The 57,038-nt window shown below is 71.8% G+C and carries 57 protein-coding genes and 1 riboswitch (2 of these 58 cut by a window edge); of the genes, 34 read left to right on the forward strand and 23 right to left on the reverse strand.

All coding sequences use genetic code 11. From position 1 onward, the window contains the following. Both cbiE and cobM read left to right on the forward strand, forming a co-directional pair. Positions 1-505, forward strand: partial view of a precorrin-6y C5,15-methyltransferase (decarboxylating) subunit CbiE gene (gene cbiE / locus F4560_RS02095; RefSeq protein WP_184928837.1) — the final stretch only. The gene continues 656 nt to the left of window position 1, outside the view; only the last 505 of its 1,161 coding nucleotides appear in the window; the start codon falls outside the window, past its left edge; the stop codon is at positions 503-505. Further along, entirely contained in the window at positions 502-1,245 is a 744-nt protein-coding gene (gene cobM, locus F4560_RS02100) for a precorrin-4 C(11)-methyltransferase (RefSeq protein ID WP_184915451.1), read from the forward strand. Before cbiE ends, cobM begins: the two co-directional genes overlap by 4 nt. An 11-nt stretch (positions 1,246-1,256) precedes the next feature. Here cobM and F4560_RS02105 read toward each other — a convergent pair whose 3' ends face one another. Continuing rightward, positions 1,257-2,330, reverse strand: a complete 1,074-nt coding sequence (locus F4560_RS02105; RefSeq protein WP_184915454.1) for a cobalt-precorrin-5B (C(1))-methyltransferase — start codon at positions 2,328-2,330, stop codon at positions 1,257-1,259. 20 nt (positions 2,331-2,350) lie between these two features. Here F4560_RS02105 and F4560_RS02110 point away from each other — a divergent pair, with 20 nt between their 5' ends. Further along, positions 2,351-3,058: a cobalt-precorrin-6A reductase gene (locus F4560_RS02110; RefSeq protein WP_184915455.1), complete on the forward strand. Its 708-nt coding sequence runs from the start codon at positions 2,351-2,353 to the stop codon at positions 3,056-3,058. Here F4560_RS02110 and F4560_RS02115 read toward each other — a convergent pair. Genes F4560_RS02115 through F4560_RS02125 form a run of 3 tightly spaced genes read right to left on the reverse strand, consistent with a single transcriptional unit; the run spans position 3,033 to position 6,120 of the window. Continuing rightward, complete coding sequence (locus F4560_RS02115; RefSeq protein ID WP_184915457.1) at positions 3,033-4,490, reverse strand: precorrin-2 C(20)-methyltransferase; 1,458 nt, start codon at positions 4,488-4,490, stop codon at positions 3,033-3,035. The two genes, F4560_RS02110 and F4560_RS02115, sit on opposite strands and share 26 nt — an antisense overlap. Next, positions 4,487-5,113: a precorrin-8X methylmutase gene (locus F4560_RS02120; protein WP_184915459.1), complete on the reverse strand. Its 627-nt coding sequence runs from the start codon at positions 5,111-5,113 to the stop codon at positions 4,487-4,489. The genes F4560_RS02115 and F4560_RS02120 overlap by 4 nt, the downstream gene beginning before the upstream one ends. After that, positions 5,110-6,120 carry a ferredoxin-like domain-containing protein gene (locus tag F4560_RS02125; protein ID WP_184915461.1) on the reverse strand — a complete coding sequence of 337 codons (1,011 nt, stop codon included), beginning with the start codon at positions 6,118-6,120 and terminating at the stop codon, positions 5,110-5,112. Before F4560_RS02125 ends, F4560_RS02120 begins: the two co-directional genes overlap by 4 nt. Positions 6,121-6,127: 7 nt before the next feature. Beyond that, positions 6,128-6,263: riboswitch (cobalamin riboswitch) on the forward strand. A gap of 34 nt (positions 6,264-6,297) precedes the next feature. Between F4560_RS02125 and cobN the strand changes: the two genes are divergently transcribed. From cobN to F4560_RS02160, 7 genes are all read left to right on the forward strand, one after another. Next, positions 6,298-9,876, forward strand: coding sequence for a cobaltochelatase subunit CobN (cobN, locus tag F4560_RS02130; RefSeq protein ID WP_184915463.1), 3,579 nt, complete (start codon positions 6,298-6,300; stop codon positions 9,874-9,876). 521 nt (positions 9,877-10,397) lie between these two features. After that, positions 10,398-11,687, forward strand: a complete 1,290-nt coding sequence (locus F4560_RS02135; protein WP_184915465.1) for an ABC transporter substrate-binding protein — start codon at positions 10,398-10,400, stop codon at positions 11,685-11,687. Next, positions 11,687-12,688: a carbohydrate ABC transporter permease gene (locus F4560_RS02140; protein ID WP_184915467.1), complete on the forward strand. Its 1,002-nt coding sequence runs from the start codon at positions 11,687-11,689 to the stop codon at positions 12,686-12,688. Before F4560_RS02135 ends, F4560_RS02140 begins: the two co-directional genes overlap by 1 nt. After that, positions 12,688-13,581, forward strand: coding sequence for a carbohydrate ABC transporter permease (locus F4560_RS02145; protein ID WP_184915470.1), 894 nt, complete (start codon positions 12,688-12,690; stop codon positions 13,579-13,581). The genes F4560_RS02140 and F4560_RS02145 overlap by 1 nt, the downstream gene beginning before the upstream one ends. Before the next feature lie 2 nt (positions 13,582-13,583). After that, positions 13,584-14,990, forward strand: coding sequence for a GH1 family beta-glucosidase (locus F4560_RS02150; RefSeq protein WP_312868173.1), 1,407 nt, complete (start codon positions 13,584-13,586; stop codon positions 14,988-14,990). Beyond that, positions 14,987-16,018, forward strand: coding sequence for a LacI family DNA-binding transcriptional regulator (locus F4560_RS02155; RefSeq protein WP_184915473.1), 1,032 nt, complete (start codon positions 14,987-14,989; stop codon positions 16,016-16,018). The genes F4560_RS02150 and F4560_RS02155 overlap by 4 nt, the downstream gene beginning before the upstream one ends. Positions 16,019-16,308: 290 nt before the next feature. Then, positions 16,309-19,005: a cellulose binding domain-containing protein gene (locus F4560_RS02160; protein WP_184915476.1), complete on the forward strand. Its 2,697-nt coding sequence runs from the start codon at positions 16,309-16,311 to the stop codon at positions 19,003-19,005. On the opposite strand, the gene F4560_RS02165 is transcribed toward F4560_RS02160, so the two are convergent. From F4560_RS02165 to F4560_RS02175, 3 genes are all read right to left on the reverse strand, one after another. Further along, the gene (locus F4560_RS02165) at positions 19,002-19,382 is read right to left on the reverse strand and encodes a LapA family protein (protein WP_312868176.1); all 381 of its coding nucleotides are present in this window, start codon (positions 19,380-19,382) and stop codon (positions 19,002-19,004) included. The two genes, F4560_RS02160 and F4560_RS02165, sit on opposite strands and share 4 nt — an antisense overlap. A 47-nt stretch (positions 19,383-19,429) precedes the next feature. Beyond that, entirely contained in the window at positions 19,430-22,147 is a 2,718-nt protein-coding gene (locus F4560_RS02170; protein ID WP_184915479.1) for an nSTAND1 domain-containing NTPase, read from the reverse strand. Between the two features lie 140 nt (positions 22,148-22,287). Further along, a complete protein-coding gene (locus F4560_RS02175) occupies positions 22,288-23,460 on the reverse strand; it encodes an ROK family transcriptional regulator (RefSeq protein ID WP_184915482.1) in 1,173 nt (390 codons plus the stop codon). Between the two features lie 62 nt (positions 23,461-23,522). Here F4560_RS02175 and xylA point away from each other — a divergent pair, with 62 nt between their 5' ends. Together xylA and F4560_RS02185 are read left to right on the forward strand one after the other, a co-directional pair. Then, positions 23,523-24,659, forward strand: a complete 1,137-nt coding sequence (xylA, locus tag F4560_RS02180; protein WP_184915485.1) for a xylose isomerase — start codon at positions 23,523-23,525, stop codon at positions 24,657-24,659. Beyond that, positions 24,659-26,035, forward strand: a complete 1,377-nt coding sequence (locus F4560_RS02185) for a xylulokinase (protein WP_184915488.1) — start codon at positions 24,659-24,661, stop codon at positions 26,033-26,035. Before xylA ends, F4560_RS02185 begins: the two co-directional genes overlap by 1 nt. A 55-nt stretch (positions 26,036-26,090) precedes the next feature. Here the strand turns inward: F4560_RS02185 and F4560_RS02190 are convergent, their stop codons facing one another. Further along, positions 26,091-26,987 carry an aminoglycoside phosphotransferase family protein gene (locus F4560_RS02190; RefSeq protein WP_184915492.1) on the reverse strand — a complete coding sequence of 299 codons (897 nt, stop codon included), beginning with the start codon at positions 26,985-26,987 and terminating at the stop codon, positions 26,091-26,093. Between the two features lie 99 nt (positions 26,988-27,086). Between F4560_RS02190 and F4560_RS02195 the strand changes: the two genes are divergently transcribed. Both F4560_RS02195 and F4560_RS02200 read left to right on the forward strand, forming a co-directional pair. Then, positions 27,087-27,698 carry a flavodoxin family protein gene (locus F4560_RS02195; protein ID WP_184915495.1) on the forward strand — a complete coding sequence of 204 codons (612 nt, stop codon included), beginning with the start codon at positions 27,087-27,089 and terminating at the stop codon, positions 27,696-27,698. 29 nt (positions 27,699-27,727) lie between these two features. After that, entirely contained in the window at positions 27,728-28,732 is a 1,005-nt protein-coding gene (locus F4560_RS02200) for an NAD-dependent epimerase/dehydratase family protein (protein ID WP_184915498.1), read from the forward strand. Positions 28,733-28,753: 21 nt separating this feature from the next. On the opposite strand, the gene F4560_RS02205 is transcribed toward F4560_RS02200, so the two are convergent. Continuing rightward, positions 28,754-28,999, reverse strand: a complete 246-nt coding sequence (locus tag F4560_RS02205; RefSeq protein ID WP_184915501.1) for a DUF6480 family protein — start codon at positions 28,997-28,999, stop codon at positions 28,754-28,756. 73 nt (positions 29,000-29,072) lie between these two features. Here F4560_RS02205 and F4560_RS02210 point away from each other — a divergent pair, with 73 nt between their 5' ends. From F4560_RS02210 to F4560_RS02225, 4 genes are read left to right on the forward strand one after another with little or no spacing between them, the layout of a single operon-like run. Beyond that, complete coding sequence (locus F4560_RS02210; protein ID WP_184915505.1) at positions 29,073-29,645, forward strand: nucleotidyltransferase family protein; 573 nt, start codon at positions 29,073-29,075, stop codon at positions 29,643-29,645. After that, entirely contained in the window at positions 29,642-29,890 is a 249-nt protein-coding gene (locus F4560_RS02215) for a BON domain-containing protein (protein WP_053715990.1), read from the forward strand. Before F4560_RS02210 ends, F4560_RS02215 begins: the two co-directional genes overlap by 4 nt. Then, complete coding sequence (locus F4560_RS02220) at positions 29,887-30,615, forward strand: metallophosphoesterase family protein (RefSeq protein ID WP_184915508.1); 729 nt, start codon at positions 29,887-29,889, stop codon at positions 30,613-30,615. The genes F4560_RS02215 and F4560_RS02220 overlap by 4 nt, the downstream gene beginning before the upstream one ends. 4 nt (positions 30,616-30,619) lie before the next feature. Then, positions 30,620-31,150 (forward strand): hypothetical protein, encoded by a 531-nt coding sequence (locus F4560_RS02225; protein WP_184915511.1) that lies wholly within the window; start codon positions 30,620-30,622, stop codon positions 31,148-31,150. Positions 31,151-31,246: 96 nt separating this feature from the next. Here F4560_RS02225 and F4560_RS02230 read toward each other — a convergent pair whose 3' ends face one another. Continuing rightward, the gene (locus F4560_RS02230; RefSeq protein WP_184915515.1) at positions 31,247-31,765 is read right to left on the reverse strand and encodes an SRPBCC family protein; all 519 of its coding nucleotides are present in this window, start codon (positions 31,763-31,765) and stop codon (positions 31,247-31,249) included. Positions 31,766-31,912: 147 nt separating this feature from the next. Between F4560_RS02230 and F4560_RS02235 the strand changes: the two genes are divergently transcribed. From F4560_RS02235 to F4560_RS02275, 9 genes are read left to right on the forward strand one after another with little or no spacing between them, the layout of a single operon-like run. After that, on the forward strand, positions 31,913-32,428 hold the full coding sequence (locus F4560_RS02235) for a D-glycero-alpha-D-manno-heptose-1,7-bisphosphate 7-phosphatase (protein WP_312868185.1): 516 nt from the start codon (positions 31,913-31,915) through the stop codon (positions 32,426-32,428). Then, entirely contained in the window at positions 32,425-33,417 is a 993-nt protein-coding gene (locus tag F4560_RS02240; RefSeq protein ID WP_184915520.1) for a glycosyltransferase family 9 protein, read from the forward strand. Before F4560_RS02235 ends, F4560_RS02240 begins: the two co-directional genes overlap by 4 nt. Next, positions 33,414-34,301 carry a glycosyltransferase gene (locus F4560_RS02245; RefSeq protein WP_184915524.1) on the forward strand — a complete coding sequence of 296 codons (888 nt, stop codon included), beginning with the start codon at positions 33,414-33,416 and terminating at the stop codon, positions 34,299-34,301. Before F4560_RS02240 ends, F4560_RS02245 begins: the two co-directional genes overlap by 4 nt. Beyond that, positions 34,298-35,500: a glycosyltransferase gene (locus tag F4560_RS02250; protein WP_184915528.1), complete on the forward strand. Its 1,203-nt coding sequence runs from the start codon at positions 34,298-34,300 to the stop codon at positions 35,498-35,500. Before F4560_RS02245 ends, F4560_RS02250 begins: the two co-directional genes overlap by 4 nt. Continuing rightward, entirely contained in the window at positions 35,500-36,075 is a 576-nt protein-coding gene (locus tag F4560_RS02255; RefSeq protein WP_184915531.1) for a D-sedoheptulose-7-phosphate isomerase, read from the forward strand. Before F4560_RS02250 ends, F4560_RS02255 begins: the two co-directional genes overlap by 1 nt. Next, positions 36,072-37,358, forward strand: a complete 1,287-nt coding sequence (gene rfaE2, locus F4560_RS02260; protein ID WP_184915534.1) for a D-glycero-beta-D-manno-heptose 1-phosphate adenylyltransferase — start codon at positions 36,072-36,074, stop codon at positions 37,356-37,358. The genes F4560_RS02255 and rfaE2 overlap by 4 nt, the downstream gene beginning before the upstream one ends. Then, positions 37,358-38,038 (forward strand): SDR family oxidoreductase, encoded by a 681-nt coding sequence (locus F4560_RS02265; protein ID WP_184915536.1) that lies wholly within the window; start codon positions 37,358-37,360, stop codon positions 38,036-38,038. Before rfaE2 ends, F4560_RS02265 begins: the two co-directional genes overlap by 1 nt. Next, the gene (locus F4560_RS02270) at positions 38,029-39,210 is read left to right on the forward strand and encodes a cytochrome P450 (protein WP_184915539.1); all 1,182 of its coding nucleotides are present in this window, start codon (positions 38,029-38,031) and stop codon (positions 39,208-39,210) included. The genes F4560_RS02265 and F4560_RS02270 overlap by 10 nt, the downstream gene beginning before the upstream one ends. Before the next feature lie 16 nt (positions 39,211-39,226). Beyond that, on the forward strand, positions 39,227-39,730 hold the full coding sequence (locus F4560_RS02275) for a DUF6328 family protein (protein ID WP_184915542.1): 504 nt from the start codon (positions 39,227-39,229) through the stop codon (positions 39,728-39,730). A gap of 28 nt (positions 39,731-39,758) precedes the next feature. Here F4560_RS02275 and F4560_RS02280 read toward each other — a convergent pair whose 3' ends face one another. The 3 genes from F4560_RS02280 to F4560_RS02290 all read right to left on the reverse strand — a co-directional run bounded on the left by F4560_RS02280 (position 39,759) and on the right by F4560_RS02290 (position 42,074). Then, positions 39,759-40,433, reverse strand: a complete 675-nt coding sequence (locus tag F4560_RS02280) for a DUF6766 family protein (RefSeq protein WP_184915545.1) — start codon at positions 40,431-40,433, stop codon at positions 39,759-39,761. A gap of 82 nt (positions 40,434-40,515) precedes the next feature. Further along, positions 40,516-40,884 (reverse strand): hypothetical protein, encoded by a 369-nt coding sequence (locus F4560_RS02285; protein ID WP_184915547.1) that lies wholly within the window; start codon positions 40,882-40,884, stop codon positions 40,516-40,518. A gap of 17 nt (positions 40,885-40,901) precedes the next feature. Continuing rightward, entirely contained in the window at positions 40,902-42,074 is a 1,173-nt protein-coding gene (locus F4560_RS02290) for an alcohol dehydrogenase catalytic domain-containing protein (RefSeq protein ID WP_184915550.1), read from the reverse strand. Positions 42,075-42,179: 105 nt separating this feature from the next. Here F4560_RS02290 and F4560_RS02295 point away from each other — a divergent pair, with 105 nt between their 5' ends. Next, the gene (locus tag F4560_RS02295) at positions 42,180-43,001 is read left to right on the forward strand and encodes an SDR family oxidoreductase (RefSeq protein ID WP_184915553.1); all 822 of its coding nucleotides are present in this window, start codon (positions 42,180-42,182) and stop codon (positions 42,999-43,001) included. Positions 43,002-43,033: 32 nt separating this feature from the next. Here F4560_RS02295 and F4560_RS02300 read toward each other — a convergent pair whose 3' ends face one another. Beyond that, positions 43,034-43,429, reverse strand: coding sequence for a ChaB family protein (locus F4560_RS02300; protein ID WP_184915555.1), 396 nt, complete (start codon positions 43,427-43,429; stop codon positions 43,034-43,036). Positions 43,430-43,485: 56 nt separating this feature from the next. On the opposite strand from F4560_RS02300, the gene F4560_RS02305 reads away from it, so the two are divergent. After that, entirely contained in the window at positions 43,486-44,880 is a 1,395-nt protein-coding gene (locus F4560_RS02305; RefSeq protein WP_184915558.1) for an aldehyde dehydrogenase family protein, read from the forward strand. On the opposite strand, the gene F4560_RS02310 is transcribed toward F4560_RS02305, so the two are convergent. Both F4560_RS02310 and F4560_RS02315 read right to left on the reverse strand, forming a co-directional pair. Then, positions 44,838-45,440, reverse strand: coding sequence for a response regulator transcription factor (locus tag F4560_RS02310; RefSeq protein WP_184915561.1), 603 nt, complete (start codon positions 45,438-45,440; stop codon positions 44,838-44,840). The genes F4560_RS02305 and F4560_RS02310 overlap by 43 nt on opposite strands. Continuing rightward, positions 45,437-46,591, reverse strand: coding sequence for a sensor histidine kinase (locus F4560_RS02315; RefSeq protein ID WP_312868195.1), 1,155 nt, complete (start codon positions 46,589-46,591; stop codon positions 45,437-45,439). Before F4560_RS02315 ends, F4560_RS02310 begins: the two co-directional genes overlap by 4 nt. Before the next feature lie 109 nt (positions 46,592-46,700). Here F4560_RS02315 and F4560_RS02320 point away from each other — a divergent pair, with 109 nt between their 5' ends. Then, positions 46,701-47,615 (forward strand): ABC transporter ATP-binding protein, encoded by a 915-nt coding sequence (locus tag F4560_RS02320; RefSeq protein ID WP_184915566.1) that lies wholly within the window; start codon positions 46,701-46,703, stop codon positions 47,613-47,615. After that, positions 47,612-48,316 carry an ABC transporter permease gene (locus tag F4560_RS02325; RefSeq protein ID WP_184915569.1) on the forward strand — a complete coding sequence of 235 codons (705 nt, stop codon included), beginning with the start codon at positions 47,612-47,614 and terminating at the stop codon, positions 48,314-48,316. The genes F4560_RS02320 and F4560_RS02325 overlap by 4 nt, the downstream gene beginning before the upstream one ends. Before the next feature lie 78 nt (positions 48,317-48,394). Here F4560_RS02325 and F4560_RS46460 read toward each other — a convergent pair whose 3' ends face one another. The 6 genes from F4560_RS46460 to F4560_RS02355 all read right to left on the reverse strand — a co-directional run bounded on the left by F4560_RS46460 (position 48,395) and on the right by F4560_RS02355 (position 54,363). Then, positions 48,395-48,553, reverse strand: coding sequence for a transposase (locus F4560_RS46460; RefSeq protein ID WP_376775413.1), 159 nt, complete (start codon positions 48,551-48,553; stop codon positions 48,395-48,397). Positions 48,554-48,581: 28 nt separating this feature from the next. Continuing rightward, positions 48,582-49,859, reverse strand: coding sequence for a UDP-glucose dehydrogenase family protein (locus F4560_RS02335; protein WP_184915572.1), 1,278 nt, complete (start codon positions 49,857-49,859; stop codon positions 48,582-48,584). Continuing rightward, a complete protein-coding gene (locus F4560_RS02340) occupies positions 49,817-50,707 on the reverse strand; it encodes a glycosyltransferase family 9 protein (RefSeq protein WP_184915575.1) in 891 nt (296 codons plus the stop codon). Before F4560_RS02340 ends, F4560_RS02335 begins: the two co-directional genes overlap by 43 nt. Then, on the reverse strand, positions 50,704-51,738 hold the full coding sequence (locus F4560_RS02345) for a glycosyltransferase (RefSeq protein WP_184915578.1): 1,035 nt from the start codon (positions 51,736-51,738) through the stop codon (positions 50,704-50,706). Before F4560_RS02345 ends, F4560_RS02340 begins: the two co-directional genes overlap by 4 nt. Beyond that, positions 51,735-53,369 (reverse strand): carbamoyltransferase family protein, encoded by a 1,635-nt coding sequence (locus tag F4560_RS02350; protein ID WP_184915581.1) that lies wholly within the window; start codon positions 53,367-53,369, stop codon positions 51,735-51,737. Before F4560_RS02350 ends, F4560_RS02345 begins: the two co-directional genes overlap by 4 nt. 67 nt (positions 53,370-53,436) lie before the next feature. Further along, entirely contained in the window at positions 53,437-54,363 is a 927-nt protein-coding gene (locus F4560_RS02355; RefSeq protein ID WP_184915585.1) for a UDP-glucuronic acid decarboxylase family protein, read from the reverse strand. Positions 54,364-54,420: 57 nt separating this feature from the next. Between F4560_RS02355 and F4560_RS02360 the strand changes: the two genes are divergently transcribed. Further along, positions 54,421-55,272, forward strand: coding sequence for a glycosyltransferase family 2 protein (locus F4560_RS02360; protein WP_221483952.1), 852 nt, complete (start codon positions 54,421-54,423; stop codon positions 55,270-55,272). Positions 55,273-55,283: 11 nt separating this feature from the next. After that, entirely contained in the window at positions 55,284-56,111 is an 828-nt protein-coding gene (locus tag F4560_RS02365; protein WP_281392046.1) for an aldo/keto reductase, read from the forward strand. A 13-nt stretch (positions 56,112-56,124) separates the two neighbouring features. Here F4560_RS02365 and F4560_RS02370 read toward each other — a convergent pair whose 3' ends face one another. Continuing rightward, on the reverse strand, positions 56,125-56,634 hold the full coding sequence (locus tag F4560_RS02370) for a DUF2087 domain-containing protein (protein WP_184915594.1): 510 nt from the start codon (positions 56,632-56,634) through the stop codon (positions 56,125-56,127). Positions 56,635-56,696: 62 nt separating this feature from the next. Between F4560_RS02370 and F4560_RS02375 the strand changes: the two genes are divergently transcribed. Then, on the forward strand, positions 56,697-57,038 hold the start of the coding sequence (locus tag F4560_RS02375; protein ID WP_312868202.1) for a hypothetical protein. The gene runs 456 nt beyond the window's last position; the window shows 342 of its 798 coding nt (coding positions 1-342); its start codon is at positions 56,697-56,699; its stop codon lies off the right edge, out of view.

Genomic DNA, 57,038 nt, shown 5'->3' on the forward strand with positions numbered 1-57,038 from the left:
GACGTTGTCGCTGCTCGCGCCCCGTCCCGGTGAGCTGCTGTGGGACGTCGGCGCGGGTGCGGGGAGCATCGCGGTCGAGTGGTGCCGGACGCATCCGAGCTGCCGGGCCATCGCGGTCGAGCAGCATCCGGAGCGTGCCGCGCGCATCACCCGCAACGCGACGACGTTGGGTGTGCCGGGCATCTCGGTCGTGGTCGGAGCCTCGCCCGGGGTGTTGGATCTTGAAGTGTTGGACCTTGAAGCGCCCGACGCGGTGTTCATAGGTGGCGGGCTCACCGCCGAAGGTGTGGTCGAGCGCTGCTGGGACGCCTTGAAACCCGGCGGGCGGCTCGTGGCCAACGCGGTCACGCTGGAGTCGGAGGCCGTGCTGACGCGGTGGCACGCCCGGCTCGGCGGTGACCTGACCAGGATCGAGGTCAGCCGGGCGACCGCGATCGGCGGCTTCACCGGCTGGCGTCCGCAGATGCCCGTGACCATCTGGGCCGTGATTAAGGAGAACGTGTGACCGTCCACTTCATCGGCGCCGGGCCGGGCGCGGCCGACCTGCTCACCCTGCGGGCGGCGCGGCTCATCGCCGAGTCACCGGTGTGCCTGTACGCGGGCGCGTTGGTGCCGGTGGAAGTCCTCGAGCACTGCCCGCCGGACGTCCGTCTGGTGGACACGGCGAACCTGGACCTGGACCGGATCATCACCGAACTCGCCGCCGCGCACGCCGCCGGGCAGCAGGTGGCGCGGCTGCACTCGGGCGACCCGTCGGTGTTCAGCGCGATGGCCGAGCAGATGCGCCGCCTGGACGCGCTGGGCATCCCGTACGACGTGACGCCGGGGGTGCCCGCCTTCGCCGCCGCCGCCGCGTCGCTGAACCGCGAGCTGACCGTGCCGGGCGTCGGGCAGACCGTGATCCTGACCCGCACGTCGGCCCGCGCCACGCCCATGCCGCCGGGGGAGGACCTGGCGACTCTCGGCGCGTCCGGGGCCACACTCGTGCTGCACCTGGCCGTGCAGCGGATCGAGGAGGTGGTGGCGGACCTGCTGCCGAACTACGGCTCCGAGTGCCCGGTCGCGGTGGTCGCGCGGGCCAGCCGTGACGACGAGTTGGTGCTGCGCGGGACGCTCGCGGACATCGCCGACCAGGTGCGGGCGGCGGGCGTGAAGCGGACCGCGATCATCGTGGTGGGCGAGGTCCTGGCGGCCGAGGGCTTCCCGGACAGCCACCTCTACTCGACCGCCCGCTGCCGGTCGTGAGTGAGTCAGGATCAAGCACGGCCGACGATGGAGCCGGCGCGGTCGATCACGATGATGTCCACGGTGATCGGTTCGCCGCGCAGCACGTCGTCCGCCGTGGCCTTGGCGCGTTCCGCCACCAGGTCGCCCAGCGGCACGCCGGCGGCCTGGCACACCTGCAACGCGCCGAGCGCGGTGTTCGCCTCGGTCACGGCCTTGGCCAACGCCGGGTCGTCCACCAGCGAGGCGAGGAAGTCCAGGTTGACCTGCGAACGGCCGGAGTGCAGGTCCAGGTGACCGTCGGCCAGCTTGGACAGCTTCCCGATCCCGCCCGCGATCGTCAGCCGGGGCACGGGGTGGCGGCGCAGGTACTTCAGCACGGCCCCGGCGAAGTCGCCCATGTCCAGCAACGCGTCCTCGGGCAGTCCGTGCACCTCCGCCGCGACCTTCTCCGACGTGCTGCCGGTGCACCCGGCCACGTGCCGGTACCCCTGCGCCCGCGCCACGTCGATCCCGCGCCGGATGCTGTCGATCCACGCCGAGCACGAGTACGGCACCACGATCCCCGTCGTGCCCAGGATCGACAGCCCGCCCAGGATGCCCAACCGCGGGTTCCACGTCTTGCGCGCCAACTCCTCGCCGTGCTCGACCGAGATGGACACGACGACGTCACCGCTGCCGCCGTGCTCAGCCGCCACCCGCGCGATGTGCTCACGCATCATCTGCCGCGGCACGGGGTTGATCGCGGGCTCGCCGACCGGCAGCGGCAGGCCGGGCTTGGTCACCGTGCCGACCCCGGGACCGGCCTCGAACACCACCCCGCTGCCTGGCGCGCCGCGCCGGACCGTGGAGCCGACCAGCGCGAGGTGCGTGACGTCCGGGTCGTCGCCCGCGTCCTTCACGATCGCGGCGAACGCCCGTTCGGCGCCCGACTCGTCCGGGGCGAGCGACTCGCGGGCCAGCGCGAACGACGGCGTCTGGCCCTTCGGCAGCACGATCCGCACCGGGTCGGGGAACTCGCCGGTGAGCAGCGCCGTGTACGCCGCCGTGGTGGCGGCGGTGGCGCAGGCGCCGGTGGTCCAGCCGAAGCGCAGGTTCGTGCTCACGGCGTCAGGATGCAACAGCCGTGAAAACCGTGCTGATACTGGGTGGCACCGGGGAGGCCCGTGCGCTCGCCGCCGCGCTCACCGACGTGAGGGCGATCTCGTCCCTGGCCGGTCGGGTGGCCGACCCGAAGCTGCCGGAAGGCGAGGTCCGCATCGGCGGCTTCGGCGGTGTCGAAGGGCTGATCGCCTACCTCGAAGCCGAACACGTCGACGCCGTCGTGGACGCCACGCACCCGTTCGCCGACCGCATCACCGCGAACGCCCTGGCCGCCACCACCGCGACCGGCACGCCGTTCCTCGTCCTGCGCCGCCCCGGCTGGCCGCCCGAGGACGACTGGCAGTACGTGGACAGCGTCGCCGAGGCCGCCGCGCTCGTCGCCGGCCGCCGGGCGTTCATCACCACCGGACGCCAGGAGCTGGCCGGGTTCACTAGCGGCGTGGCGCGGACCGTCGATCCGCCCGACCCGCCGAACCCGAACCTCCAGCTGATCCTGGACCGAGGACCGTACACAGTGGACGGCGAGGTGGACCTCATGCGCGAGCACCGCATCGAGGTCCTGGTCACCAAGGACAGCGGCGGCCCGATGACGGCGGCCAAGCTGACCGCCGCCCGTCACCTCGGCATCCCGGTGGTCGTCGTGCGCCGACCGCCGCCACCGCGAGCGCCGATCGTGGAGACGGTCGCGGAAGCGGTCGACTGGCTCACCCGGGGTAGCGGCGCGGGGTGAACACCGTGCCGCGCGAGCTGACCAGGGTCTGCGACGAGCCGATCAGCAGCAGGCACCGCATGTCCACAGTGGACGCGTCCAGGTCGGCCAGCCGCACCACCCGCACGGACTCCTCCGGCCCGCCGACGTCCCGTCCGACGACCACCGGCGTGTCGGGGGATCGGTGCCGCAGCAGCACTTCACGTGCCTTGTCCACCTGCCACGTCCGGCTGCGCGACGCCGGGTTGTAGATCGCCAGCACGAGGTCGGCCTTGGCCGCCGCCTCCAGCCGCTCCTCGATCACGTTCCACGGCTTGAGCCGGTCCGACAACGACACCACGCAGTAGTCGTGCCCCAACGGAGCGCCGACCCGGCTGGCCACCGCGTGCGCCGCCGTCAACCCCGGCAGGACCTTCACCGGCACGTCCGCGAACTGCTCCTCGGTGGCCACCTCCAGCACCGCGCTCGCCATCGCGAACACGCCCGGGTCACCGGACGACACCACCGCGACCCGCCGCCCGCGCTTGGCCAGGTCCAACGCGAACGCCGCCCGCTCGGACTCCACCTTGTTGTCCGACGCGTGCCGCCGCTGCCGCGGGTTCACCGCCACCCGGTTCAGGTAGGTCACGTACCCGACCAGGTCGTCCGCCGCCGCCAACGCCCGTCGGGCCTCCGGCGTCAGCCACTCCGGCCCGGCCGGACCCAGCCCGACCACGACGACCTCGCCCAGGGACTCCGCACGCGCCGCGGGTCTGCTCGGCAGCAACGCCAACGAGAAGTACGGCACGTCCTCGGCGTCCACTTCGGACAGTGGCGCGGTGCGCTGCGCCCCGGTCGTCGCCCGCTCCACGTACCAGGCCTCGTCCAACCGCCCTGCCCGCGCCAACGCCTCCCGCACCTGCGGGAACGTCCGCCCCAGCTTCATGATCGCCACCGGGTCGCCACCGGCCAGGTGCTCCGTCAACGCGTCCGCGGACAACGTCCCCGGCAGCACGGTCAGCACCTCGTCCCGCTCGACCAACGGCCGTCCGATCACCGCCGCGCCGGCGCTCACCGACGTCACCCCCGGCACCACCTCGGCCTCGTACCGGTGCGCCAACCGCTTGTGCAGGTGCATGTACGAGCCGTAGAAGAACGGATCGCCCGCCGCCAGCACCACGACCGTGCGCCCGGCGTCCAGATGCGCGGCCAACCTCGCCGCGCACTCCTCGTAGAACGCGTCGATCTCGCCCTGGTAGTCGTCGGAGTCCTCGGTCGTGACGGGGTAGACGAGCTGCTCCTCGACCTGCCCCTCGCGCAGGTAGGGCGCGGCGATGCGACGGGCCACGCTCCGACCGTGCCGCGCGCTGTGGAACACCACCACGTCCGCTTCGCCGATCAGCCGTGCCGCCTTGACGGTCACCAGCTCCGGGTCGCCCGGACCCACCCCGACCCCGTACAGCTTGCCCGTCATTCTTCCTCACTCGCGATCGCGTTGATCGCCGCCGCGGTCATGGCGCTGCCGCCCCGACGCCCGCGCACGACGAGGTACTCCAACCCGAGGTCGTTGTCCGCCAACGCGTCCTTCGACTCGGCCGCGCCGATGAACCCCACCGGGACGCCGAGCACGGCGGCCGGCCGAGGCGCGCCCGCCGCGATCATGTCCAGCAGGTGGAACAGGGCGGTCGGCGCGTTGCCGATGGCGACCACCGCGCCGTCCAGCCGGTCCCGCCACAGCTCCAACGCGGCGGCACTGCGCGTGTTGCCCATCTCCGCCGCCAACCCCGGCACCCGCGGATCGCTCAACGTGCACACGACCTCGTTGTCGGCGGGCAGCCTGCGCCGCGTCACGCCCGCCGCGACCATCTGCGCGTCGCACAGGATCGGCGCGCCCGCCAGCAACGCCGCCCTGGCGTCACGCACGACGTTCGGCGAGTAGTCGACGTCCGACACCAGGTCGACCATCCCGCAGGCGTGGATCATGCGCACCACCACCCGGGACACGTCGGCCGGGAACCGCGCCAGGTCGGCCTCGGCGCGGATGGTGGCGAAGGAACGGCGGTAGATCTCCGCGCCGTCCCGGACGTAGTCGGTCAACTGATCTCCTCGTAGCCGTCGCCGGTCGCGACGAACTCCACCACGTCGCCGGCCGGTCGTCCGCACCGCCGTGCGCAGCCGGACCAGTGCACTTGACCCGTGTGCGGCGTGCCCACCCAGCGCGTCGCGTCGGCCCGCACGTCGGCCAGCGACTTCGCGCACCCCGGCCGCCCGGTGCAGGCGCTGACGCCGTGCCACGGCGAGTCCGGTGACGTGAACAACCCGTTGGTATCGCTCCCAGCGGGCACCACCAGGCTCCGCCACGGCGTCAGCCGCACCGGCACACCGCCCAGCAGCCGTGCGTCCAACCGCCCCAACGGCACACCCGCCACGACGACGGGACCGTGCGCGCCCGGTGCGACCGGCGTCACAACCGGATCGATCAGGGACGGGCCGGGAGTGCCGCCCAGCGCTTCCGTGATCTTTCGCACACCGCCGTCCACTTCGGACAGCCGCCACGCGTCGCCGCGGATCTCCTGGAACACCCGTGCGGCGGTCACCACGGCGTCGACCGGATCGGTCACGCGGAGCCCGGAATCGCGCCCTGCCAGGAACAACGCGTCACCGACCAGCCCCACGTCACCCGCCAGCCCGCTCACCGCGCCACCCACCGTGACCAGGAACCGACCGGGCAACGACGCCAGCTCCGGCGCCGCGCACAGCGCCGCGTCGATCGCGTCGACCAGCCCCTGGTTGTCCTCCAGCGGGGCCGCGATGATGTTGCGCATCCGCTCGTGCGTCACGGAGGGCAGCAGGCCGACCTCGCGCAGCCGAGCGCCCAACTCCAGCTCCGCACCCGGCGGCAAGGCCCTGATCTGCACGTTCGCCCGCGAGGTCAGCTCAAGCGAGCCGTCACCGAGCTCCAGCGCGGCGGTCCGGAGCGCGTCGAACCGGGTCGCGCTCAACGTCCCGCCGGGCACCCGCACGCGCGCCAGCCCGCCGTCGGCGGCCTGATGCACGTCGACAGCTCCCGGGCAGGCGTCTGGGCGAACTCGGCCGGTGGACATGGGCTGGATGCTAACCGCCCGTTAGGGTGGCGTCCGAACGGCGAAGCAACAGGAGGAAGCCGGTGTGAATCCGGCGCGGTCCCGCCACTGTGACCGGGGGAAACCCCGGGAGCCAGGAACTCCGCCCGCCGTCCCCTACGACTTGGGGCGAGGACCCCCGAGGGATGGAGCCCGCACGTGATCCTGCTGTTGTCGACCTCCGACACGGACCTGCTGTCCGCCCGCGCCAGCGGCGCCGACTACCGCCTGGCCAACCCCGCCCGCACCGCCGTGGACGACCTCCCGGCGCTGGTGGAGGGCGTCGACCTGGTGGTCGTGCGCATCCTCGGCGGACGCCGGATGTGGGAGGAGGGGCTGGACTGGCTCCTCGCCCGGCCGCTCCTGGTTGTCGTGCTCGGCGGCGAGCAGCACCCGGACGCCCCGCTGATGGAGCTGTCCACCGTGCCCGGCGGCGTGTGCGCCGAGGCCCACGCGTACCTGGCCCACGGCGGCGCGGTGAACCTCGCGCAGCTGCACCACTTCCTGTCCGACACGGTGCTGCTCACCGGCCAGGGCTTCGCGCCGCCCGAGCCGACCCCGACCTGGGGTCCGCTGGAGCGCGCCACCACCGGCGATGGTCCGGTGATCGCGGTGCTCTACTACCGCGCCCACCACGTCGCCGGGAACACCGCGTTCGTGCACGCGCTGTGCGACGCGATCGAGGCCAAGGGCGGCCGGCCGCTGCCGATCTTCTGCGCCTCCCTGCGCGCGGCCGACGCCGACCTGCTGACCGAGCTGGGCAAGGCGGACGCCCTCGTGGTCACCGTGCTCGCCGCCGGCGGCACCAAGCCCGCCGGCGCGTCCGCCGGTGGTGACGACGACGCGTGGGACGTGGGCGCGTTGGCTGCCCTCGACGTGCCGATCCTCCAGGGCCTCTGCCTCACCAGCAGCCGCGCCTCCTGGGACGAGAACGACGACGGACTGTCCCCTTTGGACACCGCGACGCAGGTGGCGATCCCGGAGTTCGACGGCCGGATCATCACCGTGCCGTTCTCGTTCAAGGAGATCGACGAGGACGGCCTCACCGTCTACGTGGCCGACGAGGAACGCGCGGCGCGGGTCGCGGGCATCGCCGTCCGCCACGGCAGGCTGCGCCACATCCCACCGGCCGAACGCCGCATCGCGGTGATGCTCTCGGCGTACCCGACCAAGCACTCCCGGATCGGCAACGCGGTCGGCCTGGACACCCCGGCGAGCGTCGTGCGGCTGCTCACCGCGATGAAGGACCACGGCTACGACATCGGTGACGAGCTGCCCGGCGTGGCCGCGCTGGACGGCGACGCGCTGATCCACGCCCTCATCGCGGCCGGCGGGCAGGACGCCGACTGGCTCACCGAGGAGCAGATCACGGGCAACCCGGTCCGGCTGCCGGCCGCCCGTTACCGGCAGTGGTACGCGACCCTGCCGGAGGACACCAGGCAGGAGATGGAACAGCACTGGGGCGAGGCGCCCGGCGAGCTGTTCGTGGACCGGTCCCGGGACAAGGACGGCGAGATCGTGCTCGCCGCCCTCCGCTCCGGCAACGTCGTGGTCATGGTCCAGCCGCCGCGCGGCTTCGGCGAGAACCCGATCGCGATCTACCACGACCCGGACCTGCCGCCCAGCCACCACTACCTCGCCGCGTACCGCTGGCTGGAGGACGAGTTCGGCGCCGACGCCGTGGTGCACGTCGGCAAGCACGGCAACCTCGAATGGCTGCCCGGCAAGACGGTGGGAATGTCGGCGGGCTGCGGCCCGGACGCCGCGCTGGGCGACCTGCCGCTGATCTACCCGTTCCTGGTGAACGACCCGGGCGAGGGCACCCAGGCGAAACGGCGGGCGCACGCCACCCTCGTGGACCACCTCGTGCCGCCGATGGCCCGCGCCGACAGCTACGGCGACATCGCGCGGCTCGAACAGCTGCTGGACGAGCACGGCAACATCGCCGCGATGGACCCGGCGAAGCTGCCCGCCATCCGGGCCCAGATCTGGACCCTCATCCAGGCCGCCAAGCTCGACCACGACCTGGGGCTGGACGACCGGCCGCACGACGCCGAGTTCGACGAGCTGATCCTGCACGTCGACGGCTGGCTGTGCGAGGTGAAGGACGTCCAGATCCGGGACGGCCTGCACATCCTCGGCGAAGCGCCCACCGGCGCGACGAGGGTCAACCTCGTGCTGTCCATCCTCCAGGCGAAGCAGATGTGGGCGGGCGAGGTCGCCGCGCTGCCCGGCCTGCGAGAGGCGCTGGGCCTGTCGGAGTCCGCCACCGCCGCCGACCACACCCGCACGAACACCGACCGGGTCGAGGAAGAGGCGCGCGCGCTCGTCCAGGCGATGGAAGACGCCAATTGGGATGTCAACGCGGCGCGATCGCTGACTGGTAACGAGGACGTCGCCCGGATCCTGGAGTTCGCCGCGCTGGAGGTCGTGCCCCGGCTGGCCCGCACCACGGACGAGATGACCAACGTGCTGCACGCGCTCGACGGCGGCTACGTCCCGGCCGGCCCCAGCGGCTCGCCGCTGCGCGGCCTGGTGAACGTGCTGCCCACGGGCCGCAACTTCTACTCCGTCGACCCCAAGGCGGTGCCGTCCCGGCTGGCCTGGGAGACCGGCCAGGCCATGGCGGACTCGCTACTCGACCGTTACCGCTCGGAAACGGGGGAGTGGCCGCCGTCGGTGGGCCTGTCCGTGTGGGGCACCAGCGCCATGCGCACGGCCGGTGACGACATCGCCGAGGTGCTGGCCCTGATGGGCGTCCGGCCGACGTGGGACGACCAGTCCCGCCGGGTCACCGGCCTGGAGGTCATCCCGCTCGCCGAGCTGAACCGGCCGCGAATCGACGTGACGGTCCGCATCAGCGGCTTCTTCCGCGACGCATTCCCGCACGTGGTGGCGCTGATCGACGACGCGGTGCGACTGGTGGCGAACCTCGACGAGTCCGCCGAGGACAACTACATCCGGGCGCACGCCCAAGCCGACCTGGCGGAGCACCGCGATCCGCGGCGATCCACAATGCGCGTCTTCGGCAGCAAACCGGGCGCATACGGCGCCGGTCTGCTCCCGCTCATCGACAGCCGGAACTGGCGGGACGACGCCGACCTCGCCGAGGTGTACGCGGTGTGGGGCGGCTACGCGTACGGCCGCGAACTCGACGGAGTGGAAGCCCGGCCGGCGATGGAGAGCGCCTACAAGCGCATCGCCGTCGCGGCCAAGAACATCGACACCCGTGAACACGACATCGCCGATTCGGACGATTACTTCCAGTACCACGGCGGAATGATCGCGACGGTCCGCGCGCTAACCGGTAAAGCGCCGGCCGCCTATGTCGGCGACAGCACGCGCCCCGACGCGGTTCGCACCAGGACTCTGCAAGAAGAGACGAATCGCATCTTCCGCGCCCGCGTCGTGAACCCGCGGTGGTTGGCGGCAATGCGCAAGCACGGGTACAAAGGCGCGTTCGAACTGGCCGCCACGGTCGACTACCTGTTCGGCTACGACGCGACCACCGGTGTGGTCGCCGACTGGATGTACGAGCAGCTCGCCGCGAGCTACGTGCTGGACCCGGAGAACCGGAAGTTCCTGGCCGAGTCCAACCCGTGGGCCCTGCACGGCATCTCGGAACGGTTGCTGGAGGCGGCCGAGCGGGGCATGTGGGAGCACCCGGAAGCCGAGACGCTGGAAGCGCTGCGAAACGCGTACCTGGAGACCGAGGGCGATCTGGAAGACGGCCGCTGATCCCGGCCGCGGCCCGAACGTAATAGAACGGCGACGCTAAACAGGGGTACCCCCTAGATTAGGGCCCCTCGCACATAGGGAATCACGAGCCACCGACAATGGTGGCCGCCCGACGACTCGGCCGGCCGGTGTCCGCTACCCGGCCGGCCGATCCGCGCCACCCGGCCGGACGACTCGGCGTGCCCGGCGGGACGACTCGCGGTGCGGGTGCGGACGACTCGGAGCGACACCCCGGCGACACGTCGGACGCCAGTAGGTGGACACTGGCTGCGCGGCGTGGTGCATGAGTCGTGAATGTTTTCCGCCGTGGATTAACCGAGCGTGTCCGACCGGTCTACGAACAGTGCCTGAACGGACCATCGGACACACGGCTAGCAGAATCGGTCCAGCAGGGCAAATGTCGCAAGGTCGGTAACAGCGCGGACACGGGAGCTTGACACGACTCCGTGGCGCGAACCACACTCCCCCAAAACCTGGGAGCGCTCCCAGAACGTTCATCGCCGATCAACCGAGGAGTTCTCGTGCGCTACCGTCGAGCAGGCTTGGCCAAAGTCCTGGCCTGCACCGCAGTGCTTGCCGCAGCCGCCACGGCCTGTGGCTCGGGAGAGTCCGGAAAGTCCGCCGACGGCAAGGTCGAGCTGACCATCGCGACCTTCAACCAGTTCGGCTACGAGGAACTCTTCAAGGAGTACGAAGCCGCGAACCCGAACGTCAAGCTCACCGAGCGCAAGACCGGCCAGGCGTCGCCGCACCACCAGAACCTGTTCACGAAGCTGGGCGCGGGCTCCGGCCTGGCCGACATCGAGGCCGTCGAAGAGGGCTTCCTGAGCCAGGTCATGGCGAAGTCCGGCCAGTTCGAGGACCTGAAGGAGCTCGGCCCGAAGGACGTCCGCGAGGACCGCTGGCTCCAGTGGAAGACCGACGCCGTCACCACCAAGGACGGCAAGCTCATCGGTTACGGCACCGACATCGGCCCGCTGGCCATGTGCTACCGCAAGGACCTCTTCGAGGCCGCCGGTCTGCCGTCCGACCCCGAGGGCGTGAAGCCCCTGTTCGCCACCTGGGACTCGTACTTCGAGGCCGGTGACAGGTACGTCGCCGCCAGCGGTGGCAAGGCGTGGTTCGACTCCGCCGCGCAGATCTTCAACCCGATGCACAACCAGGCCGAGGTCGGCTACTTCGACCGCGACGACAAGCTCGTGATCGAGACCAACGACGACAAGAAGATCTTCGAGCAGGTCGCCGGCGCGGTGGCCCGCAAGCAGTCCGCCAAGCTCGCGGCGTGGAGCCCCGAGTGGGAGACCGGCTTCAAGCAGTCGGCCTTCGCCACGAAGACCTGCCCGTCCTGGATGCTGGGTGTCATCGAGGGCAACGCCGGCCCCGAGCACAAGGGCAAGTGGGCCGTCACGGCCGCGTTCCCCGGCGGCGGCGGCAACTGGGGCGGCTCGTTCCTGACCGTCCCGAAGCAGGGCAAGAACAAGGCCGAGGCCGCCAAGCTGGCCGCGTGGCTGACCGCGCCGGAGCAGCAGATCAAGGCGTTCAAGGCCAAGGGCACGTTCCCGAGCCAGACCGAGGCGCTGATCTCCCCCGAGCTGCTGAACCAGACCAACGAGTACTTCGGCGGCGAGAAGGTCGGCATGCTGTTCTCCGAGCAGGCCAACAAGGTCTCGGCTGCCCAGTACAAGGGCCCGAAGGACGGCGAGATCCAGGACAACGTGGTGTCGCCGGCTCTCCTGGCCGTTGAGCAGGGGACCTCGGTCGGGGACGCCTGGAAGACGGTTGTCGAGGGAGCCCAGAAGGCTGCCAAGTAATGACGACCGAACTCACGGTCACGCGCGGGCGGGGCGCCGAGCCCCGCCCGCCGCGGCGCGACGACAACGATGACATCGGTTCGGGCAAGAGTTGGCGCTACAAGCTGACCCGCCTGGACGTGAAGTTCTCGCCGTACCTGTACATCGCCCCGTTCTTCATCCTGTTCGCCGTGGTGGGCCTGTTCCCGCTGCTCTACACCGCCTACATCTCCCTGTTCGACTGGGAGTTGGGCGGGGACGAGCAGCCGTTCGTCGGGATCGACAACTACGCCGAGCTGTTGGCCGATTCGCAGTTCTGGAACGCGATGGTCAACACGCTCAGCATCTTCGCGATGTCGACGATCCCGCAGATCATCACCTGCGTGCTGCTGGCGGTGCTGCTCAACACGGCTCTGCGCGGGCGGACCGGCTGGCGGATGGGCGTGCTGCTGCCCTACGTGGCCAGCCTCGTCGCCCTGACGATCATCTTCGGCGACCTGTTCGGCGTGCAGTACGGCATCATCAACGACCTGATCGAGATGATCGGCCTCGACCGGATCGACTGGCAGGCCGAGCGCTGGTGGAGCCACGTCGCCATCGCGTCCATGGTCAACTGGCGCTGGACCGGCTACAACGCGCTGATCGTGCTGGCCGCCATGCAGGCGATCCCGCGCGACATCTACGAAGCGGCCTGGGTGGACGGCGCGAGCAAGGTGCGCCAGTTCTTCAGCATCACGCTGCCCATGCTGCGCCCCACCCTGATCTTCGTGGTCGTCACCTCGACCATCGGCGGTCTCCAGATCTTCACCGAGCCGCTGCTGTTCTCGCCTTCCGCGGGTGTCAACGGCGGTGCGACCAACCAGTACCAGACGGTCGTGCTCTACATGTACTCCTCCGGTTTCCGGAGCTTCGACCTCGGCTACGCCTCGGCGATGGCCTGGGTCCTGTTCGCCGTCATCATCGCGATCGCGGGGATCAACTACCTGATCACCCGCAAGCTCGCGACCAGTGGGGAGGCGTGATGGCCACCGTCGCCGATCGCCAGGCATCGACCGGTGTCAAGCGCGCGCGGAAGTCCAAGGGCAAGGCCGGATCGCTCGCCGAGCGCCGTCCGGGCTTCGTCGTCTACGGCATCCTGATCGCGTTCATCCTCGGTTCGGCGTTCCCGTTCTACTGGTCGTTCCTGGTCGCCAGCCACGACGACGCGAAGTTCACCGCCGAGATGCCCCTGCTGCCCGGTGGCAACTTCTTCCACAACGCGGGCCGGGTGCTCGACTCGATCCCGTTCTGGAAGGCGCTGGGCAACAGCGTCATCGTGTCGGGCACGGTCACCGTGTCCGTGGTGATCCTCTCCACCCTGGCCGGTTTCGCGTTCGCCAAGCTCCGGTTCAAGGGTCGCGGACCGCTGATGGTGTTCGTGGTCGCCACGCTCGCGGTGCCCACGCAGCTCGGCATCATCCCGCTCTACATGGCGATGGCCGAGTTCGGCTGGTCCGGCACCCTCGGCGCGGTCATCATCCCCAACCTGGTGACCGCGTTCGGCGTGTTCTGGATGCGCCAGTACATCGCGGACGCAGTCCCGGACGAGCTGATCGAGGCGGCCCGCATGGACGGGTGCAGCATGATCCGCACGTTCTGGCACGTCTGCCTGCCCGCGGTGCGGCCGGCCGCCGCCATGCTGGGCATCTTCACGTTCATGATGTCGTGGAACGACTTCCTCTGGCCGCTGATCGTGCTCAACGCGGACAACCCGACGATGCAGGTCGCCCTGGAGAAGTTGCAGAGCGGCTACTACGTCGACAACTCGCTCGTGCTAGCCGGGACCACGATGGCCACGGTCCCGATTCTGATCGTCTTCCTCGTACTCGGTCGGCAGATCGTCGCCGGGATCATGCAGGGTGCTGTGAAGGGGTAGCTGTGGAGTCGATTTCCTTTCCCGAGGGATTCGTGTGGGGCGCCGCGACTGCGGCGTTCCAGATCGAAGGCGCGACCACCGCGGACGGTCGCACCGCGTCCATCTGGGACACGTTCTGCCAACTCCCGGGCGCGGTCGTGGGTGGTGACACGGGCGACCCCGCCGCCGACCACTACTACCGCGTGGACGAGGACGTCCAGCTGATGTCCGACCTCGGCCTGCACGCCTACCGGTTCTCCACCGCGTGGCCGCGGGTGCGCCCGGACGCGGGCCCGGTCAACCAGGCCGGCCTGGACTTCTACTCCCGGCTGGTCGACGCGCTGCTGGAGAAGAACATCACCCCGTGGCTCACGCTGTACCACTGGGACCTCCCGCAGACGCTGGAGGACGCGGGCGGCTGGGCGAACCGGGACACCGCGTTCCGCTTCGCCGAGTACGCCGAGTCGGTCGTCGGCGCTCTCGGCGACCGGGTGTCCAACTGGACCACGCTCAACGAGCCGTGGTGCTCGTCGCTGCTGAGCTACGCGGCAGGCGTCCACGCGCCCGGCCGCCAGGAGCCGGAAGCCGCCGTCGCGGCCGTGCACCACCTGCTGCTCGCGCACGGCCTCGCCACCGCGGCGATCCGGTCGCAGCTGCCGGAGGCCAAGGTCGGCATCACGCTGAACATGTACCCGATCATCCCGGCGGACCCGGAGGACCCGGCCGACCTCGACGCCGTGCGCCGGCTCGACGGTCTCCAGAACCGGATCTTCCTCGACCCGCTCTTCAAGGGCGAGTACCCGGCCGACATCGTGGAGGACCTGGAGCCGTACGGCTTCTCGAAGCACATCCGCGAGAACGACCTGGAGATCATCTCCACCCCGTTGGACCAGCTGGGCGTCAACTACTACGCCGAGCACTTCGTCAGCAGCACGCCCGAGCCCGAGGTTCCGCCGGCCAACGGTCGTCGCGCGACCGGGTCGCCGTGGGTCGGCGCGGAGCACGTGTCGTTCCCGAGCCGCGGCCTGCCGCGCACGGACATGGACTGGGAGGTGCAGCCGGACGGCCTGTTCAAGGTGCTCATGCGGGTGCACCAGGACTACCCGGGCATTCCGCTGTACGTCACCGAGAACGGCGCCGCGTACCCGGACTCGATCAACGACGACGGCTCCATCGACGACGCGGATCGGCTCGGCTACATCGAGTCGCACCTGCGGGCGGCGCATGCGGCTATCGAGGCTGGTGTAGACCTCCGCGGTTACTTCGCGTGGTCGCTCATGGACAACTTCGAATGGGCCGAGGGATACGCCAAGCGGTTCGGGATCGTGCATGTCGACTACGAGACCCAGGTGCGGACGCCTAAGATGAGCGCCATGTGGTACTCGCAGGTTGCCCGTGGCAACGTTCTCGCAGCGACGGTCGCTCCGTGACGGATGCCGTTGACCCACCCAAAGCACGACGACCCAACACCCGGCTGGAGGAGGTCGCTCGTGCCGCCGGTGTGTCCAAGTCGACCGTGTCCCGGGTGATCAACGGCGAACCGTACGTCAGTTCGCGGGCCCGTGAGGCCGTCCACCAGGCCATCGGCCGCCTCGGGTACAGCCCGAACCAGGCGGCCCGGACGCTCGCGGGCAGCCGGGCGAACTGCATCGCCATGGTCGTGTCCGAGCATGGCAGCCGGGTGCTGAACGACCCGTTCTTCGCCGGTGTGCTCCGCGGTGTGCACGCCGAGCTGGCGGGCAAGCGGGTCCAGCTCGTCCTCATGATGAGCAAGGAGGGCGACGAGCAGGACCTGGTGAACTACCTGTGCGGCGGCCACGTGGACGGCGTGCTGGTGATCAGCCTGCACGGTCAGGACCCGCTGCCCCGCACGCTGGCCGACGCGGGCCTGCCGACCGTGGTCTGCGGCAGGCCGCTCGGCGCGGGCGGCGTGCCCTATGTGGACTCGGACAACTTCAACGGCGCCATGGAGGCCGCTCGCTACCTGGTCTCACTGGGTCGCAAGCGGATCAGCACCATCGCCGGTCCGCGCGACATGGCGGTCGGCATGGACCGGTTGTCCGGGTGGAAGCGCGGGCTGAGCCAGGCCCGGTTCGACACGGACCTGGTCGCGTACTCGGACTACACGCCGGAGAGCGGCGCGGCGGCGATGGCCGACCTGCTCAAGCGGGCCCCGGACCTCGACGCGGTGTTCGTCGGCGCGGACATCATGGCGCTGGGCGCGTTGCAGACCTTGCACGCGCACGGCAAGAAGGTGCCCGAGGACGTCGCTGTGGTCGGGTTCGACGACCTGATGATCGCCTCCACCGCGGTGCCGCCGCTGACCACGATCCGCCAGGACGTGGAACAGCTGGGGCGCACCATGACGTGGCGGTTGATGGCGGAGCTGGCCGGCGAGGAGAACCTGCCGCCGTTCCTGCTCCTGCCGACCTCGATGGTCACTCGTTCGAGCGCCTGAGTCGCACTCGACGATGAAGCCGCGATCCGGGCATGTCCGGATCGCGGCTTTTTCGAATCGCTTCGACGGTTCGCCGCGGCCGCTTCGACGGATTCGACGCCCGTCGGCCGAGTACAGCCCGCACTTCACTCGGATGGCGTAGCGAGGACCCTTGCCGCCGCCGCGCCGGTCTGGCTACGGTCCCACTTGCGGCTCTGGGAGCGCTCCCAGAACGCCCCGCAAGCCAGGGGGGAGGCGGACATCTCTCGCCCACCGCCTCCTCCCTCCCCGCGCAAAGGAGCGCAGCGACGATGAGACGACGGCTTCTGGCGTTGATGAGCGCGGCCGTGGCCGCAGTGGGTGTCCTCCTGGTGTCCAACGCGGCGAGCCCGGCCGCGCAGCCGGCCGCCGCCGCGGTGGTCGAGCTGCCGCACAACTGGCGCAACGTCGAGATCGCGGGCGGCGGGTTCGTGCCGGGCATCGTGTTCAGCCCGGCCGAGAAGGACCTGATCTACGCGCGCACCGACATCGGCGGCGCGTACCGGTGGGACCAGTCCACCGGCCGCTGGATCCCGTTGCTGGACTCGTTCGGGTGGGACAAGTGGGGCTACAACGGCGTGGCGAGCATCGCGCCGGACCCGAAGAACGCCGACAAGGTCTACGCGGCCGTCGGCATGTACACCAACAGCTGGGACCCGAACAACGGCGCGATCCTCAGCTCCTCGGACCGCGGCAAGACGTGGACGGAGAGCCCGCTGCCGTTCAAGGTCGGCGGCAACATGCCGGGCCGCGGCATGGGCGAGCGGCTGTCCGTCGACCCGAACGACGGGCGGGTGCTGTACTTCGGCGCGCCGAGCGGCAAGGGCCTGTGGCGCAGCACCGACAGCGGCCTGAACTGGTCGCAGGTGGCGAGCTTCCCCAACCCCGGCAACTACGTCGCCGACCCGAACGACCCCAACGGCTACTCGAACGACATCCAGGGCGTGGTCTGGGTGACCTACGACCCGCGGTCGTCGACGCCGGGCAGCCCCACCAAGACGATCTACGTCGGGGTCGCCGACAAGGAGAACACCGTCTACCGCAGCACGGACGCGGGCGCGACGTGGAACCGGCTGGCGGGCCAGCCGACCGGCTACATCGCCCACCAGGGCGAGCTGGACACCGCGGGCGGCTTCCTCTACCTGGCCACCAGCGACACCGGCGGCCCGTACGACGGCGGCAAGGGTGACGTGTGGAAGTACGACACCGTCACGGGGGCGTGGACGCAGATCAGCCCGATCCCGTCGTCCAGCGCCGACAACTACTTCGGGTACAGCGGCCTGACCATCGACCGGCAGAACCCGAACACGCTCATGGTCACCACCCAGATCTCGTGGTGGCCGGACATCGTCATCTTCCGCAGCACGGACGGCGGCGCGACGTGGACGCGGGCGTGGGACTTCGCCGGCTACCCGAACCGCAGCTTCCGCTACAAGATGGACATCACGTCGTCCCCGTGGCTGAGCTGGGGCGCGAACCCGGCGCCGCCGGAGGTCAGCCCGAAGCTGGGCTGGATGGTCGAGTCGCTGGAGATCGACCCGTTCGACTCCAACCGGATGATGTACGGCACGGGCGCCACGATCTACGGCACCACGGACCTGCTGAAGTGGGACGACGGCGGCCAGATCACGCTCAAGCCGACCGCGGCGGGCCTGGAGGAGACCGCGGTGCTCGACCTGATCAGCCCGCCGACCGGCGTGCCGCTGATCAGCGGTCTGGGTGACATCGGCGGGTTCCGGCACACGGACCTCGCCAAGGTGCCGGCGATGATGTTCCAGCAGCCGAACTTCACCTCGACCACCAGCCTCGACTTCGCCGCGGCGGCGCCGTCCGTGATGGTCCGCTCGGGCAACGTCGACGGCGCGGCGCACGTGGCGTTCTCCACCGACGCAGGCGCGAACTGGTTCGCGGGCGCCGACCCCGCCGGCGTCACGGGCGGCGGCACGATCGCGGCGGCGGCGAACGGCAGCCGGTTCGTGTGGAGCCCGGCCGGCGCGGCGGTCCACCACACGGTGGGCTTCGGCAACACCTGGACGCCGTCCACCGGCATCCCGGCGGGCGCGGTGGTCGAGTCCGACCGGGTCGACCCGAACAAGTTCTACGGGCTGGCGGACGACACGGTCTACGTCAGCACGGACGGCGGCGCGACGTTCACCGCGGGCGGCACCGCGGACGTGAGCAAGCTGCACGCCGTGCCGGGGCACGCGGGCGAGCTCTGGCTGGTCGGCGACGGCGGGCTGTTCCGCTCGAAGGACTCCGGCAAGACGCTGACCGCGATCGCCGGGGTGACCTCGGGCGTGAACATCGGCTTCGGCCGGGCCGAGGGCGACAGGACGTACCCCACGCTCTTCGCGGTGCTGACCATCGACGGCAAGACCGGTGTCTACCGGTCCACCGACGGGGCGGCCCAGCACTGGCTGCGGATCAACGACGACGCGCACCAGTACGGGAACATGGGTGAGGCGATCACCGGCGACCCGCGCGTGTTCGGCCGGGTCTACCTGGGCACCAACGGGCGCGGCATCCTCGTCGCCGAGCCGAGCGGCGCGACGAGCAGCACCACGACCAGCAGCACCACGACGACCACCACTACAACCACGACCACCACGTGGTCGACCACCACGACTGTCACGGAGCAGCCGCCACCGCGCGACTGTTCGGTGCAGTACGCGGTCGCCAGTCAGTGGGGCGGTGGCTTCACCGGTTCGGTGAAGGTCACCAACCGGGGCGTCCTCCCCGTCAGGGGCTGGAGTCTCGGCTGGTCGTTCGCCAACGACCAGAAGATCACCAACAGTTGGAACGGCAAGGCGTCGCAGTCGGGCGCCGCCGTGACGGTGACCAACGAGGGCTGGAACGCCACCATCCAGCCGGGAAGCTCGGTGGAATTCGGATTCCAGGCGAGCTGGCAGGGCAGCAACGTCGCACCCACCCGCTTCTCGCTGAACGGCGTGACCTGCACGACGGTCTAGCGCAGCCCTCGTTTGGCCTGGCGGCGCAGCTGCATGATCCGGGCTGCGCCGACCAGGGCCACCAAGATCGCACCGGCGATCGCGGCGAACAGCAGCGCCACCCCCAGTGGCAGCGTGCCCGCCGTGCCCATGAAGTGGATCGTGGCGCCGGTGAGGTTCTGCAGGATGAACACCAGCAGCACGATCAGCACCACGATCGAGGCCAGCACCGCGACCCACGTGCCGCTGATCCTGGTCGGCTTGAGCGTCTGCGGCCCGGTGTCACGCTGGGCCGTGTCGCCCGGCACGGTGTCACGCGTGGCCATGTCGCCCGGCACGGTGTCGCGCGGCGCCGTCGGCAGCGCTTCGGTCCGGTCGTTGTCACGCGGCGTGGTCACGGCCTGATTATCGGCCCGCTCCTGCCCGGCCGCATCTCATGCGCGGATCATGCACACGGACGGCTGTACTGGAGCGCGCCCACCGCTTCCACGTACTGCTGCCACTCTTCCCGCGAGATGTGCACCTCGACCGCCGCGCACATCGCGGTGACCGCGGTGTCGAAGTCGAACTCCCAGGAACGGGTGGTGCCGTTGGACTTGGACGTGACGACCCGGGTCGGGGTGTCGCCGAACGCCACCCCGTGCACGCCGTCGGTGCTCCAGTTGATCCGGCCCCGCTCGACGGGGGCGGCGCGGTCGGACACGTCCCACAGCGACACCTTGTCGTCCTTGCCGACGGTGGCCAGCGCCAGACCGTCCTGCCGGAAGCCCAGCGCCCGGATCGTCTCCGGGTGCGCCTTGTGCGACCAGGCCTCCTCGGGCGCCCACTCCGTGGCGAGGTCCCACATCCGGACCAGGCCGCCGGCGAACCCGGCCGCGAGCGTGTGGTTGTCCGGCGACAGCGCGACCGCGGTGACCTCCCGGCCGGTCTTCAGCGTCGCCCCGATCGGCCTCGGGCGCGCCATGTCCGACACGTCCCACAGCCGGAGCATGCCCGCGTCGTCGTAGGTGACGAGCACCTGCCCGTCCTGGCTGTAGCCGATGCCGCTGACCGGGCGCGGGTGGCCGCTGAGCACCGAGCGCTTGGCCGGCCGGTCCTGGCCGGACCAGTCCCACAGCGCGATCTGGCCGTGCTCCGACACGGTGGTGAGGGTGCGACCGCCGGCCGGGTCGAGCGCGATCCGCACCACCGGGAAGTCGAACGTGTGCACCACGGTCGGGTTGATCGCGTCGGTGACGTCCCAGACCCTCGCCACCCGGCCCTCCAGCGTGGTGGAGAACGCCTGCTCCAGGCCGTTGACGGCGGTGGACGTGACGACGGAGTCCGGCTCGGTTCGCTCACCGAGCGGGCGGTACGTGTCGTTGACGCCGACCGGCACCCTGGCGTTCGGCCGCGGCAGGCCGTCCGGGATCAGGCCCTGGCCGGACAGGAACGACGAACGGCTGACCGAGTCCTCCTCGCCGGCCGCGTGCGCGCTGAGCACGCCGTCGCGCAGCTGGCGGGTCGGGTTCAGCTCGTAGGCGGCGATGGCGAGCTGGTCGGCCAGCGTCGGGTCGCTGCCGCGCAGCGCCTGCGCCTGGTTCGCCACGTACCAGGCGGCGGACGACCGCCAGCCCGCCGCGGACTCGTTCTGCGCCTTGATCGCGAGCACCACGGCCGTGCCCGTCAACATGAGCAGCACGGCCAGTAAAGCCACAAGCTGCCGGAGCCGGCGCGTCCGCCGGTGCGCGAGTTGGCGTTCCCGGTCGCGGGCCTTGAGGCTCTCGGCCAGGAAGTCCCGCTCCTGGGCGCTGGTGCGCACGCCGTTGCGCTGCGTCCACTCGACCGCGGAGTCCAGCCGCGTGCCCCGGTACAGCGCGTCCGGGTCGCGGCCCAGCGAGTCCCAGGTGGCCGCGGCCTCGGTGAGCCGGCGCATGGTGCGCAACCCGTCCCGGTCCTCGGCGAGCCAGCTCTTGAGCCGGGGCCAGGAGCGGATCAGCGCCTCGTGCGCGATCTCCACGCTGTCCCGGTCCAGGGTGAGCAGCCGGGCGTGCGCGAGGCGGTCGAGCACCACGTCAACGTCCACGTCGTGGTCGAGTTCGGTGCGCGGCAGCCGCCGCTTGGTGTCCTCGGTGCCGTCGCCGAGCGCCGTCAGCCGCAGGAACACCTGCCGCGCCAGCGCCCGCTGCTGCTTCTCCAACGACGTGTAGGTGCGTTCGGCGGTCTGCGCGATCGCGTGCTGGATGCCGCCCGCCGCCTCGTACCCGGCCAGCGTCAACGTGGTGCCGCGCCGACGCCGCCACGTTTCGAGCAGGGCGTGGGAGACCAGCGGCAGCACGCCCGGCTGGCCGGTCGCGTCCGCGACGAGCCGGGACACCAGCGCCGTCTCGACCGTGCACGACGCCTTCACGGCGGGCTGCATGATCACCTGGCGCAGTTCCTCGGGACCCATCGGCCCGAGCAGCAGCTGGCCGTCGGTCAGCGCCTCCACCAGCGCCGGGTGCTGCGCGCAGTGCCCGTAGAAGTCCGCGCGCACGCCGAGCACGACCTTGCACCCGGCGGTCAGCAGGGCGTCGATGTACGCGGCGCGCTGGTCGACGTCCTGCCACAGCGTGAAGACCTCTTCGAACTGGTCCACGATCAGCAGGTCGGCGGCCAGGTCGGGCTCGCCCTGCTCACTGGGCGTGGTGACGACGACCCGGCCCTTCAGCCGCGGCACGAGGCCGGCGCGCAGCAGGGACGACTTGCCCGCGCCGGACGCGCCGAACACCGCGACGAACCGCCGGTGCGTGATGCGCTGCTCCAGGTCGTCCAGCAGGTGGTCGCGGCCGAAGAACCACTCGGCGTCCTCGGTGCCGTAGGCGGCCAGGCCCGCGTAAGGCGGGTGGCCCTCGTCGGGGCTCGGTTCCGCGGTGGGCAGCACCTCGGCGGCGACCTGGTGCCAGCGGTCCTCCCACTCGGCGACGTCGCCCTCGCAGGCCCGCACGTACGCCAGGGTCACGGCCAGCGTCGGCAGCCGCCGCCCGCCCGCCGCGTCCGACAGCGTCGTCGCCGAGTAGTGGGCGCGGGCGCCCAGCTGCCGGTAGCTGCACCCGCCCGCCCGGTCCCGCAACGAGCGCAGGTCCGCGGCGAACTTGAGCAACGGGCTGTCGCCGACGTCCAGGGGACGCTCTCCACGCGGCACCGGTCCACCCCCGCCCAGTCATCACCGATTGTGCGCAACGTTGCGCGCATCGCCAAACGTGCCATCCAGGCTGACAGACGACCGCCCGCGACGCGGCCGGTTCCGGCACGTGCATTCGGGTGAAGCTGCCGGCCCTTCGGTCAGGCGAGGACAGAGGTCACGTAAGGGTCGGGGTCGGCGAGGATGGCGCGGACGGCGGTGGTCGCGGCGCCTCGGACGGCCGCTTCGGCGCCCAGCGAGGACGCGACCACGCGGACCGGGGACCACTCCGCGCTGACCACCCGCCGGTCCAGTTCGGCGTGCAGGGGCTCTCGGAGCCACGGCTCCAGCCGGGCGTACGTGCCGCCGAGGACCACGGTGGGCAGGTCCAGCAGGTTCACCGCGCCGGACAGCGCCACGCCGAGCCATTTCGCCGCCGTGCGCACCGCCGTCGTCGCCGTGCGGTCACCCGCGGCGAGCCGGACCAGCAGCTCGTCCACGCCGGTGACGCCCGACGCGCGCACGATCTCGTCCTGCCCGGCCAGCCGCTCCAGGCACCCCCGCGACCCGCACGCGCACCGCGGCCCACGCGGGTCGACGGACAGGTGGCCGATCTCGCCGCCGAACCCGGACAGCCCTTCGAACAGCGCCCCGCCGACCACGATGCCGGCGCCGATGCCGATCTCACCGGAGATGTGCAGGAAGTCCGCCGCCACGTCCCCGTGCCACAGCTCGGCCAACGCGGCCAGGTTCGCCTCGTTCCCGACCAGCACGGGCACGTCGAGCGCCATCCGGCGGGTCAGCTCGCCCCGCACGTCCACCTCGCGCCACCCCAGGTTCGGCGCGACCCGCAGCGACCCGTCGGCCACCTCCACCAGGCCCGGCACGGCCACGCCGACCCCGCCGATCGGCACTTCCTCGCGCACCGCCGTGCGCACCGCCGTCGCCACCTTGGCCAGCACGCGGGCGGGGGAGGAGGCACGATTGTCGCTGGGCCGCAGCCACCGCGCCCGCACCCGCCCGGTGAGGTCGACCAGGCACGTGGCCAGGTAGTCGACCCCGATCTCCACCCCGAGCCCGTGCGGTCCGGTGGGTGACAGGTGCAGGGCCGTGCCGCGCCGGCCGGGGCCGGACCTGGCCTGCGCCTCGCCCTCGGCCACGAGTCCGGCGCCGATCATCCGGTCGACGAGGCTGGAGACGGTCGCCTTGGTCAGGCCGGTCCGCGCGGCCACGGTCGCGCGGGACGAGCCGGGCGCGTCGGCGATGGCGTCGAGCACGAGGGCGGAGTTGTGCCGTCGCACGGTCCGCTGGCTGGCTGGCTGTGGTCGGGACACCCACTGGATACTAGCGGCCGAGTGCGATAAGTTCAGGCATCAAACTTATTGGAGGTGCCCTCGTGGACAAGTTCAGCTTCGGCCTGTGGACGGTCGGTTGGCAGGGGCGTGACCCGTTCGGTGACGCGACCCGCCCCGCGCTGGACGTGCCGCTCGCGGTGCGCAAGCTCTCGGAACTGGGCGCCTGGGGCGTCACGTTCCACGACGACGACCTGTTCCCGTTCGGTTCCGACGCGGCCGAGGTGGGCAAGCGGGTCACCGCGTTCCGCGCGGCGTTGGACGAGACCGGCATGGTCGTGCCGATGGTGACCACCAACCTGTTCACCCACCCGGTGTTCAAGGACGGCGGCTTCACCAGCAACGACCGCTCGGTGCGCCGGTTCGCGCTGCGCAAGGTGCTGCGCAACCTGGAACTCGCGGCCGAGCTCGGCGCGGAGACCATCGTGATGTGGGGTGGTCGTGAGGGCTCCGAGGTGGACGCGGGCAAGCCCATGCACGCCGCCCTCGACCGATACCGCGAGGCCGTCGACACGGTCGCGCAGTACTCGGTCGACCAGGGCTACGGCTTCCGCTTCGCGCTGGAGCCCAAGCCCAACGAGCCCCGCGGCGACATCCTGCTGCCCACGATCGGCCACGCCCTGGCGTTCATCTCGACGCTGGAGCACCACGAGCTGGTCGGCGTGAACCCCGAGGTCGGCCACGAGCAGATGGCGGGCCTCAACTTCGTGCACGGCATCGGCCAGGCGCTGTGGCAGAAGAAGCTCTTCCACATCGACCTCAACGGTCAGAAGGGCCCGCGCTACGACCAGGACTTCGTGTTCGGCCAGGGCGACCTGCTGTCCGCGTTCTTCCTGGTCGACCTGCTGGAGAACGGCGGCTACGAAGGCCCGCGGCACTTCGACTACAAGCCGCTGCGGACCGAGGACCTGGACGGCGTGTGGGCGAGCGCGGCGGCCAACATGCGCACGTACCAGCTGCTGCGCGAGCGTGCCGCGGCGTTCCGGGCCGACCCGGAGGTGCAGGAGGCGCTGAAGATCAGCGGCGTCTACGAGCTGGCGGAGCCGACGCTCAACGAGGGCGAGTCCATCACGGACTTCCTCAAGGGCGAGGACTTCGACGCGGACGTCGCCGCCGAGCGCGGCTTCGGGTTCGTGCGCCTGGGTCAGCTGGCGACCGAACACCTGTTGGGCGCGCGCTGATGGCGCTCGTCGCGGGCGTCGACTCGTCCACCCAGTCGTGCAAGGTGGTGGTGCGCGACGCGGACACCGGCGCCCTTGTGCGGCAAGGACGTGCGGCGCACCCGACGGGCACCGAGGTGCACCCCTCCGAGTGGTGGGACGCCCTCCAGACGGCCATCGCGGACGCGGGCGGACTGGACGACGTCGACGCCGTGTCGGTGGGCGCGCAGCAGCACGGCATGGTGACGCTGGACGCCGCCGGCGAGGTGGTGCGGCCGGCGCTGCTGTGGAACGACACCCGTTCCGCGGCGGCGGCGGCCGACCTGACCACCGAGCTGGGCGGTCCGGACAAGTGGGCCGAGGCGATCGGCAGCGTGCCGGTCGCCTCCCTGACCGTGACCAAGCTGCGGTGGCTGGCGAAGCACGAACCGGAGTCGGTGGCCCGGACGGCGGCCGTGTGCCTGCCGCACGACTGGCTGACGTGGAAGCTGTCCGGCGGGACGTCCTTGGACGCCCTGACCACCGACCGCAGCGACGCCAGCGGCACCGGCTACTGGTCGCCGTCCACCGAGGACTACCGGCCGGATCTGCTGGAACTGGCCCTGGGCAAGGTGGTCGCGCTTCCCCGGGTGCTGGGTCCGGCCGAGCTCATCGGCCGGTTCGGCGCGGGCGCGGGCGACAACGCGGCGGCGGGCCTGGGCGTGCAGGCCCAGCCCGGTGACGTGGTGGTGTCCATCGGCACGTCCGGCACGGCGTTCGCGCGGTCGCCGCACCCCGTGGCCGACGGCACCGGCATCGTCAACGGTTTCGCCGACGCGGAGGGCGGCCACCTGCCGCTCGTGTGCACGCTCAACGCGTCACGCGTGCTCGACGCGACCTCGGCGATGCTCCGGGTCGACCTGGCCGAGCTGTCGGACCTGGCCCTGAGCGCGCCGGCGGGTGCGGACGGGCTGGTGTTCGTGCCTTACCTGGAAGGGGAGCGGACGCCGAACAAGCCCGACTCCACCGGCGCGTTGCACGGCCTGCGGTTGGACACGATGACCTCGGCGCACATGGCGCGCGCCGCGGTCGAGGGTCTGCTGTGCAGTCTGGCCGATGCGATCGACGCGCTGGTGGCGCTGGGTCTGCCGGTGTCCCGGGTGCTGCTGATCGGCGGTGCGGCTCGGATGCCCGCCGTGCAGCGGCTCGCGCCCGCCGTGTTCGGCTGCCCGGTGGTCGTCCCGTCGCCGAGCGAGTACGTGGCCGACGGTGCGGCGAGGCAGGCGGCGTGGGCGTTGAGCGGGGCCGACGCGCCGCCGCTCTGGTCGGAGCTGGCGTCGACCTCGGTCGAGGCCGAGCCGACGCCGTGGGTGCGGGACCGCTACGCCTCCGTGCGTGAGCTGACCGCTACCCGTTAAGTCCTGACGGGGTGCCTCCGCGACTGGGCCGCCAGTCGTGGAGGCACCCCGTTGGTCACTCGTCGTTCAGGACTTCCCCGATCACCCGGCGGCTGATGGCCGCCATGCCGTCATCGGTGGTGTCGGCGAGCGTGATGAGGGCCTTCCACAACGCCCAGCCGCGCGCCCGTGCCCAGGTGGCGGCATCCAGGTCGACCGCGTCCCGGAACGCTTCCCGGCTCTCGCCCGAGAACATCGTCCACGCGATGACGAGGTCGCAGGCCGGGTCGCCCACACCGCACCCGCCGAAATCGATGACCGCGGTCAGCTTCCCGCCGTCGACCAGCAGGTTTCCGCTCGCGATGTCGCCGTGGAACCACACCGGCGGCTTGTCCCACGCGGGTGCGTTGAGGGCGTCCGCCCACACGGCCCTGGCGCGCTCGGTGTCCACACGTCCGTCGAGGGCTGCCAGCGCGCGCTGTGTCCCGTCGTCGTAGTGCGCGGGCGGCGTGCCCCGGTAGAAGCAGTGCGCGCCGGCCGGCGGTCCGTCCGTCGGGTCGACGCGCTGCAACGCCCGGATGAAGTCGGCGATCGAGACCGCGAACGCGGAGAGGTCGTCGATGCGGTCCGGGGCGGCGGTCTGCCCGGCCAGCCAGCGCCGGACCGACCAGGGGAACGGGTAGCCCTCACCCGGCGCTCCCATCGCGAGCGACCCGGGCACCGTGACGGAGAGCGACCGCGCGAAGACGGGCAGCCACCGGTGCTCCTTCTCCACGGCCGGCGCGTAGCCCTCGCCGGTGGGCAGCCGGACGGTCAGGTCATCACCCAGGCGGTACGTGCGGTTGTCCCACCCGTCGACCTCGACCGGCGTCACCGGGAGACCGCCCCACCGCGGGAACTGGCTCGCGATGAGGCGCTTCACCAGGCCCGCGTCGATTCCGGCTCGGCCGTCGCGGTGCGGGGTGTGGACCATCCGGCGAGCATGGTGATCTCCGTGCCGTCCGGGCAACGCATTTTCGAGGTGGGCGGGGGTACCCGGCGGACTGGCCGACCCGATGCGGAGGTGTCCCTGATGAGGGCCGTGGTGCTCAACTGCTCGTTGAAGAAGTCACCCGATCCGTCCAACACGCAGATGCTGGCGGACGTCGTCGTGCGGGCGTTGGAGGAGCGCGACGTCGAGGTGCGCACGTTCCGGGTGGTGGACCACGACGTGCCGCCGGGGGTGGTGACCGACCTGGGGGAGGGCGACGAGTGGCCCACGCTGCACGACGAGCTGCTGAACGCCGAGATCCTGGTGGTCGCCACGCCGACGTGGGTGGGGCGGCCGTCGTCCGTCGCGCAGCGGGTGATCGAGCGGATGGACGCGATGCTGTCGGAGCAGGACGACGAGGGACGTCCGGTCGCCTACAACCGGGTCGCGGGGGTGGTGGTGACCGGCAACGAGGACGGCGCGCACCACGTGATCAGCGAGGTGTCCGGGGCGCTGGCCGACATCGGCTACACGATCCCCGGGCAGGCGTGGACCTACTGGAACATGGGGCCCGGACCCGGCCCGAACTACCCGGACACCACGCACGGCCACGACTGGTCGAAGAGCACGGGTGAGGCGATGGCGTCGAACCTCCACGCGGCGGCGCTGGCCCTGGCCAAGTCCCCGATCCCCGCCCCGCCCTCGAGTGGGTGACCCGGCTCCCGGGTGGGTATCCCGCCGGTATGAGGATCGTCGTGACCGGCGCGACCGGGAACCTGGGCACCGCGTTGCTGCGCCGGCTCGCCGACGAGCCGGACGTGGCCGTGCACGGGATCTCGCGTCGGCCACCGAAGAGCGAGCCGCCGTACGACATCGAGTGGACTCCGGTCGACCTGGGGCGTGAGGGCGCGGAGGAACTGCTCGTCGAGGTCTTCCTGCGGGCGGACGCGGTGGTGCACCTGGCGTGGCTGATCCAGCCCAGCCACGACGAGCGGGCGCTGTTCCAGACGAACGTCGCCGGTAGCGACCGCGTGTTCAAGGCCGCGGTCAAGGCGGGGGTTCCGCACGTGGTGCACATGTCGTCCGTCGGCGCCTACTCGCCGGCGGCGAAAGACCACACCGTGGACGAGAGCTGGCCGACCGACGGCGTCTCCAGCTCGTACTACAGCCGGCACAAGGCGGCGGTGGAGCACATCCTCGACCGGCTCGAACGCGACCACCCCAGCGTCGCCGTGACCCGCGTCCGCCCTGGCCTGGTCCTGCAACCGGAGGCCGCGGCCGAGATCAAGCGGTACTTCCTCGGGCCGCTGGTCCCGTACCGCCTGTTCAAGCTCAAGCTGCCGGTGCTGCCGCTGCCGCGCGCGATGGTCCTCCAGTTCGTGCACGCGGACGACGTCGCGGACGCGCTGGTGAAGATCCTCGCCACTAAGGCCGAGGGCGCGTTCAACCTGGTCTCGGACCCGGTCGTGACGCCGCAGGTGCTGGCCGAGGTGATGGGCGCCCGGCACGTGCCGGTCCCGCCGACCGCCCTGCGCACCGCCGCGCGCGTCAGCTGGAACCTGCGGCTGCAACCCACCTCGCACGGCTGGGTCGACCTGGCCCTCACCGCGCCGCTGCTGGACGCGACCAAAGCGTTCACCCGGCTCGACTGGTCGCCGCGCCACAACGCCCGGGACACGCTGAAGCAGCTCCTGGACGGCCTCGGCCGCAAGGAAGGGCTCCAGCCCAGCCCGCCGCTCCACCCCTGAGCGGGTCAGGAGCTGAGTGAATCAGGAGCCCTCGAACAGGTTGGTCCAGCCCATCACCTGGGAGACGATGAACGCCACCGCCAGGGCGGTCACGATCAGCACCACGACCAGCGTGACGATCGGGCCACGCCGGGTCGGCATGGGCTGCGGGTGGGACAGGCCGGAGGTCTGGCCGGAGTCGGGCGGCGTCTCGCCGGGCGCGACCCCGCCACCGGGTTCCAGACCGGGCGTCCGGGCCGGGTCCGGGTCGGGCGGTGTGGCAGTCATACCCGTGGACTACCCCGTCCGCGGTGGTGCCACCCGCCGTGTGAACATCGACCCGGACGGGTAGTCACCCGGCATGAGCGGTGTCCAAGACGAGCTGCTGCGCACCCTGACGAAGGTCGCCAAGGCCCTGCGCGCGCACGACATCCCGTTCGCCCTGGCGGGCGGGTGCGCGGTGTACGCGAGAGGCGGACCGGCGACGGAACACGACGTGGACATCCTGGTGCGCGAACAGGATGCCGGACCCGCGGTGACCGCGCTGGTCGAGACCGGCATGCGCGCCGCCAACCCGCCCGAGGACTGGCTGCTGAAGGTCTACGACGGCGATTCGCTGGTGGACCTGCTGTTCCGACCCAACGAGATCCCGGTGACCGACGAGACGCTGAGCCGGGCCGAGGAACTGGCCGTCGGCTCGGTGACCCTGCCGGTGATGCCCGCGACCGAGGTGATGATCAGCAAGCTGCTGGTCCTCGACGGGCACCGGTGCGACTTCAGCGAGCTGCTGCCGTTCGCCCGCGCGCTGCGCGAGCAGATCGACTGGGAGCACGTCCGCGAAGGCACCAAGCACTCTCCCTACGCCGAGGCGTTCCTGGTGCTCGTCGAACGCCTCGACCTCCTGCCCCGCTCGCTGACGAGGAGCGCCTCATGACCGCGGAGCAATACCTCGCCGCCCGGCTGCGCCAAGCGCTGGCCGAAGACCCGCGCACCACCGAACTGGGCGTGCGCGTGACCGTGCGCGGCGACCACGTGCTGCTGTCCGGCGACGTGGCCAGCCCGGAACGCCGCGCCGAGCTGGAAGCGGTGATCCACGACGTGGCGCCGGAGCTGACCGTGCTCGACGACGTGAAAGTGGTGCCGTCCGACGCCCCGGTCGGCCGAGAGGAGATTCGATGATCCGCATCGCCGCCGTCGGTGACGTGCACCTGGGCGAGGACGCGCGCGGCCGGATGCGGCCCGCGTTGGACCAACTCGGCGAGGCGGCCGACGTGCTGCTGCTGGCCGGTGACCTCACCCGGCACGGGACGGTGTCCGAGGCGCGCGTGGTGGCCGACGAGTTCGGCGGCCTGGCCGTGCCGGTGATCGCCGTGCTGGGCAACCACGACCACCACGACGAACGCCCGCACGAGGTGACCGCCGTGCTGCGGGACGCGGGCATCACCGTGCTGGAGGGCGAAACGGCGACTGTCGGTGTGGACGGACACACGCTGGGTGTAGCCGGGGTGAAGGGCTTCGGCGGCGGGTTCGCGGGCAAGTGCGGCAGCGCGTTCGGCGAGCAGGAGATGAAGGCGTTCATCAGGCACACCACCGAGATCGCCGACTCGCTGCGGGCCGCGCTGGACGGACTGGACACCGACGTGAAGGTGGCGTTGACGCACTACGCGCCCGTGCCGGACACACTGCGCGGCGAACCGCCGGAGATCTACCCGTTCCTGGGCTCGTACCTGCTGGGTGAGGCGATCGACTCGACCGCGACGCACCTTGCGGTGCACGGGCACGCGCACTTCGGCGTGGAACACGGCATGACACCGGGCGGGGTGCGGGTGCGGAACGTCGCACAACCGGTCATCCGATCCGCATACACCGTCTACTGCGTGGAACCCGCCGTAGTGGAGGTGTAGGCGCATGGAAGATCAGAGGACCGAGGGGCCGTCCGTGATGTGGGCCGGGCCGCCCGACGCGCCGGCGGTGGTCGTCATCGACCCGGCCGGTGTCGGCAGGCACGGCGACCTGCCGGGGACGTGGCGACCGTTGACCGAGTACCTCCAGGTCATGTGGTGCCGGCTGCCCGCGACGGAGGAGCCGTGGCGCGAGGTGGACGAGGTGCTCAACGAGTTCGTCGACCGAGGGGTGCCCGTGCACCTGGTGGCGGGCGCGGCGGCCGGCGCGGAGGTGGGCGAGCTGGTGCGGCGGCACGAGGGGCTGATCAGCTCGGTGCAGACGTTCGCCGCGCCGATCCCGCTGGGCCACCCGGAGGTGGTGCTGGAGGTGCTGCGCGAGCTGCTGGACCAGGACGTGCGGCCGGGGCCGATCACCGGGGACCAGACCGCGGGGGAGCGGAAGCGGCCTGGTGACGTCGGTCTGCTGCTCGGTGACGCGGCATCCGCCCTGCGGCAGTCGGTCAGGCAGCTGTTCGACCGGCTGAGGGACGGCTAGCCGAGAGGCGGCCGGGGCCGCGGAATCGGCGGGTGTGCCCAACTCCGACGCCGCGGCTCCGGCACCGCCTGTTCGCTCATCGCAACGGATCCGAGCTCATCGCAACGGATCACCGGGGCGGCCGGCGTCCGGCAGGTCGTGGCGCGTCTCGCCGGCCTGCGGCGGACGGCTCACGTCGCCCCGCCAGCCGCCGGTCTCCTGGCCGCGGCCCTCGATGAACTCCTTGAACCGCTCCAGGTCGCCGGACACGCGGTGGTCGACCAGGCCGACCGCCGCGCCCGCCTTCTCGGTGAGCGTCTGCGGGTCGTACTCCATCTGGACGTGCACCCGCGTCTTGCGGGCGTCGAGCCGGTGGAACGTCACCACGCCGCCCTGCGGCGGGCCGTCCACGGTGTGCCACGCCACCCGCTCGTCCGGGTGCTGCTCTGTGATCTCCGCGTCGAACTCCCTCGTCACTCCACCGATCTTGGTGACCCAGTGGGTGCGCGTCGGTGTCACCTGCGTGATGCGCTCGACACCCTCCATGAACCGCGGGAACGATTCGAACTGCGTCCACTGGTTGTACGCGGTCGTGACCGGGACCTCGACGTCTACGGACTTCTCGATCGTCGTCACTGCAACCCTCTCCATCGGGAATCGAGTTCGACACTCGGGTACCCGTCAGGGCGGTGTCCACACACATGGCGACTCGCACCGGTGTCACGGTGAGTAGCGGTTTGCCGAGAAGTGTTTGCTTCTCTTCCCACCGGCTAACTCTCCTCTGTGGACCAGTACCCCGACGCGGTTCTCTTCGACCGCGACGGCACGCTCATCAGGGACGTGCCCTACAACGGCGACCCGGACAGGGTGCGCCCGATGCCCGGGGCGCGCGACGTCTTGCGGGCGTTGCGCGGTCACGGAGTGCGCACGGGCGTCGTCAGCAACCAGTCCGGTGTCGGTCGCGGTCTGCTCACCCTCGACGAGGTCGGCGCGGTGAACGCGCGGGTCGAGGAGCTGCTGGGCCGGTTCGACACCTGGCAGGTCTGCCCGCACCACCCAGATGACGGCTGCGAGTGCCGCAAACCCGCGCCGGGGATGATCCTCCGGGCGTGTGAAGCGATCCAGGCCCGGCCCGAACGCACCTATGTGATCGGTGACATCGAGGCGGACGTCAAGGCCGCGCTCGCGGCGGGCGCGATCCCGATCCTGGTGCCCACACCGCAGACCCTGCCCGACGAGGCCGACCGCGCGCCGCACACCGCGCCCGACCTCACGTCCGCGTTGGCGATGGTCCTATGAGGACACTCGTGGTCAGGCTCGACAGCGACGGCGACGTGTTGCTCGCCGGTCCGGCGGTGCGTGCCGCCGCACGCGCGGGCGAAGTCGTGTTGCTGTGCGGGTATTCCGGCGCGCAGGCGGCGGTGCTACTGCCCGGCGTCCACCGGGTGGTGCGCTGGGACTGCCCGTGGATCTCGAACCCCGCGCCGGAGGTCCGGACCCCCGACATCGAAGGGATTGTCGCTCTGCTCAAGGGAATTCGCGCCGACGTGGCATTGGTCCTCACGTCGTTCCACCAGAGCCCGCTGCCGCTCGCGTTGCTGCTGAAGCTCGCCGGTGTGCCGAAAGTCGTCGCCCGTTCCACGGATTACCCCGGGTCGCTGCTGGACGTCCGGTTGCGCGAGGACCCGGACGTCCCGGAGGCCGAACGCGCGCTCGAAGTCGCGCGGGCCGCCGGTTTCGGGCTGCCACCGGGAGATGACGGCAGGCTCGCGATCACCACGCCGGTGGAGACGGCCGAGATCGGGCCGTACGTCGTCCTGCACCCCGGCGCGTCGGTGCCCGCACGCGCGTGGTCGCCGGACCGGTGTGCGGAGGCCGTGACCGCGCTCGTCCAAGCCGGGCACCGCGTCCTGGTCACCGGCGGGCCGGGCGAAACGGCGTTGACCAAGTACGTGGCGGGCACGGACGGCGTCGACCTCGGCGGCCGGACGACGTTCGCCGAACTGGCCGGGCTGCTGGCCCGCGCGGACGCGGTGGTGGTCGGCAACACGGGGCCGGCGCACCTCGCCGCGGCCGTCGGCACGCCTGTCGTGTCGTTGTTCGCGCCCGTCGTGCCCGCCGAGAGGTGGGCGCCGCACGGGCCGCACGTGTTGCTGGGCGACCAGAACGCGGCGTGCCGGGGTTCCCGCGCCCGCGAGTGCCCGGTCCCCGGCCACCCGTGCCTGAACCTGGTGACGCCCGACCGGGTCGTCGCCGCTGTCGCCGAGCTGGTGGGGGTGCGGACGTGAAGATCCTGCTGTGGCACGTGCACGGCTCGTGGACGAACGCGTTCGTCCGTGGCTCGCACGAGTACCTGATCCCCGGGCCGCGGTCCGGCATCGGGCTCGCCGGCCGCGACTGGCCCGCCGCGCGCGAAGTCCCGGCGTCCCAACTCTCCGAGGTGGGCGCGGACATCGCGGTGCTGCAACGGCCGGCCGAAGTCGGCCTGGTGCCCGTCGGCGTCCCGGTGGTCTACCTGGAGCACAACACACCCAAGTACCCGAACCAGACGCACCCGCTGAAGGACTGGTCCGGCACGATCGTCCACGTCACCCACTTCAACGACCTGATGTGGGACTGCGGCACCACCCGTACGGTGGTCATCGAGCACGGCGTGGTGGACCCGGGCCCGAAGTACACGGGTGAGCTGCCGCGCGCCGCGGTCGTGGTCAACGACCCCGTGCGCCGCGGCCGGGCGGTGGGCACGGACCTGCTGCCGAGGTTCGCCGAAGCGGCCCCGTTGGACGTCTACGGCATGCGCACCCGCAGGTTGGGCGACATCGGCCGGGGCGACCACGACCTGGAGTCGCTGCACCGGGAACTGGCGCTGCGGCGCCTCTACCTGCACCCGGTGCGGTGGACCTCGCTGGGGCTGTCGCTGATCGAGGCGATGCACCTGGGGATGCCCGTGGTGGCGTTGGCGTGCACCGAAGTGGTGCGTGCAGTGCCGCCGGAGGCGGGTGTGGTGTCCACGGACGTGGACGAGCTGGTGCGGGCCGTGGCCGACCTGGTCGCGGACCCGGCGCTGGCCAGGCAGAAGGGGAAGCAGGCCAGGGAGTTCGCCCTGGCACGGTACGGGCTCGACGCCTTCCTGCGGAGTTGGGACCGGTTGGTGACAGGAGTGAGCGGATGAGGATCGCGATGGTGTCCGAACACGCCGGCCCGCTGGCCGCTCTCGGCGGTGTGGACGCCGGGGGACAGAACGTGCACGTGGCCGCGTTGTCCGCGGCGTTGTCGGCACGCGGCCATGACGTCGTGGTCCACACCCGGCGCGACGACCCCTCGCTGCCCGAGCGGGTGCGCACGGAACAGGGCTACGAAGTGGTGCACGTGCCCGCCGGTCCGGCGCGTGCGGTGCCGAAGGACGAGCTGCTGCCGCACATGGGCGAGTTCGCCCGGTTCCTGGAACAGGAGTGGTACGAGGAACAACCTGACGTCGTGCACGCGCACTTCTGGATGTCCGGCCTGGCTTCGGTGCTCGCCGCGCGCAAGGCGGGGGTGCCGGTCGTGCAGACCTACCACGCCCTGGGCACGGTGAAGCGCCGGCACCAGGGCGCCGACGACACGAGCCCGGCGGAGCGGATCGGGATCGAGCGGATGATCGGGCGGGAGGCCGACCGGATCGCCGCGACCTGTGACGACGAGGTGACCGAGCTGATGCGCATGGGCGTGCGGCGGTCACGGATCTCCGTGGTGCCGTGCGGAGTGGACCCGACCCGTTTCCGACCCGAGGGTCCGGCCGACCGGCGGCGCTACCCGTACCGCATCGTGTCGGTCGGCAGGTTGGTGCCACGTAAGGGTTTCCAGGACCTGATCACCGCGCTTCGGTCGCTGCCGGACGCCGAACTGGTGATCGCGGGCGGCCCGGTGGACGTCGACGCCGACCCGGAGGCCCAGCGGCTGGCCGCGCACGCGGAACGCGTCGGCGTGCGGCACCGGCTGGTGCTGGCCGGGCAGGTCTCGCGGGACGAGATGCCCGCGTTGCTGCGCTCGGCGGACGTGGTGGCGTGCGTGCCGTGGTACGAGCCGTTCGGCATCGTGCCGTTGGAGGCCATGGCCTGCGGTGTGCCCGTGGTGGCCAGCGCGGTCGGCGGCCTCACGGACACCGTGGTCGACGGCGTCACGGGCGTGCTCGTGCCGCCGCAAGACCCGGCGACGCTGGCCCGCGCGCTGCACTCGCTGCTGGTCGACCGGGCTCGGCGGGAGGCGTGCGGGATCGCGGGCCTGGACCGGGTCGGCGTGCGCTACACGTGGGACCGGATCGCGGAAGACACCGAACGCGTCTACGAGCGGGTCACGGTGGGGCAGGCCGTGGCCGTGGGAGGCACGTGATGACCGTCGAGACCCACTTGAACGGACTGGCGCAGTCGTTGGCCGGGCTGCGCGCCCAAGCGCCCAGGCTGACCCGCTGGGGCGGTGTGCTGGCCCGTCGGCTCACCGACGGCGGCCGGCTGCTCGCGGCGGGCAACGGCGGTTCGGCCGCCGAGGCGCAGCACCTGACCGCCGAACTGGTCGGCCGGTTCCGGGACGACCGGCGGCCGTTCTCCGCGATCGCGTTGTGCGCGGAATCGTCCAGCGTCACCGCGATCGGCAACGACTACGGCTACGACCAGGTGTTCGCCCGCCAGGTCACCGCGCACGCCCGGCCGCAGGACGTGGTGCTGCTGCTGTCCACCAGTGGGCGCAGCCCGAACCTGATCGAGGCGGCGAAGGCGGGCCGGGTGGCGGGCGCGCACGTGTGGGCGATGACCGGCCCGGCACCGAACCCGCTGGCCGAGGCAGTGGACGAGGTGCTGGCGCTGCCGGGCGACCCGGCGAACGTCCAGGAGGCACAACTGGTGGCCGTGCACGCCCTGTGCGCCGCCTTCGAAGCAGCTCTGCCGGCGTCGGAACGGAGGGTCTCGTGAAGCTGGTCGTCGTGGGCGACTCGTTGCTCGACGTCGATGTGCTGGGCCACGCCGAGCGGTTGTGCCCGGACGCGCCGGCGCCGGTGTTGGACGTGACGGAGGAGCGGTCCCGGCCGGGTGGCGCGGGTCTGGCCGCGGCGTTGGCGGCGGCGGACGGGGTGGACGTCACCCTGGTGAGCGCGGTGGCCGACGACGAGGACGGGCAGCGGCTGAGGGACGAACTGGCCCACGTGCCGTGCGTGCTCGGGCCGTCCCCGACGCCCACGTCCGTCAAGACTCGGCTGCGGTGCGGTGGCCAGTCGATCGCCCGGCTGGACCGGGGCGGCGGGTCCGGCACACCGCAGGCCACCGACGACATGCTGGACGCGGTGCTGGAGGCGGACTTCGTGCTCGTGTCCGACTACGGGCGCGGGTTGGCGCGCGACGAACGGCTGCGCGGCGTGCTCGCCCGCCGTCCGGTGGTGTGGGACCCGCACCCGCGCGGCCCGGAGCCGGTGCCCGGCGCGCGACTGGTGACGCCGAACGCGGCCGAGGCGAAGGCGTTCAGCGGGCGCGGCGATCCGATGGACGCGCTGCAAGTGCTGCGTGAACGGTGGCGGGCGCGGGCGGTCGTGGTGACGCTCGGGGCGGACGGCGCGCTGCTGCACGGCGGCGGTATGCCGGTAGCCGTGCCCGCGCCACGCGTTCCCGTGGTCGACCCGTGCGGCGCGGGCGACCGGTTCGCGGTGACCGTCGCGGCACGGCTCATGGGCGGCGCGGCGATGGACGACGCGGTGGCCGACGCGGTGACGTCGGCCGCCGAATTCCTGCGGTGCGGCGGCGCTTCCGGGTTCCGGCACGTCGACCCGGTGTCCACTGTGGACGCTGTGCGGGCGCGCGGTGGCGTGGTCGTCGCCACCGGCGGGTGCTTCGACCTGCTGCACGCGGGCCACGTACGGACGCTGCGCGCCGCGAGGGCGCTCGGGGACTGCCTGGTGGTGTGCCTGAACTCCGACTCGTCGGTGCGCCGGCTCAAGGGCCCCGAGCGGCCCGTCACCAGGCAACAGGACCGGGTCGAAGTGCTGCGCGCGCTCGGTTGCGTGGACGACGTGGTGGTGTTCGAGGACGACACGCCGGAACGCGTCCTCGCCGCCCTGCGACCGGACGTGTGGGTCAAGGGCGGCGACTACTCCGTGGACTCACTGCCGGAAGCGGACCTCGTGGCGGGCTGGGGCGGGCGGACCGTCGTCGTGCCCTACCACCGGGGCCGTTCGACCACCGAGATGCTGTCGAGGAGGGGCTGATGCTCGGCCAGGTGTTGGTTACGGGCGGCGCGTCCGGGTTGGGCGCGGCCGTGGTGCACGCGGTGCACGAGCTGGGCGGACGTCCGCTGGTGCTGGACAAGGCCGCGCCGTCGTCCGCGGAGGTGGCCGACTTCGAGTCGGTGGACCTGTCCGACACCAGGGCGGCGGAACGCGCGGTGCGGGCGATCGCCGAGCGCAACGGCGGCCTGCGCGCGGTGGTGACGGCGGCGGGCACGGACGCGTGCGGCCGGCTGGACCAGGTGTCCGGCGCCGACTGGGACCGGGTGGTGATGGTGAACCTGCTCGGCACCGCGGCGGTGGTGCGGGCGGCGTTGCCGATGCTCGACGGCGGCCGGGTGGTGACCATCGCGTCGACCCTCGGGCTGCGCGCGGTCAGCGACGCGACCGCGTACTGCGCCTCGAAGTTCGGCGTGGTCGGCTTCACGAGGGCGTTGGCGGCCGAGACCGCCGGACGGGTCGGCGTGACGCTGGTGATCCCCGGCGGGATGCGCACCCACTTCTTCGACGACCGGGCCGAGCAGTACCGGCCGCCGGACGACAGCAAGCTGAACCCGCCCGAGCGGGTCGCCGACGCGATCGTGTTCGCCCTGAGCCAGCCCGAGGGGTGCGAGGTCCGCGAACTCGTGGTGGCGCACGCCGAGGAGGGGTCGTGGCCGTAGCGTCCCGGCTCGACACCGGCCGGGCGTTCGCCAAGGTGCTGCTGCCGACGCTGGCCAAGGGCGTGATCGTGCGCCGGCCGCCGGTGATGGCGATGGCCGAGAAGATGCAGGCCGACGCCGTGGCGGTGGCCACCATGATGCGGTTCCGGCAGCGGTACGGCCCGCAACCGTTGCGGCTCAGGGTGACGGGACGCAGCATCGCGCTGCTGCTGGACCCGGTGGACGTCTCGCGGCTGCTGGCCGACTCGCCGTCGCCGTTCGCCCTGGCCACCCGGGAGAAGAAGGCCGCGTTGGCGCACTTCCAGCCGCACGGCGTGCTGATCTCGACGGGGGAGGAGCGCGCGCGGCGCCGTGCGTTGAACGAGGAAGTGCTGCGGCCGGAGAAGATCGACGCGCAGGGGATCGTGGCGGACGAGGCGGACCTGCTGCTGCGGCACGTCCGGAGCAGCGGTGTGCTCACGTGGGACTCGTTCGCGCAGGCGTGGTGGCGGGCGGCGCGGCGGATCGTGCTCGGCTCCTTCGCGCGCGAGGACGTCGAGCTGACCGACATGCTGAAAACGTTGCGCGGCCACGCGAACTGGGCCTACCTGCACCCGCGCCGCGAAGGGCTGCGCCGGCGGTTCGACGGACGCCTGCGCAGGCACCTGGAGCGTCGTGAGCCGAACAGCCTGGCGAGCCTCGCGCCCGCCGACGACGTGGCGGAACAGGCGCCGCACTGGCTGTTCGCGTTCGACGCGGCGGGCATCGTGACCATGCGGGCGCTGGCGATCGGCGGCTCCGGCCAGGCCGGGATCTGGGAGTCGGCGCGGCTCTGGCCGACCACGCCGGTGATCCTGCGGGAGAGCACGGAACCGACCCACTGGCACGGCGCCTGGCTGCCCGCCGGCACCACGTTCGTCGTGTTCGCGCCCTACTTCCACCGTGATCGGGAACGGCTGCCGTACGCCGACGAGTACGCGCCGGACATCTGGCCCACGCCGCCCGAACCGGCTCTGGTGCCGTTCAGCGGCGGTCCGGGCGTGTGCCCGGGGCGTGATCTCGTGCTGGTCGCGGCGAGCACCATGCTCGACACCCTGCGGGACCACCTCGCCGTGCCGACGTTGCACGCGCCCCTGCCCACCACCCTGAACCACTTCGCGCTGTCGTTCGATGCGGTTAACACAACCGGGTGATGGGTATGTGGTGCGCGTGAGCCAAGCCGAGGAGTCGCACCAGCGGAGGTTGGCCCGCAACCTCAACGAGTTGCTGCAAGAACTGCGGGTCGCGCAGGCGGGCGTGCAGATCCTGTTCGGTTTCCTGCTGTCCATCGCCTTCACCGAGCGCTATGCGGCAGCCGACGCGTACGTCCGCGTCACCCACTTGATCACGGTCCTCTTCGCCGCGTGCGCGGTCGCGCTGCTCACCGCGCCGGCGGCCTGGCACCGGATCCTCTTCCGCCGCGGCAGGCGGGAGGACGTGATCGAGGTGGCGAACCGCTACGCGATCCTCGGGCTGGCGTGCCTCGCGGTGGCCATGACCGGCACCATCCTGGTGCTCGGCGAGGTCATCATCGGCGGCTGGGCGGGCATCGCGCTGGGCGTGTTCGCGGCCCTGTTCTTCGGCACGCTGTGGTTCGCGCTGCCGTGGCGTGAGCGTGGCCGTGACTCGACGGGGGACGAGGACGACGAAGACGAGGAAGACCGCCTCGAATAGCGCCCCCGTCAGCCCGAGCCGGTTCCCCTCAGCCCGACTCGTCCGTGGCCGTGTGCGGCGTGCCGACCGGCTTGGACTCCGGCGATCCGCGTTGGCGCAGGTACACGCTCAGCACCACCATCGAGCCGATGGCCAGGAACTCCGACTGCCAGTTCTGCAGCGACCGGTTCCAGAAGTCGGCGCTCAGCACGTAGTCCCACCACGTGATCGGGTCCAGGAAGTCGTTCAGCCGGTCGTTGTTGTACGCGCTGCGCCCGGCGATCGACTGGGTCAGCCACGAGCCGACGAACAGGCCGAGCATGACCAGGCCCAGCGAGTTCGAGTACAGCGCCGTCCGCCAGCCGCCCGCCTTCGCCCACGGCGGCGACTGCTCCTTCACGTGCGCGCCGAGCAGTTGATCCTTGTCCGACTCCGCGCCGATCCGCGACGCCGGTTTCGACTCCGGCGAACCGCGCTGCATGAGCCACACGGTGGCGAAGATGAACAGGAAGAACTGGAGGTACTCCGACTGCCAGTTCTCGGCCACGTCCACCGCGTAGTCCGACGACATCACGTACTCCCACAAGCCGATCGGGTCACCGCCGTCGGTGAGCCGCCGGTTGTTCAGGTCGGCGTTGCCCGCGAACGCCTGGCCGACCAGCGTGGCCAGGCACAGCAGGCCGAACGTCAGGCCCAACCCGTTGTCCCGCAGGAACCTCTTCACAGTCCCACCAGCCCGATGACGCTGAAGAAGACCAGCAGACCCAGCACGCCGAGCAGATAGGCGTAGAACATCCCGCGCTGCGTCACGGCCCACCCACCTCGCACTTGTACGGCCGGTCGGCCTGCGCGGTGCAGCCCGCGCCGGACACCCGCCACCCGGACGTCAGGTCACGCAGGAACAGGACGTCGTCCGACGTGCGGACCTGCGCCGCGTCACCCCAGACCTCGACCGACTCCACCGACCCGCCGGGCAGGTCCAACGACGAGCACTCCGCGCCTTCACGCGCGCGTTCGGTCAACATGTCGCACGCCCGCTCGGAGTCACCCTCGGCGAGCGCGGCCGTGAAGTCGTCCGCCGTGCGCCGGACCAGGTCCTCGGTGCCCGAGCCACACCCGCCGGCGAGCACGCAGACCGGCAACGCCACGGCGAGTAACCACCGGAAGCGGATCATCGCTGGACGATAACCCGTCACGGGCGCAGCAGCACTTTGACGGCGCTGTCCTGCTTGCGCTGGAAGATGTCGTAGGCGTGCGGCGCCTCGTCCAGCGGCAGGTGGTGCGTGGCGAACGAGTCCACGCCGAGCGGGTCGGCGTCGGTCAGCAGCGGCAGGATCTCCGGCACCCAGTGCCACACGTTCGCCTGGCCCATGCGCAGCTGCACCTGCTTGTCGAACAGGGTCAGCATCGGCAGCGGGTCCGCCATCCCGCCGTACACGCCGACCACCGAGATCGTGCCGCCGCGCCGCACGATGTCGATCGCCAGCCGCAGCGCGTGCAGCCGGTCCACGCCCGCGGTCTGCATGAACCGGGCCGCGATGGCGTCCGGCAGCAGTCCGACGGCCTGGTGGGCGAACTTCGCCACCGGCGCGCCGTGCGCCTCCATGCCGACGGCGTCGATCACGGCCTCCGGGCCGCGGCCGTCGGTCAGGTCGCGGATGTGGTCCACGAGGTGGCTGTCCCGCACGTTCAGCACGGTGACGCCGTGGTTCTTGGCGCGCGCCATCCGTTCCGGCACCAGGTCGACCCCGATGACCTGCCCGACGCCGCGGTGCTGCGCGATCCGGGTCGCCATGTCGCCGATCGGGCCGAGCCCGAGGACCACCAGGCTGTCCCGCGTGCCCGCGTACTCCACCGCCTGCCACGCCGTCGGCAGCACGTCGGACAGGTAGACGAACCGGTCGTCCGGCGGTCCTTCCGGCACCTTGATCGGCAACGTGTTGCCGAACGGCACCCGCAGGTACTCGGCCTGGGCGCCCGGCACCTGCCCGTACAGCTTGGTGTAGCCGAACAGCGCCGCGCCCGTGCCGTGCTCGCGCACCTGGGTCGTCTCGCACTGCGACTGGAGGCCGCGCGAGCACATGAAGCACGTGCCGCAGGAGATGTTGAACGGCACCACCACGCGGTCGCCCGGCTTGACGTCGGCGACACCCACGCCGACCTCCTCGACCACGCCCATCGGCTCGTGCCCCAGGATGTCGCCCTCGTCGATGAACGGGCCCATCACCTCGTAAAGGTGCAGGTCGGAGCCGCACAGCCCGGACGACGTGATGCGCACGACGATGTCGGTCGGCTCCTTGATGATCGGATCGGGCACGGTGTCCACGCGAACGTCCCGCTTGCCGTGCCACGTGACGGCCTTCATCCCTGTGCTCCCTCCGGCGCGATTCCCGAGTGGCGTTCCCGGCACGGCGGGTGGCAAACACGGGTGGCGCTGTGTGGTGGACACCGGGCCGGGTACCCGCCTGCCATGAGCGCACCACTACCTCAAGACCGGGCCGGCGCGCCGCAGCGCGCGGTGGTGACCGGGTCCGACTCCGGCATCGGCAAGGCGGTCGCGGTGGCCCTCGCGGGCGGCGGCGTGGATGTCGGCATCACCTACCACCGGGACGCCGAAGGCGCCGAGGACACCGCCCGGAAGGTCCGCGAACGCGGCGTCCAGGCGGCCGTGCGGCAGCTCGACCTGACCGACCTGCCGACCGCGGCGGCCGTGGTCGACGAGCTGGCCGCCGAGCTGGGCGGTGTGGACGTGCTGGTGAACTGCGCGGGCACCGGCACCGCCCAGAAGGCCATGGAGATGGACTTCGACACGTGGCGCGGGGTGCTGTCGGTGGACCTCGACGGCGCGTTCCTGTGCTCCCAGCGCGCCGCCAAGCACATGATCAAGGCCGGTCAGGGCGGCCGGATCATCAACATCACGTCGGTGCACGAGCACCAGCCGCGGGTGGGCGCCGCGCCGTACTGCGCGGCCAAGGCCGGGTTGGGCGCGTTGACGAAGGTGCTGGCGCTGGAACTCGCCGAACACGCCATCACGGTGAACTCGGTGGCCCCCGGCGAGATCTCCACCCCGATGACCGGTCAGGAAGACGTGGACCCGCGCACCGAACTGCGGCCCGGCGTGCCGCTGGGGCGGCCCGGTCACGCGAGCGAGGTCGCCGCGGTGGTGGCGTTCCTGGCCACGCCGGCCGCCGGGTACGTGACCGGGGCGTCGTTCGTGGTGGACGGTGGCATGACGTTGATGGGGCCGCAGGCGAGCCAGCTGCTCACCGACCGCGGGTGGCTCGAACCCTGAAGCGCCGCAACCCTGAAGCCTCTGAAGTGCAGTCAGGAGCGGGCCTTGGCGGTCTTGCGGTTGTTGGCCTTCTGGATCGCCTCCACCAGCTGCTGCTTGGTCATGCTCGACCGGCCGGTCACGCCCAGCTCCTTGGCCAGGTCGTAGAGGTGCTGCTTGCTGGCGTTGGCGTCCACGCCGCCGGCGGTCTTGCCCTGCTTGGGCGTGCTGCGCGCGGCCTGCTTGTCCGACGGTCCCTTGCCGTCCTTCGGCTCCCAGTGGTCGCCGACCTTCTCGAACGAGTGCTTGAGCGCGGCGAACGCGGTCCGGTGCGACCGCTGGCCCTCGCCGTAGGTCTCCACCGCCGAGTCGTGCGCCTTGATCCACGTCCGCTGTGCCTTCTTGGGCGAGCGGGCGATCGTGCTGGGCAACTCCTCGCGTCCGGGCATGGCTCTCCCTCCTCGGGGCTCGGGTTTCACCTCACGCGCTCGGGTACCCGGTGGCCATGACGGACATGCGTGTCGAAGCACTCGACGTCCACAGCCCGGTCGACGGTCAGCTGATCGGCTGGCTGCCGATGGCCACGGACGAGGACGTGGCCGGTTCGGTGCTCACCGCGCGTGAGGCGCAACCCGGGTGGGCGGCGACCTCGGCCGCCGAACGGGGAGCGGCGCTCAAGGCCGCGGCGCAGGCGATCCGGACCCACGCGACCGACCTGGCGAACGTGATCCGGTCGGAAACCGGCCGTCCGTTCGCGTCGGCGCGCGAAGGTGTGCTGGCCGGTGTGTCCACGTTGGAGCAGTACGCGGAGCTGGGTCCGGTCCACCGTGGCCGGTCGCTCCTCGGCGCGCACGACGCCACGGATCTGATGGTGCCCGAACCGCGCGGAGTGGTTGTCGCGCTGACGCCGTGGAACGACCCGGTCGCGGTGGCGTGCGGGCTGCTCGGCGCGGCGCTGGTGACGGGCAATGCCGTGGTGCACAAGCCAAGCGAGCGCTGCCCGCACACCGGCGTCCTGCTCGCGCAGCTCATGGTCGACCACTTCTCGCCGGGCGTGCTGCAAAGCCTCACCGGTGACGGCACGGTGGGCGCGGCGCTCGCCTCGTCACCGCACGTCGACGTCGTCGCGCACGTCGGCGGCACGGCGACCGGCCGTTCCATCGCCGCCGCCTGCGCCGCGACCGGTGCGAAGGCGTTGCTGGAGAACGGCGGCAACGACCCGCTGCTGGTCGACGCGGACGTGGACCCGGTGTGGGCGGCCGGGCAGGCGGCGCTGGGCGCGTTCACCAACGCGGGGCAGCTGTGCACGTCGGTGGAGCGGATCTTCGTGCACCAGGCGGTGTCCGACGAGTTCCTGGCCGCGTTGTGCGAGGAGGCGCGCCGCTGGAACGCCGACCCGCAGCCGCTGGTGGACGTCCGGCTGCGGGAGCACGTGCACGCGCACGTGACCGAGGCGGTGGCGGACGGCGCGGAACCGCTGGTCGGTGGCGCGATCCCGGAGCGCGACGGCGCGTTCTACCCGGCGACCGTGCTCGACCGCTGCACGCCGGACATGCGGGTGATGCGGGAGGAGACGTTCGGGCCGGTCGCGCCCGTGCGCGTGGTGCCGTCGTTCGAGCGGGGCCTGGCCGAGGCGTGCGTGGACGAGCACGGCTTGGCCGCGACGGTCCTCACCGCGTCGATGGCGCACGCGCAGCAGGCGTGGCGGGCGCTGCCGGTGGGCACGGTGAAGGTCAACGCGGTGTTCGGCGGAGCGCCCGGCGGCGCCGCCCAGCCGCGCCGGAAGTCCGGCACCGGGTTCGGCTACGGGCCCGAGCTGCTGGACGAGATGACCGCGGTGAAGGTCGTCCACCTCGGTCAGATCCAGCCCTCGTCCCAGGCGAACCGGGCGGCCTCGTAGCGGGTGCTCACGCCGAGCTTCGTCATCGCCGACGACAGGTAGTTGCGCACGGTGCCGGCGGCCAGGTGCGCCTCGGCGGCGATCGTGGCGACCGTGCCGCCCCGCAGCGCGTACCGCAGGACGTCCAACTCCCGTGCGGTCAACGGGCACGCGCCCTCGGTCAACGCGGCGGCGGCGATCTCGGAGTCCACGTACCGGCGGCCCTCGTGCACGTCACGCAGGATCGAGGCGAGCTGCGAGGCGGGCGTCGTCTTCGGCACGAAGCCCCGCACGCCCGCGCTCAACGCCCGCCTGAGCACACCGGGCCGGGCGTGCCGCGTCACGATGACCACCGCGACGCCGTCCAGCCCGCGGACCGCCTCGGCCGCGAGCACACCGTCCCGCCGGGGCATCTCCAGGTCGAACACGGCGATGTCCGGCCGGTGCTCGACGACCGCCGCGACCGCCGCGTCGCCGTCGCTGGCCTGCGCGACCACCGAGATGTCGTCCTCCAGCTCCAGCAACGCCGCCAGCGCGCCCCGGATCAGGTCCTCGTCGTCGGCCAGCACCACCCGGATCACCGGCCCACCCCGGCCCGGCCGACCAGCTCGAACCCGTCCACGCCCGCCGGACCGGCCTCGATCCGCCCGCCGACGGTGGAGAACCGCTCGCGCAGCCCGGCCAGCCCCGCGCCGGCCCCGCCCCCGTCACCCGTGAGGTCGGTGCCCATGACATTGGGGGAAACACCGTCGTTGGCCAGCCGCACGCACACCTGGCCGTCGTCCACGCTGATCACCACGTCGCAGCGCCGCGCCCGGCTGTGTCGCAGCACGTTCGTCGTCCCCTCCCGCACCAGCGCGCCGAACAGCGGCTGCAACGGCGGCGGCACGCCCACCGCGTCACCCTCGATCGTCGTCTCGATGCCCGCCGCGCGCAGCACGCCCACCGCGTTCGCGATCTCCGTGCCCAGGCTGGCACGTCGGTAGCCCTGCACCACCTCACGGGTCTCCCGCAACGCCGTCCGGGCCAGCTCGGCCACCTCGCCCGCGTGCTGCCGGGCCAGGTCGTCGTCCCGGCCGATCAGCCGCTGCGCCAGTTCGCCCTTCAACGCGATGGCCTGGAGGTGGTGGCCCTGGATGTCGTGCAGGTCGGCGGCGAACCGCAGCCGCTCCTCGGCCACGGCCAGCGCCTCGGCGGTCTTGCGCCCCTGCTCCTGCCGCAGCACGAGCTGCCAGATCCAGAGCTGGATGAGGTCGGCGAACACCAGCGCGACGATCATCGCCACGGCCAGCACCATCGCCGGCCGAGCGTGCGTGCCGCCGAACACGCCGCCGGTGGCGATGGTGAGCGCCGACATCACCGCGACGACGGGCCAGCGGCTGCGGGCGGGCAGGACCGCGCCCACGTGGGCCACGACCAGAGCGGGCAGCAAGGCCCAAGCGGGCAGGAACGCGCCGCTGCCGGCCATCACCGCCCACGCCGCCAGCGCCACCGCGAACGTCGCCGCGTGCTCCCACGGCCGGTGCTCGCCACGTCCCAGCCCGCTCATGGCCTGACGCATGTAGCGGGTGTGCTGGACGATCACCAGGGCCACCGCCAAGGCGACCGACAGCGACTTGACCAGGCCGTAGTCGTGCGTGACCAGGTCGAGCGCGGTGCCGAAGCCGACCGCCATCCCGCCGGCCGCCACCGACCACCACGTGTAGCGGCGGAGCCTGCTCAGCGGAGTCACAGGGGGAATCTACGAGTCCGATCGCACGGCTGTCTGCTGACATCTGTCACGTGAACCGGTGTGCGGCGGCACTGGGGGCGGACGGGGTGCCGCCACGAGCATGGTGACCATGAGGAAACCGGTGATCGAAGTGGCGGGGCTGAGGTGCCGCTACGGCTCGTTCGAGGCCGTGCGCGGGGTCGACTTCGAGGTCTCGGAGGGGGAGCTGTTCGCGCTCCTCGGCACCAACGGCGCGGGCAAGACGACGACCATGGAGACGTTGGAAGGGCTGCGCGCGCCCTTCGCCGGCACCGTGCGGGTGCTGGGGCTGGACCCGTTCCGGGAACGTGCGGCGTTGCGGGCGCGCACCGGGATCATGCTCCAGGACAGCGGCTTCCCGGCGGACCTGACGGCACGGGAGATGGTGGCGCTGTGGGGCGTCACGAGCGGCCGGCGTGCCACCGAGGACGTGCTGGAGCGGCTGGACCTGGCGCACCGGCGGGACGTGCGGATCAAGCAGCTGTCCGGCGGCGAACGGCGTCGGCTGGACCTCGCGCTGGCCGTGCTCGGGCGGCCGGAGCTGCTGTTCCTGGACGAGCCGACGACCGGGCTCGACCCGGAGTCGCGGCAGCGGACGTGGGAGGTGGTGCGCGGGCTGCTGGCCGAGGGCACGACCGTCGTGCTGACCACGCACTACCTGGAGGAGGCCGAGTCGCTGGCGCACCGGCTGGCGATCATGCACGAGGGGGTGGTGGCGGTGTCCGGCGCGTTGGTGGACGTGCTCGCGGCCCAGCCCGCGCGGATCTCGTTCGACCTGCCCGGCGGGCTCGACGTCGGCGCGTTGCCGATGCTGTCGGGCGACGTGGTGCACCGGCCGTCCGGTCGGGTCGAGGTGCGGACCGGTGACCTCCAGGACGACATGGCGGTGCTGCTGGCGTGGGCGGGGCGGGAGGGCCTGCGGTTGGGCCGGATCCGCGCGCACCACGCGTCGCTTGAGGACGTGTTCCACAGTGCCCGGACGGGCAAGGAGGTAGTGGCCGCATGATCGCCGCATTGGGCTTGGCGGAGCTGAAGCTGTTGCTGCGCAACCGGACCGCCGCCACGTTGGCCGTGTTGATGCCGTTGGCGGCGGGGCTGTACTTCGCGTTGGGGGTGGGTGGGGAGGACGACAGCTGGACGATGGTCGTCACGCTCCAGCTGCTGTTCTCGTTCGGGTTCACCGTGTACGTGACGGTGACGACCGCGTTGACCGCGCGCCGCCAGGACCTGTACCTGAAGCGGCTGCGAACGGGCGCGGCGTCGGACGTGGTGGTGCTGACCGGGATTCTGCTGCCGGTGGTGGTGCTCGGCTTGGCGCAGGCGTTGGTGCTGCTGGGCGTGAGCATGGCGGCCGGCGCGCCGCTGCCGACCCGTCCCGACCTGCTGGTCCTGGCGTTGATCGGCGGCGCCGCGATCAGCTGTGCGGCGGGCGTCTGCACCAGTGGTCTGACCGGCACGGCGGAACTGGCCCAGATCACCACGGCGCCGTTCTTCTTCGCCATGATCATCGGCGGCCTGATGGGCATGTCCGGTGGCGAGGACGCCTGGGTGTTCCTGATCCCGGGCGGTGGCCTGGGCACTCTCACCGGGGCGGCGTGGGGCGGCCCGACCGACCACGTCCTCGAAGCCCTGGCCTCGGTGGTCGCCTGGACCGCCGTGGCGACCGCCCTGTCCACCCGCTTCTTCCGCTGGGACCCGCGTACCTGACCGAGATTCAATCGGCGCGAGCCCCGGCCTTCAGGCCGGCGGTAGCCGCTCCGATTCTGTCCGGCCCGCAGCGGGCCGTCATGCCGGACGGCGCTGGTTCTCGACGTACTGCTTGATGATGGACAGCGGAGCACCGCCGCACGAGGCGGCGAAGTACGACGGGGACCACAGGTGATCCCGATAGGTCCGGACCCTCGCCCTCGGTGGCTCTGTGCCACGAGGAACGGTAGGGACAATTCAGGTCAGAACCCGTCCTGAATTCGGATCAAGCCGGGCGGCCGAGGGAGACGAGGTGGAAGCCGGCCTCGGTGACCTTGTCCGCCGGCAGGAGGTTGCGGGTGTCCACGATGACCGGAGCCGTCATCAGCGCCGCCAGGTTCGGCCAGTCCAGTTCGGCGAACTCCGGCCACTCGGTCAGCACCACCAGCCCGTCCGCGTCACGGGCCACCGCCTCCGGTGACTCCAGCACCCGCACCGGCCCGCAATCGGCCGAGACGCACGGGTCGTAGCCGGTCAGCCGAGCGCCCTCCTCGGCGAGCAGCCCCGCCACCGCCAACGCGGGCGAGTCGCGCAGGTCGTCCGTGCCCGCCTTGAACGTCAGCCCGAGCAACCCCAACCGCGCGCCGTCCAAGGGCAACGGCCCGACCGCGTCCCGCACCATGGCCACCACCCGGTGCGCCTGGTGGCCGTTCGTGCCGATCGTCGCGCGCAGCAACGGGAAGTCGACGTGGGCGTCCTCGGCCGTGGACAGCAGCGCCCTGGTGTCCTTCGGGAAGCACGAGCCACCCCACCCCGGCCCCGGCTCCAGGAACGACGCGCCGATCCGGTCGTCCAGCCGCATCCCCTCGGTCACGTCCGCGATGTCCGCCCCGACCTGTTCGCACAACTCGGCCAGGCTGTTCACGTACGACAGCTTCATCGCCAGGAAGCAATTGCTCGCGTACTTCACCAGCTCCGCACTCGCGCTCCGCGTCACCAGCGCCGGCGCGCCCGTGCCCTCGTACAACGCCACCACCCGCCGCGCGGCCTCCTCGGCCTCCGCCCCGACCACGACCCGCTGGGGCCGCAGGAAGTCGTCCACCGCATGGCCTTCACGCAGGAACTCGGGGTTCGACACGACCTGGACGTCCGACCGCCCCACCAGCTCCGCCACCCGCTCGGTCGTCCCGGCCGGCACCGTCGACTTGATCACCAGCACGCACCCCGGCGGGACGGCGTCGCGTGCCTCGCGCAGCACCGCGTGCACCGCGGTCAGGTCCGCCGCACCGTCCGGACCCGTGGGCGTCGGCACGCACAGGAACACGAAGTCCACATCGGACAGTGCCGCCGCGTTGCCGAGCACGAACCGCAACCGCCCGTCCCGCAGGCCTTCCCCGACCAGTTCGGCCAACCCCGGCTCGTGCGCGCCGACCTCCGCCCGCCCGAGCGCCGCCACTTTCGCCTCGTCCACGTCCGCGCACACCACGGTGTGCCCGAGCCGGGCGAAGCAGGCGGCGGTGGTCAGCCCGACATAGCCGGCGCCGACGACGCCGATCCTGGCCATGGTCCACCTCCCAGCATCGACCGCGCGGCCTCCAGCACCTCGTCCACGGTGATCTCCACCAGCCCCGGGTCCGGCTCGTCGGCGAACGTGTCGCCGGTCGTCCCGTGCCACAGCACCCGGTGCGGCCCGGACCTCGGACCCCACTCGGCGGGGGACACCGGCCCGAACAGCACCACCGACGGCGTGCGGTAGGCGGTGGCGACGTGGGACACGCCGGTGTCGCCGCAGATCACGAGCCGCGCGCCCGCCACCAGGTCCAGCAGCCCGGCCAGGTCACCGATCCGCTCCCGACCACTGGCCACCGCATGAACCAGGGGCACCTCGTCGGGACTGCCGGTCACCACCACGTCCGGTCCCAGTTCCCGCACCACCGCCGCGAACCGCGTTGCCGGCCAACGACGTGCGGCGTGGCTGGCGCCGGGGTGCACGACGATCGCGTCGTCACGCGGCAACGGCGGCAGGAGCAGGTCGGCGGGGTCGCAGGCGATGCCGAACTGGGCCAGCAGCCGGCACCACCGCCGCACCTCGTGCTCGTGCTCGGGCCACGGCACGTGCACGCCGTGCGTGATCAACCGGGCGGGTTTGGTGGCACGCAGCAGCTCGGTGCTCTGCGGGCCGCGTCCGTGCAGGTTGACCGCCAGGTCCGGCGACTCGTAGTCGATCGGCGCCAGCCCTTCGGTGGGCAGCAGCCGGTCCACCGCGTCGATCCGGTCCACCGCGTCGGCCAGCCAGCCGGGCGCGGCCAGGGTGATCTCGGCGTCCGGGAACGCCCGGCGCAGCCCGCGCAACGCCGGCACGGCCGTCAGCAGGTCGCCGAGACCGAGCGCGCGCAACACCAGGACCCTCACCGCTTCACCGCCCCGCCCAGACGTGCCGACACGCGCACGCCGTCGTCGGCCGCCAGGACGATCCGACGGTCACGACCGGCCACGGGCACCGCCCGGTGACGCCATTCGCCACGCAACCGGTGCAGGCACGCGGCGGGCGGGATCACGGCGCTGGTGACGATCATCTTCGCCACCTCGTCCGGTGTGCGCGGGCCGGGCGCGATGCGTTCGACGGCGAACCACGCGGTCAACGCCGCCCACACACCACCGAACGCCAACGCCGTCCGCCGCAGGCCGAGGAACCCGCCGACCATCGCCGCCACACCGGAGGCCGTGGTGACGGTGTGCTGCGGCAGCCGTCCCCGCGCGCCACCGATCCGTTGCCGCCACTCGGGTCCGATCAACCGCCGCGCCAACGCGTCGTCGGCGTTGCCGCGCTGCTGCGCCAAGCTGGCGAAGAACCCCGCCGGACGCACCGGGTGCGTGGTCACGCGCTCCCCGTTGACGATCCGGTACCCGTCCGACTGCACCCGCAACGCCAACTCGGCGTCCTCGCGGTAGGCGCGCGGGAACCGCTCGTCGAACCCGCCGGCGTGCACGAGAGCCGCCCGCCGGTAGGCCATGTCCGCGGTGATCCAGCGGGCGTCCGCCAGTCCGGCCGTGCCGCGTTCCCAGTCGGTCGGCGCGCGGTCCTCGGGCAGCGGCACCACGATCCGCGCCTGCGACGCGCCCACGTCCAGCCCCAGCCAGGCCAGGTCGTCGGCCAGCCGCAGCTTCCAGTCGTGCGCGGGCACCACGTCGTCGTCCAGGAACGCGACCCACTCGCAGCACGCCGCACGCCACCCCGCGTTGCGTGCGGCGGCCGGTCCTCGTCCCCCGGTGCGCAGCACCCTCGCGGAGTGCGTCGGCGGCAACGGGCCGGGATCGGGCCGGTCGTCCACCACGATGATCTCGCGCGGCGGCGGGCCGTCGCCGTTCTCCAGCGCGTCGAGCACCACTTGCAGGCTGTCGCGGCCCACGGTCGGGATGACCACCGCGTAGTCGACGTTCACAGCCGCCCCTCCGATCCCGGCCGTCGCACCACGAACCGGCCGATGGCCAACAGGTCGACCGGCGCCGAGCCGAAGCACTCCAGCGCGTCGCGCGGGTCGTCCACCATCGGCCGCCCGGCCGTGTTCAGGCTGGTGTTCACCACGACCGGCACGCCGGTGCGCCGGTCGAACTCGCGGATCACCCGCGCCATCAGCGGTTCCGAGTCCGGGTCCACCGTCTGCACCCGCGCCGTGCCGTCCACGTGCACGACCGCCGGTATCCGGTCACGCCACTCCGGCCGCACGTCGTGCACGAACAGCATGTACGGGCTCGGCAACGGCCCCCGCTCGAACAGTTCCGCCGCACGGTCCGCCAACACCATCGGCGCGATCGGCCGGAACTGCTCGCGTCCCTTGACCTCGTTGAGCCGGGCCAGGTTCTCCGCCCGACCGGGGTGCGCCAGCAGCGACCGCCGGCCCAACGCCCGCGGCCCGTACTCGCTGCGACCCTGGAACCAGGCCACCACCTGGTCGTCCGCCAACGCCTCGGCCACCGTGACCGCCACGTCCGCCGGCTCCTCGTAGGCGATCTTCGCGGTGCGCAGGCAGTCCGCGATCTCCGCGTCGGTCCACGACCGGCCGAGGTCGGCGCCCGGCATCGGCGCGGCGGGCTCACCGGCGTCGGCCACCACCTGCAACGCCGCGCCCAGCGCCGTGCCAGCGTCACCGGCGGCCGGCTGCACCCACACCTCGTCGAACGGCCCCTCGGCGAAGATCCGGGTGTTCGCCACGCAGTTCAGCGCCACCCCGCCCGCCATGGTCAGCCGCTTCTGCCCGGTCCGCTCGTGCAGCCACCGGACCAGGTCCAGCAGGACCTCCTCGACCCGAACCTGCACGCTCGCCGCCAGTTCGGCGTGCTCCTTCGTCATCTCGCCGTCCGACTCGCGCCGCTTCGCCAGCGTCGCCCAGTCCAGCGGCTTCACCGCGAACCCGCCGTCCTCGGTCGCGTAGACGTGCTCCCGCAGCAGGTCGAGGTGCCGCGGCTCGGCGTAGGAGGCGAGCGCCATCACCTTGTACTCGTCACTGGACCGCAGGAACCCGAGGTGCTCGGTCAGGTCCTCGTACAGCAGGCCGAGCGAGTGCGGCAGGTGCTGCGCGGCCAACGTCTCCAGTCGGTGGCCCCGGTAGCTGCCCGCCAGGTGCGACCGGCACTCGCCGCGACCGTCGTTCACCAGCACCGCGCAGTCCCCGCCGAACGGCGCGGCCAGGGCGGTGGACGCGGCGTGCGCGACGTGGTGTGGCACGAACCGCACGATCGCCGGGTCCAGCCCCGGCAGCGCGGTGGCCAGGAAGTACGGCGCGCGGCGGGCGTACTCGGTGCGCAGGTCCTCCCACGGCACGTCGCTCGGCTCGACCAGGTCCGGGTCGTAGGAGTAGGCGACGGCGTCCAGGTCGGCCGGGGTGAGCCCGGCGTGTTCAAGGCACCAGCGGGCGGCCTGCTCGGGCTGTTCCCACGCGGAGAACGGCACCGGCCGCTTGCCGTGCTTGCGCCGCGAGAAGCGTTCCTCCTCGGCGGCGGCCACCACCTCGCCGTCCACCACGAGGGCGGCCGCGGGGTCGTGGAAGACCGCGTTGACACCAAGCACGCGCACGGCGTTCCCCTTTCGCTCAGGTGGACCGTTGCTCCTGTGTGGACCGTTGCGGACGGACGTCGATCGACTACCCGACGAGGTGGCGGTCAAACGACCGCCGCAACCCCTCGTCCAGCGAGATCTCCGGCTGCCACCCCAGCAGTTCGCGGGCCCGCGAGATGTCCGGCCGACGGCGGCGCGGGTCGTCGGTCATGGCGTCGACGTGCTCGATGGTGGACGTGCTGCCGGTCAGCTCGACGACCTTCCGGGCGACCTCCAGCACCGTGACCTCCTCCGGGTTGCCGAGGTTCACCGGACCGGCGTGGTCGCAGTCCGCCATCGACAGCAGGCCGCGCACCAGGTCGTCCACGTGGCACAGCGAACGGGTCTGCGTGCCGTCGCCGTGCACGGTCAGCGGCTCCCCGGCGCGGGCCTGCCGGACGAACGTCGGGATCATCCGGCCGTCGTCCGGGCGCATCCGCGCGCCGTAGGTGTTGAAGATCCGCACGATGCCCGCGTCGGTGCCGTACTCACGGCGGAACGCGCAGGTCAGCGCCTCACCGAAGCGCTTGGCCTCGTCGTACACGCTGCGCGGGCCGATCGGGTTGACGTTCCCCCAGTACGTCTCGCGCTGCGGGTGCTCCAACGGGTCGCCGTACACCTCGCTGGTGGACGCGATCACGATCCGCGCGTCCTTGCGCCGCGCCAGCTCCAGCGCGTGCAGCGTGCCGAAACCGCCCGTTTTCAGCGTGTCGACGGGTGTGCGCAGGTAGTCCAGCGGCGACGCGGGGCAGGCCAGGTGCATCACCAGGTCCACGTTGCCGAGCAGGTCGAGCGGTTTGGCCACGTCCTCGGTCACGACGCCCAGCCGCGGGTCGTCCGGCAGGTTGTCCACCGACCCGGTGCGGAAGTCGTCCACGCACACCACCCGCGTGCCGCGCCTGAGCAGCGCTTCGCACACGTGCGAGCCGAGGAACCCGGCCCCACCCGTCACCACCGCCCGTTCGAATCCCATGGGCTGGGCCTACCCGTCGATCCGATGAGTAACCGCGGCTTCTCCGGGTAGTACCCGCTGGTGTCCCGAACGACCGTGGTGATAGCCACCCGTGACCGGGTGGACGACCTCACGCGCACGTTGACCCGACTAAGAGAGCTGGACGTGCCGGTCGTCGTGGTCGACAACGGCTCGACCGACGACACGGTGGCGCGCGTTCGGCAGCACTTCGACCAGGTGGAAGTGCTGGCCCTGGGCCGCAACGAGGGCGCGTTGGCGCGCAACCAGGGCGTGCGGCGGGCGACCACCCCGTACGTCGCGTTCAGCGACGACGACTCGTGGTGGGCCCCCGGCGCGCTGCCGTGCGCGGAGGAGTTGTTCGACCGGCACCCTCGGCTGGGGCTGATCGCGGCCCGCACGATCGTCGAACCCGACGGCCGGCTGGACCCGGTGTGCGACGAGATGGCCCGTTCGGTGCTGGGACGTGACGACGACCTGCCGGGACCGTCCGTGCTGGGCTTCGTGTGCTGCGGCGCGGTCGTGCGGCGGTCGGCGTTCCTCCAGGTGGGAGGGTTCCACCCCGTGCTGTTCTGGCCGGGGGAGGAGCGCCTGTTCTCCTGGGACATGGCCGCGGCCGGGTGGGCGTGCTGCTATGTGGACGACGTGGTGGCGCACCACCAGCCGTCCTCGTTCCGGCCGCCGTCAGCCTGGCGGCGGCGGGTCGAGATGCGCAACGAGCTGCTGACCACCTGGCTGCGCCGTCCGATCGGGGTGGTGCTCGGGCAGACGTTGGCGCTGGCCGGGAGGGCGTTCGGCGACCGTGACGCGGGCCCGGCACTGGCCGCCGCGCTGCGCAGGCTGCCCGCGGCGGTGCGGCACCGGCACACCCTGCCCGACGACGTGGAACGCCGCGTGGCGCTCGTCGGCTGACGCGGCGCATGATGGTGCCCATGAGGACCATCACCCTGAACAACGGCGTCACCATGCCGCAGCTCGGTTTCGGTGTCTTCCAAGTGTCCAAAGAGGACACATATGCCACGGTGACCGAGGCACTGCGGGCCGGCTACCGCAGCATCGACACGGCCGCCGCCTACCGCAACGAAGAGCCGGTCGGCCGGGCGATCGCGGAGTCGGGGATCCCGCGCGACGAGCTGTTCGTGACGACCAAGCTGTGGAACGACGACCAGGGCTACGACGAGGCGTTCCGCGCGTTCGACGCGAGCGCCGAGCGGCTCGGCCTGGACCGGCTCGACCTGTACCTGATCCACTGGCCCGCGCCGAAGCAGGACCGGTACGTCGACACCTGGCGCGCGCTGGGCAAGTTGTCCGCGGACGGCCGGGTCCGGGCCATCGGCGTCTCCAACTTCCAGCCCGCGCACCTGGAGCGGGTGGTGGAGGCGACCGGCGCGGTGCCGGCCGTGAACCAGGTCGAGCTGCACCCGTGGCTACAGCAGGCCGAACTGCGCGCGTTCCACGTCCGGCACGGCATCGCGACGGAGGCGTGGAGCCCGTTGGCGCAGGGCGGCGAGCTGCTGTCCGATCCGGTCGTCGCCGACATCGCCGCGAAGCACGGCCGGACCCCGGCGCAGGTCGTGCTGCGCTGGCACCTCCAGCTGGACAACGTCGTCATCCCCAAGTCGGCGACGCCGAGCCGGATCGCGGAGAACTTCGCCGTCTTCGACTTCGAACTGGACGCCGAGGACCTGCGCCGCATCGCCGAAATGGACCGCGGCCGGCGCATCGGCCCCGATCCGGACACGTTCGGTTAAAAAACCCAGCTGATCAGACGCTCACCGGGCCGCCGCTGCGCCAGTACTCCCCGTCGGCCCGGCTGAGCAGTCCTTCGTCCACGAGGTGCCGGCGCACGGTCACGTGGTCGACCTCGCCGCCCTCGCACCAGCGCTTCAGCACTTCCGCCACGTCCCGTTCGAGGTACCTTTTACCCGGCTCGAACGTGGTGCTCACCTGTTCGAGCACAGCCCGCCGGCGTCCACGCTGGGCGGGGAGCTTCACCAGCCGCCCGTCCCGCACGAACGGGTCCTCCGGGACCCGGTTCGCCTGTTCGACCCGGGTGGCCTCCTTGAACAGTTCCTCGCGCACTCGCAGGACCGATCCGTCGGTCACGACGAGCCCCGCCGACCGAAGCCGGCGCAACGACCGCCCGACCTGCCGGGCGTCCAACCCGGTCGACCCGGTGATGTCCCCGGTCGTGCGAGCGCCCAGCACCAGCGCGGCCACCACCCGCAACCGTTCGGGTTCCGCCAGAAGTCCGATCAGTGAATCAGGGGTCACGCTTCGAGCTAACCGAAGCCGGTCCTCTGGTGCACGCGCATTTCGGGCGGACCTTAATAGCCGTGCGCACTGATCACCTCTTCCCCCTGGCGTCGGTGGAGCCTGTCTTCGGCATGCCGACCGAGAACGCCCGCAAGTTCCAGCAGGTGGCCGCCGAGCAGGACCTGGTCATCGACGTGCGGGCGACGAACCCGCACGCGGTGGGCTGGTTGCGCGAAGGCGCGCTGCCCAAACCGGAGGCGGTGAAGGCCAAGACCATCGACGACCTGGACGTCCGGCTGGGCGCGGCCCGCCGCCACCGGGGCCTCGTCGGCTACTTCCGGCCCGCGCTGCCCCGCTTCGACCTCAGCGACCGGCTGCTCCGCCGGTACGACCAGCGGCGCACCGAGTTCGACGCGCTGCGC

Source organism: Saccharothrix ecbatanensis (assembly GCF_014205015.1).
Classification (GTDB): Bacteria; Actinomycetota; Actinomycetes; order Mycobacteriales; family Pseudonocardiaceae; genus Actinosynnema; species Actinosynnema ecbatanense.

Coding starts and splice junctions, on each gene's coding strand:
- F4560_RS02145 (WP_184915470.1), top strand. CDS start 12,688: ATGGCCACCGTCGCCGATCGCCAGGCATCGACCGGTGTCAAGCGCGCG.
- F4560_RS02200 (WP_184915498.1), top strand. CDS start 27,728: ATGAGGATCGTCGTGACCGGCGCGACCGGGAACCTGGGCACCGCGTTG.
- F4560_RS02300 (WP_184915555.1), bottom strand. CDS start 43,429: ATGCCCGGACGCGAGGAGTTGCCCAGCACGATCGCCCGCTCGCCCAAG.
- F4560_RS02210 (WP_184915505.1), top strand. CDS start 29,073: ATGAGCGGTGTCCAAGACGAGCTGCTGCGCACCCTGACGAAGGTCGCC.
- F4560_RS02185 (WP_184915488.1), top strand. CDS start 24,659: ATGGCGCTCGTCGCGGGCGTCGACTCGTCCACCCAGTCGTGCAAGGTG.
- F4560_RS02250 (WP_184915528.1), top strand. CDS start 34,298: ATGAGGATCGCGATGGTGTCCGAACACGCCGGCCCGCTGGCCGCTCTC.
- F4560_RS02140 (WP_184915467.1), top strand. CDS start 11,687: ATGACGACCGAACTCACGGTCACGCGCGGGCGGGGCGCCGAGCCCCGC.
- F4560_RS02325 (WP_184915569.1), top strand. CDS start 47,612: ATGATCGCCGCATTGGGCTTGGCGGAGCTGAAGCTGTTGCTGCGCAAC.
- F4560_RS02205 (WP_184915501.1), bottom strand. CDS start 28,999: ATGACTGCCACACCGCCCGACCCGGACCCGGCCCGGACGCCCGGTCTG.
- F4560_RS02195 (WP_184915495.1), top strand. CDS start 27,087: ATGAGGGCCGTGGTGCTCAACTGCTCGTTGAAGAAGTCACCCGATCCG.
- F4560_RS02215 (WP_053715990.1), top strand. CDS start 29,642: ATGACCGCGGAGCAATACCTCGCCGCCCGGCTGCGCCAAGCGCTGGCC.
- F4560_RS02265 (WP_184915536.1), top strand. CDS start 37,358: ATGCTCGGCCAGGTGTTGGTTACGGGCGGCGCGTCCGGGTTGGGCGCG.
- F4560_RS02285 (WP_184915547.1), bottom strand. CDS start 40,884: ATGATCCGCTTCCGGTGGTTACTCGCCGTGGCGTTGCCGGTCTGCGTG.
- F4560_RS02335 (WP_184915572.1), bottom strand. CDS start 49,859: ATGGCCAGGATCGGCGTCGTCGGCGCCGGCTATGTCGGGCTGACCACC.
- F4560_RS02255 (WP_184915531.1), top strand. CDS start 35,500: ATGACCGTCGAGACCCACTTGAACGGACTGGCGCAGTCGTTGGCCGGG.
- F4560_RS02190 (WP_184915492.1), bottom strand. CDS start 26,987: ATGGTCCACACCCCGCACCGCGACGGCCGAGCCGGAATCGACGCGGGC.
- F4560_RS02160 (WP_184915476.1), top strand. CDS start 16,309: ATGAGACGACGGCTTCTGGCGTTGATGAGCGCGGCCGTGGCCGCAGTG.
- F4560_RS02305 (WP_184915558.1), top strand. CDS start 43,486: ATGACGGACATGCGTGTCGAAGCACTCGACGTCCACAGCCCGGTCGAC.
- F4560_RS02290 (WP_184915550.1), bottom strand. CDS start 42,074: ATGAAGGCCGTCACGTGGCACGGCAAGCGGGACGTTCGCGTGGACACC.
- F4560_RS02355 (WP_184915585.1), bottom strand. CDS start 54,363: ATGGGATTCGAACGGGCGGTGGTGACGGGTGGGGCCGGGTTCCTCGGC.
- F4560_RS02115 (WP_184915457.1), bottom strand. CDS start 4,490: ATGACGGGCAAGCTGTACGGGGTCGGGGTGGGTCCGGGCGACCCGGAG.
- F4560_RS02365 (WP_281392046.1), top strand. CDS start 55,284: ATGGTGCCCATGAGGACCATCACCCTGAACAACGGCGTCACCATGCCG.
- F4560_RS02125 (WP_184915461.1), bottom strand. CDS start 6,120: ATGTCCACCGGCCGAGTTCGCCCAGACGCCTGCCCGGGAGCTGTCGAC.
- F4560_RS02320 (WP_184915566.1), top strand. CDS start 46,701: ATGAGGAAACCGGTGATCGAAGTGGCGGGGCTGAGGTGCCGCTACGGC.
- F4560_RS02240 (WP_184915520.1), top strand. CDS start 32,425: ATGAGGACACTCGTGGTCAGGCTCGACAGCGACGGCGACGTGTTGCTC.
- F4560_RS02220 (WP_184915508.1), top strand. CDS start 29,887: ATGATCCGCATCGCCGCCGTCGGTGACGTGCACCTGGGCGAGGACGCG.
- F4560_RS02225 (WP_184915511.1), top strand. CDS start 30,620: ATGGAAGATCAGAGGACCGAGGGGCCGTCCGTGATGTGGGCCGGGCCG.
- F4560_RS02295 (WP_184915553.1), top strand. CDS start 42,180: ATGAGCGCACCACTACCTCAAGACCGGGCCGGCGCGCCGCAGCGCGCG.